We start from the raw sequence: 56,426 nt of genomic DNA on the forward strand, positions 1-56,426 counted from the left end.
CCGGTCGTACGTCTCCGGCCAGAAGTCCTCGCCGACGCCCTCGACCAGGTAGGGCCGGCCGGTGCCGCCGGAGTAGACCGAACCCTCCGGGTCGGCGCCGATCACCTTGACCCGCCCCTCCGAGGCCTCCTTGAGGTAGCGGCCGATGCCGGAGATGGTGCCGCCGGTGCCGACGCCCGCCACGAAGTGGGTGAGCCCGCCCCCGGTCTGCTCCCACAGCTCCGGGCCGGTGGTCTCGTAGTGCGAACGCGGGTTGGCCGGGTTGCTGTACTGGTTGGGCTTCCAGGCGCCGGGGATCTCCCGGGCCAGCCGGTCGGAGACGTTGTAGTAGGAGCGCGGGTCCTCCGGCGCCACGGCGGTCGGGCAGACCACCACCTCCGCGCCGTACGCCCGCAGCACGTCCTGCTTGTCCTGGCTGACCTTGTCGGGGCAGACGAAGACGCACCGGTAGCCCTTGAGCTGGGCCACCAGCGCCAGGCCGACGCCGGTGTTGCCGCTGGTCGGCTCGACGATCGTGCCGCCGGGCTGGAGGATGCCGGCCTTCTCCGCGTCCTCCACCATCCGCAACGCGATCCGGTCCTTCACCGAACCGCCCGGGTTGAGGTACTCCACCTTCGCCAGCACGGTGGCCTGGATGCCGGCCGTGACGTTGCGCAGCCGCACCAGCGGGGTGTTGCCGATCAGCTCGACGACGTTGTCGTAGTACCGCACCTCGTTGTGCCCTTCTCCTCCGGCGCCGCCGGCGGCGGCCGGGCAGACGTCTTCTCGACGCCCCAGCGTACGTGGGTTCAGGAGACCACGTGCCCGGGGATCGTGGAGCCGCGACGAGCCTCCCACTCCAGGAACCGCTCGGTCTCGGCGAGCACGCTGCCGGCCAGCCAGGTCACCATGACCGCGTCGTCGGCGAGCCCGAAGACCGCCAGCGGGATCTCCGGCAGCAGGTCGACCGGCGAGACGATGTACGCCGTCGCGGCCGTCATCAGGGCCAGCCGCAGGCCGCCGTCGTACTCCCCCCGGGCGGTCGCCCGGATCATCCGGGGCAGCGCCGCCAGCCGCGCCCCGAGCGACGGGCCGCCCCGCGACCCGGCCGCGAGCGCCCTGGCCAGCGCGCTGAACGCGGCGCTCCGCTTCAATGTCTTCCCCATGTTCGGCCCCTCTCCGCATGCCAGCGTGGCGTGCCGGCGCAACTGCCGCCCGGACACCGGAACAGGTACCCAGGAGCGTCGCCTTCCAGCCACCCGCCGGCCGACACGACGACGGCGGCGTGTCGTGCCGGCGCGATAATGTCGCTGTATGGGGGTCGCTGGTTCCGTCGTCCCGGTTGGTTCGCGCTGGCAGCGCGCTCGGCAGGTCGCCCGCTTCGCGGCGATCGGCACGGGCGCGGCCGCGGCGGCCGCCGTCGCGACCGGTGGCGTGCTCCTCGGTCAGGCCCGGCAGGCCCGGCGCACCATCCCGATGGCGGAGGCGCCGCCGCCGCGCTGCGACGGGGTCTACGGCCCGAAGCTGCCCGGCCCGCCGGTCACCGTGGTCGTGCTCGGCGACTCGTCCGCCGCCGGCTACGGCGTGCACCGCCGCCGGGAGACGCCGGGTGCGCTGCTCGCCACCGGCCTGTCCCGCCGCCTGCAGCGGCCCGTCCGGCTGCACCGCTTCGCCGTGGTCGGCGCCATCTCCTCCGGGCTGCGGCACCAGGTGGAGGCGGCGCTGGAGTGCCGGCCCGACGTCGCGGTGATCCTGATCGGCGGCAACGACGTGACCAACCGCACGCCGCTCGGCCTGGCGGTGCGCTATCTGGTCGAGGCGGTCCGCACGCTGCGCGCCGCCGGCTGCGAGGTGGTCGTCGGCACGTGCCCCGACCTGGGCGCGATCCGGCCGATCCAGCCGCCGCTGCGCTGGCTGGCCCGGCGCTGGAGCCGGCAGCTCGCCGCCGCCCAGACGGTCGCCGTGGTCGAGGCCGGCGGCTGGACGGTCTCCCTCGGTGACCTGCTCGGCCCCCGGTTCGCCGCGGAGCCGACCCGGATGTTCGCCTGGGACCGGTTCCACCCCTCGGCGGAGGGCTACGCGGTGGCCGCCGCCGCGCTGTTGCCGACCGTGCTCTCCGCGCTCGGGGCCGGGCAGGAACGGCGTCCGGCCCGGGGCGAGGGCGTGACCTCGCTGCCCGCCGCCGCGCAGGAGGCGGCCCGGCAGCCGGGCACCGAGGTCAGTGGCACGCGGGTGCGGGGGCGCGAGCGCGGCCCCGCCGGCCGGTGGGCGCAACTGCGCCGACGGGCGTTCTTCGGCGTCGGCGCGGTGCCGCAGCCCGGTCCCGCCGCCGACTCACCCACACTGGAGGGACTGGCATGAGCGAGCGCTTCATCCCCTCGGGGCTCGCCGGCCGACTGGGTCGGGCCGCGACGTTCTCCCTGATCGCCGGCACGGTGGGCGGCGCCGCCGTCCTCGCCGGCCAGGCGTTCGCCGCGCGGCACCGCCAGTACGCCCAGCCGGAGCTGGGGCTGGCGCTGCGCGCCACGGTGGGCCGCGCCGGCGCCCCGCCGCTGCGGCTGGTGCTGCTCGGCGACTCGTCGGCGCTCGGCGTCGGGGTGGGGCGCCTCGACGACACCATCGGCGGTCAGCTCGCCAACCTGCTCGCGGAGGGCTCCAGCGGCCGGCGGGTGCACCTGTCCAGCGTCGGCGTCTCCGGCTCGCGCTCGACCGACCTGGCCACGCAGGTGGCCCGGGCGCTGCTCGGCGAGCGGCCCGACGTGGCGGTCATCCTGATCGGGGCCAACGACGCCACCACCCTGCGCCGGCCGGCCGAGGCCGCCGCCTACCTCGGGGCGGCCGTGCACCGGCTCCGCGAGGCCGGGGTGGAGGTGGTCGTCGGCACCTGCCCCGACCTCGGCGCCGTACGCGCGATCGCGCCACCGCTGCGGCACCTGGTCGGCTGGTCGGGGCGGCGGGTGGCCCGCGCCCAGACGGCGGCGGTGCTCGACGCGGGCGGCACCGTGGTCGACCTGGCCACCGAGACGGGACCGGTGTTCCGGGCCGACGCCGGCACGCTGTGCCACGACGGCTACCACCCCTCCGCCGACGGCTACCGGGTCTGGGCGCACGCCCTGCTGCCGGCCGTCGCGGCGGCCGCCGCGGTCGCCTCCCGTCACTGAGACCGCTGACGTCGGGCGTCACCTCCTGCGGCCCGCGTCGCCCGGCACCCGGGGTGGGCGCCGGCTCCGCGCGTCGTCCGGACCGCCGCCGCGCCCGTGCCGGACGTGACATTTCCCGGCCGGCGCGCAGCTTCCGTGTGAAGTTACCGGCGGGTTAACGTTGGCTCATGCCGACTGAGTCGTCCCGCGACGCCGTCATCGTCGCCACCGCCCGCTCCCCCATCGGCCGGGCACACAAGGGGTCCCTGCGCGACGTCCGCCCGGACGACCTCGCCGCGACCATCGTGCGGGCCGCCCTGGACAAGATCCCCCAGCTCGACCCGACCGAGATCGACGACCTCTACCTGGGCTGCGGCCTGCCCGGCGGCGAGCAGGGCTTCAACATGGCCCGGGTGGTCGCCACCCTGATGGGGCTGGACACCCTGCCCGGCGCGACCCTCACCCGCTACTGCGCGTCCTCGCTGCAGACCACCCGGATGGCGATGCACGCGATCCGGGCCGGCGAGGGTGACGTCTTCATCTCCGCCGGCGTGGAGACCGTCTCCCGGTACGCCCGCGGCAACTCCGACGGCCTCCCGCCCGAGGCGCAGGCGCTGGTCGGCGGCGGCTGGGAGAACCCGCGCTTCGCGGCGGCCGCCGAGCGCTCGAAGGCCCGCGCCCAGGGCGGCGCGCCGGTCTGGACCGACCCGCGCGAGGCCGGCGAGCTGCCGGACATCTACCTGACCATGGGGCAGACCGCCGAGAACCTGGCCCAGGTGTACGACGTGACCCGCGCCGACATGGACGAGTTCGGCGTACGCAGCCAGAACCTGGCCGAGAAGGCGATCGCCGACGGCTTCTGGGCCCGGGAGATCACCCCGGTCACCACGCCTGACGGCACGGTGGTCGGCACCGACGACGGCCCCCGTGCCGGGGTCACCCTGGAGGCGGTCTCCGGCCTCAAGCCGGTGTTCCGTCCGGACGGCCGGATCACCGCCGGCAACTGCTGCCCGCTCAACGACGGCGCGGCCGCCGTGGTGATCATGAGCGCCCAGCGGGCGAGGGACCTCGGGATCACCCCGCTGGCCCGGATCGTCTCCACCGGCGTGACCGCCCTGTCGCCGGAGATCATGGGCCTCGGTCCGGTCGAGGCGACCCGGCAGGCGCTCAAGCGGGCCGGCATGACCATCGACGACGTCGACCTCGTGGAGATCAACGAGGCGTTCGCCGCCCAGGTGATCCCGTCGTACCGGCAGCTCGACATCCCGCTGGAGAAGCTGAACGTGATGGGCGGGGCGATCGCCGTCGGGCACCCGTTCGGCATGACCGGCGCCCGGATCACCGGCACTCTGCTCAACGCCCTGGAGTGGCACGACAAGACCATCGGCCTGGAGACCATGTGCGTCGGCGGCGGCCAGGGCATGGCCATGGTGATCGAGCGTCTGAGCTGACGACGGAGGCCCGGCCCGCCACCGGCGGGCCGGGCCCGCCCAGGCGCGCCTAGAGCGCGTCGCGGGTCGCCGTCACCTCGACGGCGGCCCGTGCCAGCACCTCGGGCGGCGGGGCCGCCGCGACCAGGTCGGCGGCCACCACCCGGAGCTGATCGGGCAGCGCGAGGTCGTTGTCGAGCCGGGGCACCTCCCGCCGGGGCCCGCCCTCGGCGTCGGCGGCGAGGTTGGCGACCTCCTGCACGAGCCGGTGCACCAGGTCGGCCCGCGACACGTTGCCGCCGGCGGCCGTGGCCGCCCAGCGCGGCTGCTGCCAGTGCCCGACCTGACGGACCAGCAGCTCCACCGCCCGGTCCAGCTCCGCTTCGCTCATCGCCGTCGAGTCTACGAACCCGGCCAGGCCCACCGGCGCCACGGGTGCGGCCGCGTCAGCGAGGCAGTTGGGTGAGCGGCGGCGGCAGGTGGGCGCGCCCCCGGGGCGGGTGGGTGAGCGGCGGCGCGCAAGCGGGCGGGCGGCGCGCAGGTGGGTGAGCCCCGGGGCGGGTGGGGTGAGCGGCGGCGCGGTTGGGCGAGCCCCGGCGCGGGTGGGTGAGCGGCGGCGTACCCCACGCGGGTCGCCGTGCCTCGGGCGGCGCGCGGCGGCGGGAGATCCCGGGGCCGGCGCGGGCCGGAAGACGACGGCGCCCGCCCCCGTCGGGGGCGGGCGCCGGTCGGTCTTGGGCGCGGACGGTCAGTCGTCGCCCTGGAAGTAGCTCAGCAGGCGCAGGATCTCGATGTAGAGCCAGACCAGGCTGACCAGGATGCCGAAGGCGGCGACCCAGGAGTAGCGCTGCGGCAGGCCCATCCGGACGCCGTCCTCGATCTCCTTGAAGCTGAGCACGAAGCTCAGCGAGGCCACCACGATGCAGACCAGGCTGAAGCCGATCGCCAGCGGGCTGCCGTCGCGCAGGCCGGTGTTGATGTCGAAGAGCGCGAGCACGAGGTTGATCAGCATGACGGCGAAGAGGCCCGCCATCACGGCGATCATGCCCTTGACGAACTTCGGGGTCGCCCGGATGACCTTCGCCTTGTAGAGCATGGCCATCACGAAGAAGACACCGAACGTGGCGGTGACCGCCTGGAGCACGATGCCGTCGTAGAGCGAGTCGAAGAACTTGCTCACCATGCCGACGAAGACGCCCTCGACGACGGCGTACGCGACCACCAGCGCCGGGTTGGCCATCCGGGAGAACGAGATGACCAGACCCAGCACCAGGCCGACCACGGCAGCGCCGATCCAGGCGGCACCGAGCAGCGCGTCGGGCACCAGGACCCAGGCGGCCGCGGCGGAGACGCCGAGGATGCCGAGGAGCGTGACGGTCTTGACCACCACGTCGTCGACCGACATGGTGTTGACGGCCGGCGGCGCCGCCGGGTAGCCGGCCTCCGTCGGGTACTGCTGGGGGTAGCCGGGCTGTCCGTACGGCCCGGTCGGGGCGTACCCGGCGGAGCGCTCCCGCTCGGCCGCCTGGCCGAGCCGGGCGAGCACCGGGTTCGAAGTCTTCACTGTCAGGCCTCCCTCAGGGGGTCGTTGCACGTGAACGTGCGCTCTCAAGAGTAAACGCCCAGGGCAGCCGCGTGCAGATCACCGAGCTGAGCGGATGCTGAGAGTGCGGCGGTGCCCGGGGCGGGGGTCGAACCCGCACGCCTTGCGGCAGCCGCTTTTAAGGCGGCCGTGTCTGCCGTTCCACCACCCGGGCGGGTGGCACCGGGCGCGTCGACACGCCAGGTGCAGTGTCACGGTAGCGGGTCAGCGGCCTCCCGGCGTACCCCGACGGCCCCGTCGCACTAGGGTCGACACCGTGAGCAGCGCAGCCCCCACGGCCCCCGACGCCGCCCCTGATCAAGACGTCCTCGCCGCCGAGCGGATGCCGCGCCGACTCTCGACGGCCCGGCTGCGCGGCGCGGTCTCCCGGCACCGGGCGGACGTCGCGGTGGGGCTCCTCTTCGTCGCGCTGGCCGGCTGGCTCACCCACGGGCTCTGGCCGGACCCGGCGGGTCGCGTGCTCGCGTTGAACGCGGCGGACCAGGCGCTCTACGAGTGGTTCCTCGCCGTCGACGCGCGGGCGCTGCTCGGCGACTTCGACCTGCTCACCCGCCGGCTGAACGCCCCGGACGGGGTGAACCTGATGACCAACACCACGGTCATCGCGCTCGGCGTCCTGCTCGCCCCGGTCACCCTGCTGCTCGGCGCCCCGGTCACCTTCGCCCTGCTGGCGGCGGCGAACCTGGCCGGCACCGCCGTCGCCTGGTACCTGCTCTACACCCGGGCGCTGAGGGCCCACCGGATCGCCGCCGCGCTGGGCGCCGGCCTCTGCGGCTTCGGCCCGGGGATGGTCTCGCAGACCAACAGCCACCTGCACATGACCGCGCAGTGGCTGGTCCCGGTGATCGTCTGGCTGGTCGTCCGGCTGCTGCGCGCCGCCGACCCCGCCGCCCGCGTGGGCGGCGGCGACCGACGGCGTCCCGCCGACGGGCCGGACCGGCGGCGCCTGGTCAGCTCGGCCGTCGGCCTGGCGGCGGCGGTCACGGCGCAGGTCTTCATCGGCGAGGAGGTCCTCTTCCTCTGCGCGCTGACGCTGCTGGTGCTGGCCGTCACGTACGCGGTGACCGACCGCGCCCTGCTCCGTCGCGCCCTGCCCGGCTTCGCCGGCGGGATGATGCTCGCCACCGGGCTGGCCCTGCTCGTGCTGGCCTGGCCGCTGTGGTTCCAGTTCGCCGGCCCGCAGGGCGTCGCGGACGGCATGTTCAGCCCGCACTACTTCTCGGCGGACCTGCGCAGCTGGTGGACGGTGTCGCCGCTGTCCGTGCTCGGCACCGACGGGGCCGCCCGGCTCACCACCGGCCCGGCCGAGTACAACACCTTCCTCGGGTGGCCCCTGCTGCTGGTCGCCGCCGCCTGCGCGCTCTGGCTGGGCCGGCGGCCGCTGGCCGTGGCGTGCACCGTCGCGACGCTGGTGACGGGGGCGCTGTCGCTCGGCCCCCGGATCGTGGTCGACGGCGACCCCACGGCGCTGCCGGGGCCGTACACCCTGCTCTCGGGGTTGCCGGTGGTGGACGGCGCGCTGCCGATGCGGTTCGCCCTCGCGACGCTGCCGCTGATCGCCACGCTGCTGGTGCTCGCGGCCGACCGCGCGCTGCGCGGCACGGGGCGGGCACGCCGGCTGGTCCCGGCGGCGGTCGCGGCCGCGCTGCTGCCGCTGCTGCCGGCCCCGCTGCCCACCGCCGAGCGCCCGCCGGTGCCGGAGTTCGTCACCGGCGGGCACTGGCGCCAGTGCGTCGAGCCGGGCGGGGTGCTGGTGCCGGTGCCGCTGGCCACCCCGCAGGACCCGTGGCCGATGCGCTGGGCGACCGCCGCCGACGCCGCGTTCGGCATGCCGGAGGGCTTCTTCATCGGCCCGTACGGCCGGGACGGCACGGCGGCGATGGGCACCTGGAAGCTGCCCACGTCGGCGCTGCTGGCGGGGGTCGCCAAGAGCGGCGGGCAGCCGGTGATCCGGGACGAGCAGCGCCGGCAGGCCGCGAAGGACGCCGACTTCTGGGGCGCCTCCTGCGTCGCGCTGGCCGTGGACACCCCGCACGCCGACAGCCTGCACGGCACGCTGGAGCAGCTCTACGGCCCCTCGACCCGGATCGCCGACGCCTGGATCTGGCGCGTCTGACCGGCCGGGCCCGGCCCGGAATACGACGAAGGCCCCTCCGCTCGCGCGGAGGGGCCTTCGCGGTGCCTCGGTCAGGCCGCCCGGCCGGCGCCGACGGGCTGGGACGCCTCGGCGAACTCCTCGCGCGGGTCGTGCAGCTGCCCCAGGGCGACCACCTCGCGCTTGAGGAAGAACGCCAGCGTCCAGTCGACCACGACCCGGACCTTCCGGTTGAACGACGGGATCCGGCTCATGTGGTACGTCCGGTGCATGAACCAGGCCGGCCAGCCGGTCATCTTGATGCCGTACACCTGGGCGACGCCCTTGTGCAGGCCGAGGCTGGCGACGCTGCCGGCGTGCTTGTGCTTGTACTCCACCGGCTCCCGGCCGCGGACGACGTTGGCGATGTTGTCGGCCATCCGGGCGGCCTGGCGCACCGCGTGCTGCGCGCTCGGCGAGCAGTAGTTGCCGGGCTCCTTGGTCAGGTCCGGCACCGCCGCGCAGTCGCCGGCGCTCCAGGCGCCCTCGACGACCCGGTCGCCGTCGACGACCTGGAGGGTCGGCAGGCAGGTGATCCGGCGCCGCTCGTCGCGGGGGAAGTCGGTCGCGTCCAGCATCGGCGACGGCTTGACGCCGGCCGTCCAGACGATGGTGTCGGAGCGGAAGCTGTCGCCGTCGGAGAGCTTCACCACCCCGTCGACGCAGGACTCGAGCCGGGTGTCCAGCCGGATGTCCATGTTCCGCTTGAGCAGCTGCTGGACCGTGTAGGCGCCCATGTCCCGGTCGACCTCGGGCAGCACCCGCTGGGTGGCCTCGACCAGCACCCAGCGCATGTCCTCCGGCTTCAGCTCCGGGTAGTACTTCAGGGCGTCCCGGGCCATGTCCTCCATCTCGGCGAGCGCCTCGATGCCGGCGTACCCGCCGCCGACGAAGGTGAAGGTCAGGGCGCTGCGGCGCACCTCCGGGTCCGGCGTGGCCGCCGCCACGTCGAGCCGGTCCAGCACGTGGTTGCGCAGGTAGATGGCCTCACCGATGGTCTTGAAGCCGATGCCGTGCTCGTGCAGGCCGGGGATCGGCAGCGTCCGGGACACCGAGCCGGGGGCGACGACGACGTGGTCGTACGGGATCTCCCGGGTCGGGCCGCTGATCGGCTGCACGACGGCGGTCTTGCGGTCGTGGTCGATCCGCTGCACCGCGCCGGCCACCACCTTGCACCGCCGCAACTCGCGTCGCAGCGGCACCACGGAGTGCCGGGGCGAGATGTTGCCGGCCGCGGCCTCGGGCAGGAACGGCTGGTAGGTCATGTGGGGCTGAGGGTCCACCACGATGACCTCAGCCTCACGGGAGCTGAGCTTCTTCGACAGGCGCAGGGCCGCGTAGAGACCGACGTGCCCGGCACCCACCACAAGGATCCGCTTCGGATTCACGTCATCTATCTTTCCCCGCGCAGCCAGGCTAATCCCGATCGCGCCCCTCTTCTGTGACGGAGCACAACCCCTGTGACCTGCGCAACTGCTGTTACCGGCCGGTTAACGACGGCGCAGCAGCCACCCCAGCAACGCCGTCACCGCGACCGCCACCAGCAGCCCGGCCACCGTCGCGACCTGGGAACCGGCGTCTCCGCCGGACCCGCCGGCCTCCAGCAGGAGCACGCCCAGCACGAAGGTGCCGAGCAGCACCGCGCCCGCCCGCGCCAGCCAGCGCGCGATCACGTCCGGGTCGACCACCGCGTCGTACGGCAGCACGGCGGCCAGGGCGCAGAGGGTGTGCGTGAGATAGAGCATGGCCGCCACGGCGAGCAACCGCCACAGCGCGATCGGCCGGCCGTACCCGTCGGTGGCGACCAGCCAACCGCCGACGGTGACCAGCGCGGCGAAGGTCGGCCAGACCCGGCGCGGCCCGACCGCCGGCAGCAGCGCCACCACGACCAGCGCGAGCAGCAGCCGACCGAAGAGCGCCTCCGACGGGTACGCCAGCGCCAGCCCCACCAGCGTGGTCAGGAAGATGCCGGCGCGGACCAGCAGCGGCGTCAGGCTGACCCGGGCCATGGCGTACCGCGCCGCCCGGACCCGCTCGATGACCGGGTTCATCGGTCGCGCCTCCCGTCCGCGAAGCCGCGCCGCGCGGCGTGCCGGGCGCTCACCGCACACCCACCCTCGGGGCGGTGGCCAGGCGCGCCACGTCGCGCAGCACCTGGTCGAGGCTGCCCGCCCCGGCCCAGCCCACCACCGGCACGCCGTGCTCCCGCAACTGCCCGATCATCGTGGCCCGGTCCAGCCGCCACAGCCGGTACGCCACCTCGGACCAGCCCCCGTCCCTGGGCGGCGCGAGATCCGCCGGCAGGGTGTCCACCGCGACCACGAACCGCCCGGAGCGGGCCAGCCGGGCCAGCATCTGCGCCGACCGCTCGTCCAGCAGCGGGGTGAGGACCACCACCAGCGCGTCCGCGGAGAGCAACTGCGGACCGAAGACCTGGTCGTACGGCTCGTGCGGGGAGGACTCGACGCGCACGTCGAGCAGCCACTCCAGCACGGTCAGGTACTGCCGGCGGCCGGTGGCCGGGCGCAGTCGGCGGGCCGTCGGGCCGTACTCCAGCATCGACACCCGGTCGCCCCGGTGCAGGTAGTGCTCGGCGATCGCGGCGGCGGCCCGGACCGTGGTGTCCAGCACGGAGGCGGCGCCCGAGACGCCGCCCGAGCGACCCGCCTCGGCGAGCACGTCGAGCAGCACCACGACCTCGGCGTCGCGGTCGGAGAGAGTGGCCGCGACGTGCAACTGCCGGGCGCGCAGCGAGACCCGCCAGTCGATCCGGCGCAGCCGGTCGCCCGGGGCGAAGACCCGCACGCCGGCCAGTTCCCCGCCCTCGCCGGGCCGGCGCGAGTGGTGCGCGCCGACGAGGCCGGCGGCGCGCGGCATCGCCTCGACGGCGTCGAACGGTTCGGTCTTCGGGTAGACTCGGACGCGGGACGGTTCGGTGATCACGGCGCGGGAGACCAGCAGGCCGTGCGCGGCGGCGACCCGGGCGCCGGCCGGGCCGATCGGGTGCCGGCCCCAGCGCAACGCTGTGCCGGTCAGCTCCAGGTCGACGGCGGCGTCGGTCGGGACGGCGGTCACGAACGGCCGGTCGGCGACGGACGGGACGACGGCCGAGGGGGTGCCGGCCGCCGCGGCACCGGCGATCGTCGCCCGCTCCACCCGGAGCCAGGGCGAGACCCGGCTGCGGACCACCGTCACGTCGTAGTCGAGCAGGTCGGGGTTGCCGACGCTGACCGTGCCGGTCAGCTCGCCGCCCTCGACCAGGTGGCCCTCGTCCGTCGCGATCCAGACCTGTGGCAGGGCGGTCGGCCGGCGGCGCAGCGCGTACGCGGTGCCGAGCGCGAACGGGGCGGCCAGCACGATCAGGTCGACCCGGCCGAGCAGCACCCCCGCGATCAGCAGCACGCCGGTGAGCAGCACCGCCCGGCCGAGCGCCCAGGTGGGCGCCCAGCCGGTCGCGGGCAGGGGCCGCGACCCGTCCCGGGGCGGCACGGCGGGCGCGACCATCAGTGCCCGGGCCGGCCGGCGGCGTAGCTGGGCAGCGCCCCGCTGGCCGGCGCCGGCGTCCCCTCCAGCACCTCGCCGACCACGAAGGACGGGTCGACCCGGCGCAGCCACATCTCCGGACGCAGCGTGATGCGGTGCGCCAGCGCGGGCACCGCGACCTCCTTGACGTCCTCCGGCACCACGTAGTCGCGGCCGGCCATGACGGCCCGCACCCGGGCCAGCAGCAGCAGCGCCAGCGAGCCGCGCGGCGAGGCGCCGACCAGCACCGAGGGGTGCTCGCGGGTGGCGGCGGTCAGCGCGACGATGTAGCGGCCGATGGAGTCCTCGACCACCACGTCCTCCAGCGCGGCCTGCATGGCGCGCAGGGTGGCCGCGTCCACCACGGGCTTGATGTCCGCCTCCTCGCGGCGGCGGGCCATCCGTCGGCGCAGCACCTCCCACTCCTCCTCGTGCTCCGGGTAGCCGAAGGAGACCCGGAGCAGGAACCGGTCGAGCTGCGCCTCGGGCAGCGGGTAGGTGCCCTCGTACTCGATGGGGTTGGCGGTGGCCAGCACGTGGAACGGCTCGTCCAGCTTGTACGTCACGCCCTCCACCGAGACCTGCTTCTCCTGCATCGCCTCCAGCAGGGCCGACTGGGTCTTCGGCGGGGTCCGGTTGATCTCGTCGGCGAGGAGCAGGTTGGTGAAGACCGGCCCGGCCCGGAACGCGAACTCGCCGCTGCGCTGGTCGTACAGGAACGAGCCGGTCACGTCGGCGGGCAGCAGGTCGGGGGTGAACTGGAGCCGGCGGAAGTCCAGCCCGAGCGCCTGCGCGAAGGAGCGCGCGGTCAGCGTCTTGCCCAGGCCCGGCAGGTCCTCCAGCAGCACGTGCCCGCCGGCCAGGATCCCGGCGAGGACCAGTTCCAGCGCGTCCCGCTTGCCGACCACGACCTGACCGACCGCCTCCAGCACCGACCGGGCGAGGTGGCCGACCTCTGCGGCGGGCATGCTGCGGTCCACGTCGTTCATCACAGTTTCTCCAGTTCGGCGACGATCGCCGCGAGGTCGCGCGGCGACGGGGTGCGGCGAGGCGGGGTCTCCAGGAATGTCCACAGCCGGTCACCCAGCAGGGCCCGGGCCCGCGCCGGATCCGACTCGCGGGTCACGCCGTGCCGCTGGCGCAGCCGCTCGTCGGCCAACTCGCCGAGCCGGGGCAGGATCACCCTGGTGAAGCGTTCGGGCCGGGTGGTCGACCAGTCCAGCGGTGTCTCCCAGCCGTTGATCGCGGTGCGCAGCGCGTCCCGGGCGCCCCAGTTCCAGGTGCCGTCGTCGTCGCGCGGGACGGTGGGCCGGGACCTTGCCGGGGGCGGCGAGGAGGTCAGCGCGGCGACGATCCGGCGCACCGCGAACAGCGCGACCACCCCGGCGACCAGGATCAGCAGCGGGACCCGCAGGCCGACCGCCCGCAGCCCGGCGACCAGCACCACCACCACCGCCGCCATGCCGGCCAGGGCACGCAGCACCTGCCCGAGCCGGCCGCGCCGCTGCGGCTCCTCGCGCCGGGGCCGCTCCTCCTCGAAGCTGAGCAGGTCGTCGATGCTGGTGCTGCTCACCGCGTCACCCCGCCACGCCGCGGTGCGGCCTCGGCGACAGGGGGGCGGGTGCCGGCCGCGCTTCCGCTCACGCCGACACCTCCGGCCCGTCGGCGACCACGGCGGAGAGCTCGCCGCGCAGCCGGCGCAGCGCCGCGCGGGCCTGGTCACGGGTGTGCTCGTCGACGGGCCGGGTGGCGTACCGGGCCTCGCGGTAGACGTGCGCGAACTCGGCCAGCACGTCGGCGCTGGCGATCGCCGGGATCCCCGCCGACGGGTCGCCCCGCAGCAGGCGGGTGACCAGGTCGGTGGGGGTGTCGCCGGCCAGCCGTGGCACGCCGGCCCCGGCGGCGGCCTCCTCCAGGCGCACCCAGCAGGCGATCACGGCGGTACGCGGGTCGGTGTCCCGGTCGTCCAACTCCTCCAGGCCGGCGTCGAGGGCGGCGGCCACCTCGCGGGCCGTGCCCTCGGGCGTGGCACGGGGCCGCCGGTGCGGCAGCGCCCGGGTGGCGCGGCGCAGCGCGCCCCGGAGCAGCGTCCACGCGAGGTAGCCGAACACGGCGAGCAGAGCCAGCCCCAGCAGCACGATCGCGACGGTGCCGAGCCACTCCGGGATGCTCGCCCGGGTGGCTTCGCCGGCCTCGCGCGGCTCCACGGGAATCCGGGAGGTCGGCTCGGCGGTGGGATAATCCGTGACGAAGGGGATGTCCTCGGCGGCGGGCGGGATCCGGCTGGCGCCGATCGACGAGTGTGCGGAGGCCAGCGCGGCGACGGCGAGCAGGACGCCCACCGCGGCGACGGGCCACCACCTGCGCAGCACGTTCAGGTCCATCCGGGGTTACCTCCGGGCCGCCAGGGGGTGCGCCGCGGGCCGAAGCGTTCCGTCCGTCATCGCCACCGCCCCCGCGCGCCTCAGTCCACCCCGGCCAGCTGCTTCGCCCGGGCGAACACGTCGTCCAGCATCCCTGGTGTGAGCCGCCCCGTGAAGGTGTTCTGCTGGCTGACGTGGTAGCAGCCCACCAACTCCGGCGCGGCCGTGCCGGACCAGTGTGCCCCATGACCGAACGCCGGTCGCGGGCTGGGCGGGCGCTGGCCGTACACCGCACGCAGCACCGGCCACCACGCCGCCCAGGCGAACGCGCCCAGCGCGACCACGACGCGCAGGGTGGGCCGGATCAGCGCGACCTCGCGGTGCAGCCACGGCGCGCACGTGTCCCGCTCGTCGGGGGTGGGCTTGTTGTCCGGCGGCGCGCAGCGCACCGCGGAGAAGACGCGCAGGTCCCGCAGGGACAGTCCGTCGTCGGCGGCGACGCTGGTCGGCTGGTTGGCCAGCCCGGCGCGGTGCAGCGCGGCGAAGAGCACGTCCCCGGAGCGGTCGCCGGTGAAGATCCGCCCGGTGCGGTTCCCGCCGTGCGCGGCGGGCGCCAGGCCGAGGATGGCGATGCGCGCGTCGGGGGCGCCGAAGCCGGGCACCGGCCGGCCCCAGTACTCCTGGTCGCGGAAGGCCGCCCGGCGCGTGCGGGCCACCTCCTCGCGCCACCGCACCAGGCGCGGGCAGGCGAAACAGTCGGAGACGGCCGCGTCGAGGCCGGCCAGGTCCGTCGCCCGCGCGGCGCGGGCGACCACCTCGTCGGGCGTACGCGGCTCAGCCAAGCTTGGCCCGGAAGAGTTCCAGGGTGCGCGCCCAGGCGGTGGCGGCGGCGCGCTGGTCGAAGTTCTCCGGCCGGTCCTCGTTGAAGAAGGCGTGCGCGGTGCCGGCGTAGTCGTAGGTCTGGCAGCTGCCGCCGGCGGTCTCGATGGCGCTGCGGACGGTCTGCACACCGTCGGCGGCGGAGGTGCCGTCCGCTTCCGAGCAGTGGATGAGGGCGGCCTTGCCCGCGTAGTCGGACCACTCGGGGCGCATCCCGTCCCAGGGCAGCCGGGGGTAGAAGGCGGCGGTGGCGACGATCCGCTCCGAGCGGCCGGCCGCCCAGAGGGCCAGGCTCGCGCCCGCGCAGAAGCCCGCGCAGCCCACCTTGCCGGTGACCTCGGGCCGCCCGGCGAGGAACTCCGCCGCGGCGGCGATGTCGGCGGCGGCCTCGTCCATCTGCGGGCCGTTCAGCATCTGGCGGGGCTCGTCGGGCCTGCTGGCCGGGCCGCCGTGCCGGAAGTCCGGGGCGAGGGCGACGAACCCGGCCTCGGCGAACCGGTCGACGACCGAGGTGATGTGGGGTACGAGGCCCCACCAGTCCTGGATGACGATGACCGCAGGGCTGGCCGCACCGCCGGACGGTATCGCGAGATACCCCTCGCGCGCACCACCGCTGCTGGTGAAGCTCACCATTTCGCCCATCGGCCCGTCCTCCTAGCGGTCAGTCATCGTTGGCTGGTCGCCCAGTGGTCCTACGTGCCGGTAGCCTGCCACGCCGCGACCCCGCCGGGAAGACGCCGGAACAGTGGCATTCACCTCCTGTTCCCCGGCCGGTACCCGGACACGACGACGGCGGCGCGGAGGTCGTCCGCGCCGCCGTCGTCGAGGCGGTGGAGGGTCAGGCCTTCTTCGTCAGGCAGAGCAGGTAGCCCTTCTTGCCCGGCTCGATGCTGTAGAAGACGTAACCGTCCTGGTCCTCCTTGATGTACTGCTCACACGCCTCACCGGAGCGGGCCTGCGCCTCGGTCTGGCCGTCGACCCGGCCGACCACGTTGTACACGGCGTCGGTGGAGGTGCACTTGACGACCTTGGCGCCGTCGACCTTCTCCTGCTCGGTGCCGGTCACCTCGGGCAGCTCGGCGATGCAGTCGCCGACCTTGGCGTCGGCGGTCTCGTCCTTGTTGAGGAAGTTGCCGATCGCCGAGCCGACGCCGAACTTGAGCCCCGCGATGACCAGGAACGCGACGACCGCGCCCACGATGCCGAGCGCCTTCTTGGAGCCGGACTTCTTCGTCGGCTCCGCCGGGGGCGGCGCGGGGACGGCCGACGGGGGCTGCGCGGCGGCGTCCGGCGCGGGGGGCGGTGCGACCTGCTCTGACACGGGTTTTCCTTCCGAGGGGTGAATGAGCAGACGACACCGTAGCGATCAGGGACGACAGTCGTTGTCCCGTCGACCTCATCCGTTCAGCTATTTCCCAGCTTCCGGGTCACGTCCGGCTCGGCGCGGGGAAGACGGTCGCCGCCGGAGCGGTCGCCACCGTCGGGTCGGTCGCCGCCGGGTCGGCCGTGGGGGCCGGGGCGGACGGGCCGCCCGTCGCGGCGGGACCCGGCAGCGGCGCCAGGCCGGGCGCCGGGGTCGTGGCCGTCGGGCGCGGGCCGAACGGCGCCTGCTCCGGGCAGTACGGGTACGGGCGCAGCACCGGGTTGCCGAGCCCTCTCGGGTCCTGCAGGTCGGGGCAGTCCGGGTGGCCGAGGCGGATCGGGTCGCCGTTCTGGTCGAAGAGCCGGGCGTCGCGCACCAGCCGGCCCTCGCTGTCGTAGACGTAGACGTCCCGGACGTGGGAGTAGCGCTCATCCACCGAGATCTGCTGGTAGTCGAGGTCGCCCGAGCCGACGCGGCTGTTGAGGTCGGCCAGACCGACCAGCCCGAAGACCACCAGCACGGCGGTGCCGGCGTGCAGCAGCCGCCGCTTGGGCCGGGTCAGCCGGGGCGCGTGGTGGCCGAGCCAGATCGACGCGAGCACGCTGCCGGCGAGCAGCACCAGGCCGGCCAGCCCGCTGCCGTTGAGACTCGGTGCCAGGCCGAACCCGCCGCCGGTGGTGAGCGCCGTGACGAGCATGGCGGCCAGGTAGCCCCGCAGCACCCACCAGGCCGGCCGGAGCAGCCGGAGGAACTCGCTGGCCGAGGCGTACCCGAGGGGTGGTCCGAGTTGGACGTCCCAGCGCCGCGCCCGCGCCCGCAGCCGGTCCACGGCGACGCCCAGGCGACGGTCGACGCGCCGACCGCGGGCCGTGGCGCCGACCCCGGCGGCGGCGCGCAGCTCGGCCGCGTACGCCTCGGGCTCGCCGAGCCGTTCGACGAGGGTGCCGCCGGTGTCGGCGGCGACCTCGGCGAGGTGCTCCGGCAGGTCCTCGGTCAACTCGTCGCGGTGCGCCGGCGGCAGGTCGGCCAGTGCGGCCCGCACCCGTGCGACGTACTCCGTGATCTCCTGCCCCGTGACGGTCATGCCGCCATCCCCCGATCGTCGAGCAGCGCGTCCATGGTCGTGGCGAACGAGCGCCAGAGCTTGCCGCTGCGGGTGAGCTGGTCCCGGCCGGCGGCGTTGAGCGAGTAGTACTTGCGGTGCGGGCCGGATTCGCTCGGCACCACGTAGGTGGTCAGCAGGCCACCGGCGTAGAGCCGGCGCAGCGTGCCGTAGACGGAGGCGTCGCCGACCTCCTCCAGCCCGGCCTCGCGCAGCCGGCGCAGGATGTCGTAGCCGTAGCCGTCCTCCTCGCGCAGGACGGCGAGCACCGCCAGATCCAGCACGCCCTTCAACAGCTGTGTGGTATCCACGCACCGCACACTACTATTCAATGCGTAATACCGCCAACGAACCGCGCCGCGCGTCGGCCCGGTCCGCGCCCGATGACCGTCGAGCAGGCGCGGCCGCCTGGCAGACGCCGCCGCTTGGAACGCGTGCCGCGTCAGGCCGCGCGGCGAGCCGCGTCGTCCGCCGTCCGCAGCAGATCCCGGAGCACGTACGCCAGCGCGCGGGCCTGCGCGAGGTCGATCGGCCAACGCTCCGGCTCGTCGTCGGCGGACAACTCCAGCAGCACTCCGGACGGGCGCAGCCGCCCCACGTCCATCTGCCAGAGCCCGGCGCGCACCTGGATCACCTCGTCCCCGCGGGGCGCCACGGGCCGCAGGCGGGACAGGTGCAGCGCGCTGGCTCCACAGCCGCTCTCGGGTACGCACCACGCCGGGTGGAGGCCTCGGATCGCCACGTCGTCGCTCCTCGTTCGCGTTGTGAGGGCACTGTGGGCCCACGCCGCTTCTCATCTTCGTCACCGCACGACTACGGTCGGAAGTCACGCGCGGGACACCGCTTGACGGTGGTCGGCGCGGCCCGTCACGTGAGGCCAGGTGAGCGAGGTGTGATGACCGGATCGCAACTGTCGGCGTTGGAGCTGCTGGCCGGAGAGCTGCGGCGGCTGCGCGCCGAGCGCGGGCTCAGCCAGGAGGAGTTGGCCCAGCGGATCAACTACTCCGGCTCGCTGGTCGGCATGGTCGAGATCGGCCGGCGTACGCCCTCGCTCGACTTCGTCCGCCGGGCGGACGAGGCACTCGACAGCGGCGGCCTGCTCGGGCGGATCCTGCCGCTGGTCAGCCTGGAGACCGCGCCGGCCTGGTGCCGGCCGTGGGTGGCCGTCGAGCAGGAGGCGGCCACGCTGTGGTGGTTCGAGATCTCGGTCCTGCCCGGCCTCCTCCAGACCGAGGCGTACGCCCGCGCGGTCCTCGGCGGCGGTGGGCTTCACCCTTCGGAGCAGATTGAGCAGCGGGTGTCCGCCCGACTCCAGCGGCAACAGATCCTCGATCGCGCCCAGCCACCGCAACTGGTCGTGGTTCTCGACGAGGGCATCCTGCGTCGACCGGTGGCCGACCAGTTCGGGGTGATGCGCGAGCAGCTCGACCATCTGATCTCACTGGCGACACGTCCGCACGTGCACCTGCATGTCGTTCCGGCAGAGGTCGGCGTCTACCCAGGCCTTGCCGGGCCGTTCATCCTGGCCGGCTACGCCGACGGGGGTTGGGTGGCGCATCTCGACAGCCCGCTGCGCGCCCAGGTGCTGGACCGCGCCGAGGAGATTGCCAGCCTGCACCGCAGGTGGGAAAGTGTCCGCTCGGAGGCGCTGTCCCGACGGCAGTCGCTGGTGCTGATGCAGGAAGTGGCGAAGACATGGAGCTGACCGGCGCCCGGTGGCGCAAGTCCACGCGCAGCGACAACGGCGGCGCCTCGTGCGTGGAGGTCGCCGACAACCTGCCCGGCGTGGTGCTGGTCCGCGACAGCAAGGACCGCTCGGGCCCGACGCTCTCCTTCGACCCGGTTGCCTGGTCCCGCTTCGTCACCGGCCTCGCGGAGCGTCACCCGCGCTAGTCGGTGAGCAGGTTGACCACGATGCCCGCCGGGATGGACACGGCGACACCGGCGAAGAAGAACCAGAGTTGGGCGCGCTGTCCGCGTTCGTTGGTCGTCCGCACCAGGGTCTCCAGGTTCGCCAAGTCCCGGTGCACGTCGACCGGCTCGCCGGGCGGGCTGGGAGGCGCCTCCGCTTGGGCCCGGAACTGACGCCGCACCCTGCTGGTGGACGAGACGGCATCGGCGACGGTGGAACTGGGCCAACGGCGCCGTCGCCTGGACAGCGGCATCACCGGAGCGCCGGATGACGTCGGTGGGGTGGCATGCTGCGGCGCACCGTGCGCGCCCGGCTCCCCGGGTTGGGGGTATCCGCCGCCCCGGCCGTCGCCGCCCGGGCCGTCGACGGTCCACCGTGGGAACTCGGGCAGCTCGGCCACGACCTCCCGCCGAGCCGACAACGGTTCCGGACCACGCCCGGCGCGGAGCCACAACGCGCCGGCCAGCCCGACCAGGAGCAGGTCCGCCACCGCCGCCACGAACGACCACGGCTGCGGAAGCCCGTACGCCGCGACGCCCGTCACGCCCGCCGCCGTGACCAACACCTTGGGCGCTCTGCTCATACCCGCCATCTAAGTCCCTCTCCGCCGAGCTGTCCTGCCCCTGGGCGCGCCGACCGGGACATGCCCTGGCCGGACGGGAGCGCCGCACGCCGTCAGGCGAGTGCGGGACAGGGCGAGACGTGGTCGGTCCGCCGGTAGCGGGCGATCGAGATGCGGGCGATCGCGCCTTGGCGGATGTCGAACCGGATGACCGCCAGCGGGTGGCCTCCCGGCGCCATGAGGGCTGCGGGGCCGCCGTCGACGACCATCGGGACGCTCGCGTGGACCCGGTCGGCGAAGTGCCGGGTCTCCTCCGCCACAGTCCGGTTGCCGTAGGCCGCGGCCGCGGCGCCGTCGGGCAGCACGTCCAGGTCGACGGTCCGCACGACGTCGGGCGCCATCAGCGCGACGAGGCGGTCGATGTCGCCGCCGCGAGCGGCGGCGAGGAAGGCGTCGACGACCCGCGCGTGGTCGACGAGCGACGGCTCCGGACCGGGGTTCCTCTCCCGCAGGCGGATCCGCGCCCGGCTGGCCAGCTTCTTCGCGGCGGCCGGCGAGGCGCCCAGCACGGCGGCGATCCGGTCGAACGGCACGGCGAACAGGTCGTGCAGCACGTAGGCCACCCGTTGGGTGGGCGTGAGCTGGCCCAGCAGCACCAGGAGGGCACGCGAGACGTCCTCGCGGCGGAGGAACTCCTCGTCGGCGGCGATCTGCTCATCGGGGACGGCCTCGGCGAGCAGTGGGAGTTCGCCACGACGGTCCCGCGCCCGCAGCTGGTCGAGACACAGCCGTGCGGTCACGGTGGTGAACCAGCCGTCCGGGTTGTCCAGCTTGCCCGGGTGGGCGGTCTGGGTGCGGAGCCAGGCGGTCTGGACGGCGTCCTCGGCGTCGTGGACGGAGCCCACGATGCGATGAGCGAGCGAGAGCAGTCGGGGCCGGGCCGCTTCGAACTCGTCGAGCAGGTCCACGTCGTCGGTCACCTTTCGTGCGGGTGGAGCGTCAGGACGGCCGAGCAACCGGAATCCGACGAACCCGTGCCCACAGGAGGCACCCATGAGCCTACAGATCGCCCTGTCCCGCACCGACCCGCAACTGACCGCCCTGACCATCGTCACCGCGTTGTGCATCGCGGCCAACGCGTTCATCGTCGTCGCCGACCTGGCGAAGGCACGGTTCGTCCTGGCGAACTCGGCCGAGGTGGGGCTGCGGCCGGCCGCGATTCCCTACCTCGCCGCGCTCAAGGGCGCCGGCGCGGTCGGTCTCGCGATCGGGCTCGCCGGGATCCCCGCGCTGGGGTTGGCCGCCGGCGTCGGCCTGGTCGCCTTCTTCGTCGGCGCGGTGGTGGCGCACCTCCGGGCGCGGGTCCTCCACAACATCGGGTTCCCGCTGTGCTTCCTCGCCCTGGCCGTCGGCGCACTCACCCACTTCGCGTCGGTCACCTTCTGACCGCCAGCGCCACCAGGTTGGCGCGGCCGACGCGGGCCGCCGTCGATCACGGCGGCCCGTTGACGTCACTGCCCGGCGGGCTACGCGAGGCTCCAGGCGATGCCGTCCGGCATCTGCGACAGAATTCCTGTCGATGGCTCAGACATAGAGCTTGCGGAGCTCACGAGCGATGTCAGAGACCTCGGTGAGCGTGCCACCGGCCACCGACATCACGAGGGCCTCGGCCTGATCGACGTCGACATCCTGGATCGGCACCTCGTTGAGGGCCAGAAACACACGCGCCGCCGCCCAGGCGAGACGCTTGTTCCCATCGATCAGCGCGTGGTTCATGCGGACCGAGTGCAGCAGCGCGGCGGCCTTGGTCCAGAGATCGGGGTAGGCCTCCTGGCCGAACGCCACGGTGGCCGGGCGGACCACCGCCGACGAGAGCAGACCGAAGTCACGGACCTGCGGCGTCTCACCCAACACGATCGAGGCGATCTCCATGAGATCGTCGACCTCGAGATAGTTGGTCACTCTGCCAACCGTCGCAGCAGTTCGGCGTCACGCTCGGCGACCTCCCGCGCAAGATCCCGCACGCGGGCACGATGATTGCGCGCCGAGACGTACTCCTCGACGGCCACGACGATGGTGGCGTTCATCGACCGGTGCTCCTGCTCGGCGAGCTGCTTGAGCCGTTCGTGCAGTCCGTCAGGGAGATTGACGGTGGTAACCATATGGAAATCATACCGGCGACACGCAGGGGAAACCACCTATCCCGAGGTCGCCGCCAGCGACCAGGCGATGCCGTCGAGGATGTCGTGCTCGCTGGCGACGACCGACGCCATGCCGGCCCGCTCCATGATCACCCGGAGCACCAGGGCGCCCGCGCCGATGACGTCGGCACGGCCGGGGTGCATCACCGGGATCGCGAGCCGCCGCTCCCGGCTCCTGCCCAGCAGGTCGGCCGTCACGTCGGCCACCGCCTCGTACGACACCCGGGCGTGGTGGATGCGGTCCGGGTCGTACTCCTGAAGGCCCTGGGCGATGGCGACCACGGTGGTGACCGACCCGGCGAGCCCGACCAGCGTGGCGGCCTGCCGTCCCGGCACCGCCTCCAGCGCCCGGTCGACCGCGACGGCGATGTCGGCCTGCGCGGCGGCGACCTCGTCCAGGCCCGGCGGGTCGCCGTGCAGGTGCCGCTCCGTCATCCGGACGCAGCCGATGTCCATCGAGACGGCCGCCTCGACGCCGCCGGCGCGGGTGCCCACGACGAACTCGGTCGAGCCGCCACCGATGTCGACGACCAGGTAGGGCTCGCGCGCGTCGGCGGGCAGCCCGCGCACCGCCCCGGTGAAGGAGAGCCGGGCCTCCTCGTCGCCGGTCACCACCTCGGGCGTCACGCCGAGGGTCCGCTCGACCATCTTGCGGAAGTCGGCGGCGTTGGAGGCGTCCCGGGACGCCGACGTGGCGCACATCCGGACCCGCTCCGCGCCGAGCTTCTCGATCTCGGCGGCGTAGGAGGCCAGCGCGACGCGGGTGCGCTCGATCGCCTCCGGGGCCAGCCGGCCCGTCCTGTCGACGCCCTGGCCGAGGCGGACGATCTCCATCCGCCGGCTCAGGTCGACCAGTGGCGCCTCCGGCCCGGCCGAGGGGTCGGGCAGGTCGGCGACCAGCAGTCGGATCGAGTTGGTCCCGCAGTCGATGGCGGCCACACGCGTCGTCACGGCAGCAACCCTACGTCAGCGCCGCCCGTGCCCGGCGGTCGTCCTGGGGCCGACGGCTCGGCGGCGAGCAGCGCCGACCGCCCGCGCCGGCAGCCCCGGGGCGGCGCTCGACGAGGGCCGCGCGTGCGTTGCGGGGGGTGCGGACCGGCCGACGCAGCCGGCCGGTCCGCACCCCCGCCGGAGGCGCTAACGGAGCAGGTAGGCCCGGATGACGGTCTGCTCGACCCGGCCGCCCCGGCTGTCCGTGGCGGTGGCCCGCAGCGACACGTGTCCGGCGTCGGCCGGATGCGTCACCGCCGCCGTCCAGCTCCCGCCGGAGCCGACGACCGGCGCGGCCCGCCAGGTCGCCCCGTCGTCGTACGACACCTGCACGGTCAGGCCGGTGACCGTGCCGGCGGCCGAGCCGGGCTGGTGCTCGACCCGGATCGGGATCAGGAACGGCTTCCCGGCCGGGGCGGTGCGGCCCGCCGCCAGGACAGGGGCGTACCGGACCGACAGCAGCGGCAGGAACACCGGCAGGGTGCTCGCCTGGTGCCGGGAGCGGAAGGTCCACACCGACGAGACCTTCGTCGAGACGTCCGCGGAGCTGGACCGGTCCACCGCCGCCTCCAGCCGGTACGTCGCCTCCTCCGGCGGCACGTCGGCGCGCAGCAAGCCGTACCGACCGTGCTCGGCGACCAGCTCGCCGTCGCGGTAGAGCGCGGTGCGGCCGCTGTCCTGCCGCATCTTCGCCCCCGACAGGCTCATCCGCCCGGTTGACGGGTCGACGAGCAGGCCGTCGTCGACGATCACCTGGCCCGTGGAGGTGCGCCGTGCCCCCTGCAGGATCTCCGCCGGCCGGTCGCCGAAGGCCGGGGCCAGCACCGCCCCGTTCCAGCTGTCCCGATAGGTCCTGCCCCGCCGGTAGCCGTCCGCGAAGTCCGCGAGCGTGAGTTCCGTGAACCGCTGGTCGTCGAACTGGACGAGGAACCGGGACCAGGTCGTGTCGCCGTTGTCGTGGTAGTGGTCGACGCGACTGCCCGGCAGCCGCAGGTCCTGGGTGACGATGAACCCGGTGGCATCCCTCGCCCCCGAGCCGGTCGCGCCGAAGTGACCCGCCGGCCCGTGGTAGGTGTTCACGACCGTCGCCACGTCCGTCTGGCGGATGCGGCGGGTCAGGCCGGTCGGCAACGCGCCCGGGGTGATCCAGCCCAGGTGGTACGCGTACGGGCTGTCCGTGAAGCCGCCGTCGGCGTCGGCCCTGGCCCAGCCGGCGGAGATGTCGGACTGGAAGGTGTCACCGGTCGTCGCCGGCCCGACCTGTGCGGTGAACAGGTTGTCGAAGCCCCGGCGCAAGCTCGTCCAGCCGACCGTGGTCTCCTCGACGGGGTAGGGCGCGTTGACCCGGTAGCCGATGTCCGCGTGGGTGAAGCTGGCGGTCGGTTCCGGGACGGTGGCCGTGACCGGCCGGCCCGCACGGGCGTCGAGCACGAGGCGGGTGTCCCTGTCCAGGCGCAGCTTCGGCTGGGCGAGCAGGGTGATGGTCTCCGTCTCCTGGTACGGGTCGGTGAAGACCAGCGCGCCGACGGTGTAGTCGCCGGCCGGCAGCCGGGTGGTGTGCTCGCCCGGGCTCCACTCCACCACGCTGGAGTGGTCGGCCCACGAGGTGATCACGGTGGTGTGGTCGGTGGCGTCCGCGCCGTGACGGTCCAGCGCCCGCGTCGTCAGCGCGTACCGTTCGACGTCGCGCAGCACCGACAGCAGCGTGGCGACGGCCGGCCCGGTGTCCGGCGTGGCGGTGACCCGCCCGGCGTACCGGCCGTCCGGCGCGCTGACCGAGGTGTCCACCGTGACGGTCACCGCCGCCGTCCCGCCGGCCGGCACGGTGATCCGCTGCGGGCTGACGGCGACCATCCGCTCCGGCGCGGGCGACCCGTCCGGCCCGGCCAGCGTGGCCGCCAGGTCCAGCGTCACCGGCGCGGCCCCGTCGTTGCGGTAGGTAACCGTCCGGGTCATCGGGGCGTCGTCCTCGTGCGGCCACTCCTGCGCCCCGAAGTTGAGGCTGCCGGAGTCCGGCACGACGCCCGCCGCGAGCGCCGTACGGAGGTCGACCCGGCCCGCCCCCTGCGCGGTGGCGTCCACGCCGGACAGTCCCGTCGCGGTGGCGACGAGCGCCGCCTTGAGCTGCGGACCGGTCCAGTCCGGGTGCCGCTGCGCCAGCAGCGCCGCCGCCCCGGCGACGTGCGGCGCGGCCATCGACGTGCCGCTCGCCCGCGCGTACCGGTCGCCGACGGGATCGGACGCCTCCGGCGGCGCCTGGCCGGAACGGGCGGCCACGATGTCGACACCGGGTGCGGCGATCTCCGGCTTGGTCCCGCCGTCGCCGAGCCGGGGGCCGCGGCTGGAGAAGTCGGCCACCGCGTCGTCCCGGGTGCTGGCGGCCACCGACAGGGCCGCCTCGGCGGTGGAGGGCGTACCGACCGTACTGGCGCCGAGGCCGCCCTCGTTGCCGGCCGCCGCCACGAAGAGCGTGCCGTGCTGCGCGGTGAGCCGGTCGACCGCCTCCTCGAGCAGGTCCACCTCGGCGGTGTCCGTGCCGCTGATGCTCATGTTGACCACGTCGGCGCCCCGCTCGGCCGCCCACTGCATGCCGGCCAGCATTGCCGACTCGGGGCACGACCGGTCGGCGCAGACCTTCCCGACGAGCAGCTCGGCGTCCGGGGCGACGCCCCGGTACCTGCCGTCCGAGGCCGCACCGCTGCCGGCGATCGTGGACGCGACGTGGGTGCCGTGCCCGATCACGTCGCCGTCCTCGGCGGCATCGGTGAAGTTGCGGCTCTCCCGGATCCTGCCGGCGAGGTCGGGGTGCCCGGCGTCGGCGCCGGTGTCCAGGACGGCGACCGTCACCCCGCGCCCGGTGAGCCCGGCCTGCCAGGCCGCCGGCGCGCCGATCTGGGCCGTGCTCCCGTCCAGACTGAGGGTGAGCCGGCCGTCCAGCCGGATCGACTCGACGCCGCCGGCCAGGGCCACCGGCCCGCCCCCGTCCGCCTTGCGGGCGGAGCCGACCAGGGCCGACCACCAGGCGCCGGCGTCCCGCTTGGCGGTCCGGGCGGCCAGGGCGTTGACCGCCGTCGCCTCGCCGGTCAGCCGCGCCCGGTGCCGCCGCACCCAGTCGCGGGTGCCGGCGCGGGCCGCCTTGTCGCGGTAGCGCACGAGCAGCGGGATGTCGTCGTGCCGCGCGTCGTCGTAGCCGGCGGCGAGCAGCGTGGTCACGTCGAACAGCCGCCGGTCCAGTCGGCCGGCGGCGAGCAGGCCGACGGCGTCGCCGGGGACGACCAGGTCGTGCCCGTCGACGCGCTGACGGAGGAAGCCGACCCGTTCCCGCCCGGCACCGGGCCGGACCGAGACGACCCCTTCGCCGCGGATCTCGACGAGGTCTCCGGTGATGAGCGTGACCGAGCGTGGGGTGGCCTCCGCCGCGGGCGGAGGGGCGGTCCGGGCCGCGACGGTCGTCCCTCCGGTCGCGGCGGCCGGGGTGGACGGGTTGACGGTTGACACGACGGCGAGGCAGGCGGCGATCGCCAGCCACCGTGGACGTTTCACGGAATCTCCTCTGCGGAGCGGCCGCCGGCCGTTTCGGACGCCGGCGGGGACGGCGACGGCCGGCCGCCCCCGAGCGCGGCCGGCCGTCGGTGTGCGACAGGTGTCGCTACTGCTGCGGCAGGGTCGGCACCCGCGGCGCGGCGTCGGACCACTCCGCGGTCAGCACCAGGGTGCTGCTCTCCTTGCCGCCGAACGCCGGCGCGTCCTTCGGGTTGGACACGATCTTGCGCGCGAGCAGCCGGTGGGTCGCCGTGTCGACGATCAGCCACTCGGTCTCGGAGCCGCTGCGGAACTCCACGCCCTGGCCGGAGCGGCCGCGCTCGTCCTGGACGGTGCCGAGGCTGCGCACGCCGGGGATGTCGGCGAGGACCCGGAACGCCGCGGCGCGCACCTTCGGCGGGGCCGGCGTGTCGAGCAGCAGCCGGCTCAGGAAGCCGAAGAGCATGCGGTCGCCCAGGGCGCTGCCGGGGGCGTACCCCATGTCCTCGCCCGTCCGGATCCGCTCGGCCACCCAGCCGCGCAGCGCGCCCGGCTCGGTCGGCAGTTGCCGGACCTGCTCCAGGGTGAGCTGCCCGAGGTCCTCCAGGTAGCGGGGCGGCTCGGGATCCCGGGAGAGGTCGCCCTTGCCCGGCCGGGTCGACAGGACCAGCTTCGACGGGCCGTCGACGTCGAGGCGCCAGCTGGTCGGGGAGCCGGCCGCGCGCCAGGCCCGCTCGTCCTCGGCGCCACGCGGCCGTGCCCCGAGATCCCGGAACCCGGTCCAGCTCGCGTCGCGCGGGTCGCCGGCGTCCCAGCTCTCGTTCACGCTGCTGCGCAGCAGCGAGTACGCGTCGTCGCCGGTGCCGATCCGGGTCGGGCCGTACACGTCGACCGTCTTGACGTGCCAGTACCTGCCGGTCTCGGCGGGCGCCTGCTCCGCCCGGCCGGCCGCGGCGAGCAGGATGTCGCGCGCCGTCAGCGTCGTGCCCGCGCCGGCGCTGTGCGTCGCTCCCGGCTGCCCGCCGGCCACCGGCGGGACGGTCGTCCCCGCGTCCTGCGGCGCCGCGACGATCGACACCGCCAGCACCCCGGCCGCGGCGGCCCCGGCGAGCCCGGTGGCGAGGAAGGACCAGCGCAGCGCCGGCCGGGACGCCCTGGCCCGGTCGACTCCGGCGGGGTCGCCGGCCGAGGCGGCCGTGACGACGCCGTCCAGTGCCCGCCGTCCCGCCTCGCTGCGCGCCCACCCGGTCGAGTCCGGCCGCCCGCGACGCACCAAGTCGTCGACGTTCATAACGATCTCCTTCACGCTGTCACTGGCTTGTGGATGGCCGACGAGGCCTCGTACTCGTTCTTGACGACCCGCTCGTAGGCGGCACGGAACCGGCTGCGGGCCCGGTGCAGTCGAACCGCGTAGGTGGGCCGGGAGATGCCGAGCACCCGCGCCGCCTCCGCCGCCGTCAGGTCGAACCACGCGGCCGTGACCAGCACCTCGCGGTCCCGCGCGCCGAGCGCGTCCAGCGCCTGCCGCACCTGGTCGCGGAGCGCGACGTCGTCGGCGAGCCGGTCCGGCCCCGCCTCCGCGACGCTCGCGGCGGCCATCCGCTCGTCCAGCGCGGTGGCGGCGGCATCCTGCCGGCGGCGGGCCAGCACCAACCGGCGCGCCACCCCGAACAACCAGGCCCGCTCCTCGCCCGCCCGGACCTTGTCCAGTGACCGCCAGGCCACCAGGAACACCTCGCCCACCACGTCCGCGGCATCCTGCCTGCCGACCCGCCAGGTCGCGTACGCATGGATGTCGTCGGCATGTCGGCGGAACAGCTCGCTCACCCGCTCTTCACGGCCTTGCATCACACCTCCGCAGATCGCCCTGTCGCGGGTACTTGTCGGCGTCGGCGCCACGGATTACAGGCACGGCGCGGAAAGTTCCGGAGTTCCGTGCGCGACACCGGCACCAGAGCGACGCGGGCGTCGACGCCCCCCGGCCGCACGGGCGGCGGGCCGCAGGGCGGCGAGGTCAGCCGTGGCCGGCCGGCGGGTCGTCGTTCCGGTCGAGCAGCCCGGAGCCGAGCGGCGTCAACCGGTGCAGCACCGCCCCGCCGTCCCGGATGCTGCTGACCAGGCCGGCCGCCCGCAACGCCCCCGCGTGCTCGGACGCGGAGGAGAGGCTTATCCCGAGGTCCCGGCCGAGGCTGGTGGTGGTGTGCCGACCGGGCCCGGCGAGCCGGCGCAGCACCGCCGCCCGGGTCGTTCCGAGCAGCCGGCCGAGCGGGTCGGCGGCGCTCGTGGTCACCCGGCGGGGCATCGGCGCGGGATACACCACCAGCACGGGGCGGTCCGGTTCCACCAGCACCCGGGGGTGCGGGCCGGCCAGCGGCGAGGGCAGCAGGATGAGGCCGTGGCCGGTGCCGGAGACCGTCGCGCTCCACCAGGTGCGCACCGTCAGCGTCGGCGTCTCCCACCGGATCGCCGGGTGCAGCGCGTTCAGCAGGCCGTCCAGCCCGTGCGTGGCGAGGCGCCCGGCCGCCTCCGCCACCTGGTGCCGGTGCGCGTCCGCCAGCTCGGCCCAGTGCGGCCCGAGCACGCCGTCGTGCCACGTGCCCAGCGCCCGCCCGAACAGCGCCATGGCCTCGGCGTCGGCCTCGGCGAACCGCCGGCGCAACGGTGACACCGCCAGGTCGGCGTACGCGGCGGCGACCTCGGCCCGGATGCGCCCCGCCGGGGTCGCCCGGATCGCGTCGAGACCGGCGGCCACCGACTCCAGCCCGTCGAAGGGGGTGAGGAAGTCCGGGAGCCGCCCGCGTGCGGGCAACAGGTGCCGCAGCACGGCGGCGGCGGCCCGGACGCGGCCCACCGCCGCCGCCGCGCCCGCCGCCGGCCCCGGCATCGCCGGCGCGGTGTTCGGGTCGTGCAGCGCCTGACAGGCCAGCAGGGCCGTCCCGACGGGGTGCAGACGGTCGGCGAAGCGGACCCGGCACAGGTCCGCCGGTCCCAGGCGGAGGCGGAGCATGCCAGCAGACTGCCTGCCTTCGCCCAGGACCGAAAGGGTTGACCCGCCCCCGGCCCCGATTCCAGTGTGGACGCCGGGTCACGGAGGGGGCGGGGCGTGCGACGGACGGTGGCAGTGCTGACGGGGCTGATGGTCGCCGCCGTCGCGGCGGCGTGCGGCGACGGGCACCGGGAGCGACCCGGCGCGGCGCCCGTCCCGTCACCTTCGGGGGCCGTCGAGCGCCCCGCCGCCGGCGACCACCGGCTGAGCCTGCCGCACGACGGGGCCGACCGGAGCTATCTGCTGCACGCCCCGCCCGGCTACGACCCGGCCCGGCCCACCGCGCTGGTGATCGCCCTGCACTTCTATCCCGGCAGCGGCGAGGGCCTGCGCGAGACGACCGGGCTGGACGCGGTCGCCGACCGGGAGAATTTCCTCGTCGCCTACCCCGACGGGCGCGACGGCGGCTTCAACGCGCTGATCTGCTGCGGGTCCGCCGACGACGTCGGGTTCCTCCGGGCCCTCACGGAGCACCTGGTGCGCACGTGGCGGGCCGACCCGGACCGGATCTACCTGACGGGGATCTCCAACGGCGGCGACATGAGCTTCCGGGCCGCCGTCGAGCTCCACGGGACCTTCGCGGCCATCGGCGTGGTCAGCGGCGGCTACAGCGGCCCCCGTACGGTCCCGGACGACTACGTGCCCGAGCAGCCGGTATCGGTGATCACGTTCATCGGCGGCCAGGACCGCTACGCCGAGGTCTTCACCTCGGGCGTCCGGACCTGGCAGCGGCGGCTCGGTTGCCGGCCGACGCCCGGCACCCCACCGGCGGGCGCGGCGGGCGTCACCCGCACCGACGCGCGCTGCGCCGACGGCAGCGACGTCACCGTCTACACCCTGCCGGACATGGGTCACTCCTGGCCCGGGGCCCGGGCCGGCCAACTCGCCGCACCCGACGCGGGTCTCGTCGCGACCGAGCTGGTCTGGGACTTCTTCGCCGCCCACCCGCGCCGCGCCTGACGGCGGCAGCCGCGCCGGACCCGACCGCCGGCACCGTGCGGCGGACCCGACCGGCGGCAGCGCGCCGGGAGGGGGCGCGGCGGTCAGAGGCGCAGCAGCATCCGGGTATTGCCGAGGGTGTTCGGCTTGACGCGTTCCAGGTCCAGGAACTCGGCGACACCCTCGTCGTAGGAGCGCAGCAGTTGCTCGTAGACCGGCTGCGGCACGGGCGCGCCGTCGATCTCGGTGAACCCGAACGAGCCGAAGAACCGTGTCTCGAAGGTGAGCACGAAGATCCGGGACACCCCCAGCTCGCGGGCGGCGTCGATCAGCTCCGCGACGATCCGGTGACCGAGCTTGCGGCCCCGGCAGGACGGGTCCACCGCCACCGTCCGGATCTCGGCCAGGTCCTCCCACATCACGTGCAGCGCGCCGCAGCCGACCACCGCGCCGTCGTCCGCCCGGACCGCGACCCGGAACTCCTGCACGTCCTCATAGAGGGTGACGGTGGCCTTGCTCAGCAGCCGCCGGTCGTCGGTGTAGGTGTCGACCAGCCGGCGGATGCCACGCACGTCCGAGGTGCGGGCCCGCCGCACCACGACGTCGTCCGCGCCCGGCACCGCCTCGCCCGCGCCCGGCACGGCCTCGTCCGCCCGCGCCATCGTCAGTCGGCCGCCGGCACGTCCACGCAGGGCCCGGCCGCCCACCACTTCTCCACGAGCGCCAGCGTCTCGTCGCCGAACGGGTTGACCCCCGGCCCGGCCCCGAGCGCGTGCCCGAGGTGCACGTGCAGGCACTTCACCCGGCCGGGCATGCCGCCGGCGGAGATGCCGGCGATCTCCGGGACCTCGCCGATCGCCTCCCGGCGGGCCAGGTAGTCCTCGTGCGCGGCGCGGTAGCGGGCGGCCAGCTCCGGATCGGCGGCCAGCCGGTCGGCCATCTCCCTCATCAGCCCGGCCGACTCCAGCCGGCTGCACGCCGCCGTGGCGCGGGGGCAGGTCAGGTAGAACAACGTCGGGAAGGGCGTGCCGTCGGCCAGGCGCGGCGTCGTCTCCACCACGTCGGGCAGGCCGCAGGGGCAGCGGTGGGCGACCGCCCGGGTGCCCCGGGGCGGGCGGCCGAGCTGCGCGGCCACCGCGGCCAGGTCGGCCTCCGTGGCCGGCTCGCGCTTCGGCGGGGGTACGGAGTCCGCCGCCGGCTCCTGCGGTGGTACGACAGTCACGGTGCCCATCTCTCGTTCGGTGCTCGGGTGGTGCTCACTTGTCGGGCTGCTCGCCGTTGGCGGCCCGCACGCTGGACCAGAGGGTGTCGTACCAGGGGTCGGGCGTGGCGGGCTTCCCCGGGTTCGCCGGCCGGCCGGCGTCGCGGGCGGCGCCCTCCGGGTCGGAGAGCACGACCAGCAGCGTCTCGTCGGGGCGGACCATGAAGAACCGCTCCCGGGCCTTCGTCTCGATGTACGCCCGGTCCTGCCACTTGGCCGCCTCGGCGGAGAGCTCCTCGATCGTCCTGCGTTGGGCCGCCTGGGCCGCCTCCATCCGCTCGATGTCGGCCTGCTGGTCGAGGTAGACCCGCACCGGGTAGGTGTAGGCCAGGGCGAGCGCGATCAGCACCGCGAAGAGCACGGTGGCCCGCCCGGTGAAGCCTCGGGAGTGGGGCGCGGTGAGCCGCTTGACCGTGCCGCCGGCCGCCGTACGACGGGCGGCGGCGGGCCGGTTCGCGGAGCGTACGCCCTCGGCTCCCCGGGCCGACCCCGGCGCGCGGCCGGCGGTGGCGCGCGGCTCGGCGCGGACGCCGCCGTCGCGGACCGACGCCCGGGCGCCCCGGGCCCCGCCCGGCCGGCCGGAGTGACCCGGCCGGCGGGCGGGACGCTGACCACCCGGTGTGCGGCGCTGCTGCATCGTCACACCCCTCTCCCGAGGATCGGCGGGTCTCAGGCCGAACGGTAGCGCGGGAAGGCGCCCGCCCCGGCGTACCGCGCCGCGTCGGCCAGCTCCTCCTCGATGCGCAGGAGCTGGTTGTACTTCGCGACCCGGTCCGAGCGGGCCGGGGCACCGGTCTTGATCTGGCCGCAGCCGGTCGCCACCGCCAGGTCGGCGATGGTGGTGTCCTCGGTCTCGCCGGAGCGGTGGCTCATCATGCACTTGAAGCCGGCCCGGTGGGCCAGGTCCACCGCGTCCAGGGTCTCGGTCAGCGACCCGATCTGGTTGACCTTGACCAGCACCGCGTTGGCGGCCTTCTCGGCGATGCCGCGGGCGATCCGCTGCGGGTTGGTGACGAACAGGTCGTCGCCGACGATCTGGATGCGGTCCCCGACGGAGGCGGTGAGCGTCTGCCAGCCGGTCCAGTCGTCCTCCGACAGCGGGTCCTCGATCGACACGATCGGGTAGTCGCCGATGAGCTTGGTGTAGTAGTTGCTCATCTCCTCGGCGGTCTTCGCGACGCCCTCGAAGGTGTAGGTGCCGTTGTCGAAGAACTCCGTGGCGGCCACGTCGAGCGCGAAGACGATGTCGGTGCCCAGCCGGTAGCCGGCCTTCTCGACCGCCTCGGCGATCAGGTCCAGGGCGGCGGAGTTGGTGGGCAGGTTGGGCGCGAAGCCGCCCTCGTCGCCCAGCCCGGTGGAGAGGTCCTTCTTCTTCAGCACCGACTTGAGCGCGTGGTAGACCTCCGCGCCGGAGCGCAGCGCCTCGCGGAAGCTGGGCGCGCCGATCGGCGCGATCATGAACTCCTGGATGTCGACGTTGGAGTCCGCGTGCGCGCCGCCGTTGAGAATGTTCATCATCGGCACCGGCAGCAGGTGCGCGTTCGGGCCGCCCAGGTAGCGGAAGAGGCTCAGCTCGGCGCTGCCCGCCGCGGCCTTCGCCACCGCCAGGGAGACGCCGAGGATGGCGTTCGCGCCCAGCTCCGACTTGCTGTCGGTGCCGTCGACGTCGAGCATCTTCTGGTCGATCAGCCGCTGCTCGCTGGCCTCGTAGCCGATCAGCTCGTCGACGATCTTGTCCTCGATGTTCGAGACCGCCTTCTCGACGCCCTTGCCCTGGTAGCGGTCGGCGTCACCGTCACGCAGCTCGATCGCCTCGAAGGCGCCCGTGGAGGCGCCGGAGGGCACCGCCGCGCGGGCGATCGTGCCGTCGTCGAGCCCGACCTCGACCTCGACGGTCGGGTTGCCCCGCGAGTCCAGGATCTCCCGCGCGACGATTCCCTCGATGGTTGCCACTGAGTCGCTCCTCGTTTGTGTGTTCCGGTCCGGTATGGGCCGCGACGGTGCGGCTGAGGCACGTGTTGAACGCAGCGTATCGGGCCGCCGTCGGGCGCGGGCGGTGCGGTCGCATGCGGGACCGGCCCGGAGCCCGCCCTCCGAGGGCGTCACACACGGACATTCCCGGATTCTCGGGCCTCAACCGGCAACTGGTTTGCGCGCGGTTGACCCGATCGGCCACGCTGTTCCCCATGCCCGCCGCCTCGACCACCCTCCGCGTGCTCGCCGTGTCGGTCATCGCGTCGCTCACCGTCACCGGCTGTCAGACCCTGGACGACGCCGGCCGGGCGCTCGGGCGGTCCGATCTCGTCAACGACATGGCCTCCCGGCTGGACCAGGCGCTCGAGCTGACCTACTCCGCCGACTACCTGCTCGCCGGCGGGCAGACCGCCACGATGGCCCAGGCGCAGGACCCGGCCCGCTCCGCCTACACCTGGCCCGGCGGCCGGCTCACCGTGACCCCGGAGGCCACCGCCCGCTGCGAGACCACCGCCGGTAAGGCCACCTGCACGCTGGAGGCCCCGCCCGCGCCGAACGCGAAGCCCTCGGTGGCCCTGTTCACCGAGGCGAAGCGGCAAGGGCTGGTCACGCCGCCGGTCGTCGTGGGGCTGCTGACCGCCGCCGCGCTGGACCCGGACGCCGTGATCGCCCAGAGCAGCACCACCCTCGCCGGCCACCACGCGAGCTGCGTCGACGTCGAGCAGGCCGCCGGCGAATTCACCGCCTGCGTGACCACCGACGGGGTGCTGGGCAGCTTCACCGGCCAGGTCGACGGCAGGCCGGTCGAGCTGGCGCTGACCCGCTACCGCGAGGCGGTCGACGGGGCCGCGTTCGAGCTGCCGACCGGCGCCGGCGTGGTGGACCGCCGACCCGCCACCTCGTGACCGACCGGCCGACCGGCCTCGCCCCGGGAGCCGGCGACGACACCCCGCCGGCCCACCGCCTCACCCCCGGCGACGACACCCCGCCCGTCGCGACCTCCGACGGCTTCGTCCCCGGGGCCGGCCGCGACACCCCGCCGGCCCCCACCGACCTGGCCCTGCCGGTCGCCGGGCGCAAGCTGCTGACCCGCGCCGACGGCGCCGTCCTGCGCGTGGCCGACCTGCCCGCCGGGACCGGCTGGGTGCCGCTGGGCACGCTGGGCGGCGTACCGGCGTGGGCGGCCGAGCCGGCCGCGCCGCAGGAACTGCCGGGACGCTGGCGCGGCTGGGCCGCGCTCGCCGCCGAGGCGTCCGAGCCGCTCGCCGCGCTGGCCGGCCGGGCGCTGACCGTGGTCACCTGGCGGCGTACCCACCGGTGGTGCGGGGCCTGCCGGGCCGAACTGGCCGACGTGCCCGGTGAGTCGGCCCGGCGCTGCCCCGAGTGCGAGCTGTACGTGCCGATGCGCCTCTCGGCCGCCGTGCTGGTGGCGATCACCCGGCCCGGCCCGGCCGGTCGCCCCGACGAGCTGCTGCTGGTGCGGCACTCGTACGGGCCGACGGCGCTGTGGGCGCTGGTCGCCGGGTTCGTCGAGTCCGGCGAGACGCTGGAGGCGGCGGCCCACCGCGAGGTCGGCGAGGAGGTCGGGCTGACGCTGACCGGCCTGTCCTACTTCGGCAGCCAGCCGTGGGCGTTGTCCGGCCCGAACGTGCTGCTCACCGGCTTCACCGCCACCGCCGACGCGGGTGCCGAGCCGGCGGTGGACGGGCGGGAGCTGACCGAGGCGCGCTGGTTCCCGCTCGACGGGCTGCCGGCGGAACTGCCGCCCGGGTACTCGATCTCGCGGTGGCTGATCGACGCGACGGCGGCCGGCGGGCGGCGCCGCCCGAGGCCCTAGCGAGCCCTCTCCCCCGGCCGGGCGTCGGTGGGTTGCCCTGCCCTACAAGCCGAGCAGGGTGCGCAGGTGGCGCGGGGGCGGGCAGTCGTGGGCGAGCATCGCGTCGTGCCATTCGCGCACCGACACGTCGGCCGGGCGGGCGGCGGCGATCTCGGCGACCTCGCTGTAGCCGACGAAGTACGTCGACAGCTGGGTCGAGGTGAGCAGGGCGCGCCGCCACTTGCCGGCCGCCTCCCCCTCCTCCTGGAAACCCCGCCCGGTCATCAGCGCCATCGCCTCGGCCTCGGGCAACTCCTCGCAGTGGACGAGCTGGTCCAGCAGCGCGTTGATGGTCATCCGGAGCTGCATCTTGAGCTGCTGCAACCGCACCGGCAGGCCGCCGAAGCCGAGGCCGGCCATCAGCTCCTCCGCGTAGACCGCCCAGCCCTCGATGAACGGGCCGGACTCGGTCAGCGCCCGGACCCGGGTCGGGCCGATGTGCCGGCGGGCGTGGGCGAGCTGGAGGAAGTGCCCCGGCATCGCCTCGTGCACCGTCAGGTTGCGGATCATGTGGTCGTTGTATTCCCGGTAGAACGACTCCACGCGGTGGGCCGGCCAGTCCGCCGGAGTCGGCGCGATGCAGTAGAACGTCGGCACGTCCGCCGTCTCCAGCGGGCCGGGCGAGTCGCAGTAGGCGACCGCCACGCCCCGGGCGAACTCGGGCATCTCCTGGATCACGCAGGGGTCGTCGACAAGGGTGACCAGGTCGTGGGCGCGGACGAAGTCGGCGGCCTCGTCCAGGGTGACCGAGGCGAGGTCCACGATCGTGGCGTCGTCGGGGTGCTCGGCGGCGAGCAGGTCCAGCGCGCGGCGTACGGTCTCGTCGTCGGCCGGGCCGCCGACCAGCTCGACGGCCGCCGCGCGGATCTCCTCGGTGACCCGCTCCAGGTTGGCCCAGGCCCGGCGCTGGATCTCGGCGGCGCCCAGCTCCGTGTCGAGGGTGTGCCAGAGCCGCGCCTCCCAGCGGCGGCGGCCCAGGCGCGGGTCCCGCCCGGGGCCGTCGTCGGCGGCCAGGCCCTGCCGCAGCCACGCGACGAACTCCTCCAGCGCCGCGATCGCCGCCGTGGCGGCCGGCTCGACCCGGTCGTGGAGGGCGGGGGCCTGCGCGAGCAGCGCCGGCACCTCGTCGCGGATCAGCGCCGCCGTGCCGGTGAACTGCCCGACGGCCGTCTCGGCGTGGACGCGCGGCATGTCGCGCAGCGTCGCGCGGGCGGTCGCCAGCGCGTCCGGCACGGCGGCGAGCCGACCGGCCAGGCTGGTCAGCCGCTCCTCGACCGGCGCGAACGGGCGGGCGGCCAGCGCGTGCAGCAGCGGTCCGGGGTTGTGCCGCAGCGGGTCCCACTCGTGCGCGCGGATCTCGCTCCACTCGAACAGCGCCCGGTCCACGAACGAGGTGAGCAGGGCGTGGTCGACCCGCTCCTCGACGCCCAGCGAATCCGGGTCGAGCTCGGCCAGCGCGTCCGCGGCCTCCCTCAGCATCGCCTGGTCGGCCGCGACGGCGGTGGCGGACAGATCGGGCAGGCGGTCGTCGTGACGGTGGTCGCCGGTGGAGGTCGCGAGCCCCGGCCGGCTCTCCAGCAACGCGTCGACGATCCGCTCGGCGAGCGGCACAAACGATTCCACCCGCCGACCCTACCGGGCCGACTCAGGCCTTTTCGGCGGCGCGGACCGCGTCCGCGTAGGCCAGGGCGGCGCGGCGCAGGGCCGCCTCCGGGTCCAGGCCCGCCTCGCGGGCCGCCGCGACCGTGCCGAGCAGGCTCGCGCCGAGCCGCGCCTCCGGGTCCGTCTGGGAGTCGCCGAGGGGCGGCGGTACGGCGAGACCGACCCGCCCGGCGCGATCCAGGATCTTGGCGGCCAGCGCGAGGGCGGGCTGGCTCAGCGCGACGCCGTCCAGCACCGACTCGCGGGTCTTCTCCGACCGCTTGATCCGCTCCCAGTTCGCCTCGATCTCCTCGATCGAGCCGGCCTCGGCCCCGGAGAAGACGTGCGGGTTGCGGCGGACCATCTTGTCGACCAGGCCCCCGGCCACGTCGTCGACGGTCCACCGCTGCCCCTCGGGCAGCTCCTCGGCCAGCCGGGCGTGCAGCACCACCTGGAGCAGCACGTCACCCAGCTCCTCGCGCAGCGCGTCGGTGTCCCCCGCGCTGATCGCGTCGTACGCCTCGTAGCACTCCTCCAGCAGGAAGCCGGCGAGGCTCTGGTGCGTCTGCGCCCGCTTCCACGGGTCGCCGCCGGGAGAGGCCAGCCGGTCCATCACCGCCACCGCGTCGAGCAGCCGGGCGCCCGGCGGGTCCCAGGAGCCGTACATCAGCTCCAGCTCCGCGAGGCCCGGCTCGCGGGCCAGCCGCAGGCCCAGCTCCCGGGCCAGCGACTCGTCGCCGGCCGGGCCCGCCAGCCAGACCACGGCGCCGTGCGCCGCCACCGCGTCGAGCAGCGCCTGCGTCGCCGGGCCGTCGACCAGCCGCACCTCGGCGCCCGCCGCGCGCAGCGCCGTGGTCAGCTCGCTCTCCGCCCCCGCCAGCACCGGATGCCGGCGTACGACGTCCCACGCGGCAGCGGTCAACAGCCCGGCGGGCAGCCGGGGCGAGGTGACGAGCAGGACGATCCGCGCCGACATGCTCAGCTGTCGGCCGGCCCGGCCAGCGGGTCCGGGGTGGAGACGTCGGTGACGGCGCCCGTGCCGGCCTCGCCGAGCGGCACGCTCACCGCCGGGGCGTTGCCGGCGAAGCTCAGCACCGGGAACTCCAGCGGGCGGTAGCGGGGGTTGACCGTCACGTCGTGCGCGGCGACCACCTCGGCCAGCGCCCTGCGGGTGGCCAGGGCGGTGCGGAACTGCTCGCCGTCGAGCTGCCGGGCGGCGGCCTCGTCGGTCACGTCGGCCGGGATGGCGCCCGCCTCGCGGCCCGCCGCCACCACGTCCGCCAGGTCCTGATCGGTCGGCGTGACCGGCGCGCCGGTCGGCACCCCCGAGAGGCAGGTGTAGAGGTCGGCCACCCGCCGCACGTAGTCGGTGTCGGGCGTGAGGCCGAACTGCTGGGCGAGCTGGACCGCCTGCACCTGCGACCGTGGCTGGTGGTTCTGCTCGGCCGACACCTGCTCGCAGACCTCGGCCAGCACCAGCACGCTGACGACCTCGCCGCGCCCGGGCAGTTGGGGCGCGGGCGCCGGCGGGCGCGCTTCGGGGGCGGCGGACTCCTCGCCCGGGGTCGGGTTCTTCGCCCGCAGGTCGGCCACGACCGCGGTGACGGCATCCTCGGTGATCCGCTGGTCGCCGACGTAGGCGGCGACGCCGGGCTCGGCACGGCAACCGGAGAGGGCGACGAGGCCGAACGCCATGCTGGCGACGGCGACAAGACGGCGAGCACGCATGACGGTCACTCTCTCATGCCGCCCGAGGCGCGTGTGACGCCGCCCACCCGTGTGCCCTGCCGCGGGCCGGGCCGGTCCCGACCCTGCCCGCTTCCACCCGGCTCACCGGGCCGGGGCCCCGGCCGGTTGCGGCTCGCCCAGCACGTCGGAGAGGAGCTGTGCGCACCACTCCAGCAGAGCCTGGTCGCGCAGCGGCTCGCCGCCGATCCGGCGGGTGCTCGGCCGGGGCACGCTGACCTGGTCGAGCGCGGCCTTGTAGACCGAGTCCGGGTGGTAGCGCTTGAGCCGCAGCTGCTTCGAGTCGGGCAGCGGCAGCGGGCCGAACCGGATGTGCCTGCCCTGCATGGAGACGTCGGTCAGGCCGTAGCGGCGGGCCAGCAGGCGGAACCGGGCCACCGCGACCAGGTTCTGCACCGGGGCGGGCGGCTCGCCGTAGCGGTCCGTCATCTCCGCCACCACCTCGCGCAGGCGCTCCTCGTCACGCGCCTCGGCGAGCTTGCGGTACATCTCCAGGCGCAGCCGCTCCACCCCGACGTAGTCGTGCGGCAGGTGCGCGTCGACCGGCAGGTCGACCTTGACCTCGGTCTCCTCCTCCGGGCGCTCGCCCTTGAACGCGGAGACCGCCTCGCCGACCATCCGCACGTAGAGGTCGAAGCCGACGCCCTCGATGTGGCCGGACTGCTCGCCGCCGAGCAGGTTGCCGGCGCCCCGGATCTCCAGGTCCTTCATCGCCACGTACATGCCGGCGCCCAGCTCGGTGTGCTGGGCGATGGTCGCCAGCCGCTCGTGGGCGTGCTCGGTGAGCGGCTTCTCCGGCGGGTAGAGGAAGTAGGCGTACGCCCGCTCCCGGCCCCGGCCGACCCGGCCGCGGATCTGGTGCAGCTGGGCCAGACCGAGCAGGTCGGCCCGCTCCACGATCAGGGTGTTGGCGTTGGGGATGTCGATGCCGGACTCCACGATCGTGGTGCAGACCAGCACGTCGAACTCCTTCTCCCAGAAGCCGACCATGACCTTCTCCAGGGCCTCCTCGCCCATCTGGCCGTGCGCCACCGCCACCCGCGCCTCGGGCACCAGCTCGCGCAGCCTCCGGGCCGCCTTCTCGATCGACTCGACCCGGTTGTGCAGGTAGAAGACCTGCCCGTCGCGGAGCAGCTCGCGGTGGATGGAGGCGGCCACCTGCCGCTCGTCGTACGCCCCGACGAACGTCAGCACCGGGTGCCGCTCCTCCGGCGGGGTGGCGATGGTGGACATCTCCCGGATGCCGGTGATCGCCATCTCCAGGGTGCGCGGGATCGGGGTGGCCGACATGCTCAGCACGTCGACCGAGGCGCGCATCGTCTTCAGGTGCTCCTTGTGCTCGACGCCGAAGCGCTGCTCCTCGTCGACGATGACCAGGCCCAGCGACTTGAACCGGGTGGCCGCCTGGAGCAGCCGGTGGGTGCCGATGACGATGTCGGCGGTGCCCTCGGCGGCCATCGCGAGGGTCTGCTCGGCCTCCTTCGGCGTCTGGAAGCGGGAGAGCTGCCGGATCGTCACCGGGAACTGGCTCATCCGCTCGGCGAACGTGTTGTAGTGCTGCTGCACCAGCAGGGTGGTGGGCACCAGCACCGCCACCTGCTTGCCGTCCTGCACCGCCTTGAACGCCGCCCGGACGGCGATCTCCGTCTTGCCGTAGCCGACGTCGCCGCAGATCAGCCGGTCCATCGGGACGGTCTGCTCCATGTCCCGCTTGACCTCTTCGATCGCGGCGAGCTGGTCGGGCGTCTCCTGCCAGGGGAAGGCGTCCTCCAGCTCCCGCTGCCACGGCGTGTCCGGGCCGAAGTTGTGCCCCTTGGACGCCTTGCGGGCGGCGTAGAGCTGGATGAGCTGGGCGGCGATCTCCCTGACCGCCTTGCGGGCCCGGGCCTTGGACTTCTGCCAGTCCGAGCCGCCCATCTTGTGCAGGGTGGGCTGCTCGCCGCCGACGTATCGGGAGAGCTGGTCGAGCTGGTCGGTGGGGACGAAGAGCCGGTCGCCGGGCTGGCCGCGCTTGCTCGGGGCGTACTCGATGACGAGGTATTCCCGGGAGGCGCCGTTGACGGTGCGCTGCACCAGCTCGACGTAGCGGCCGATGCCGTGCTGCTCGTGCACGACGTGGTCGCCGGCCTTCAGCTCCAGCGGGTCGATGGTGTTGCGCCGCCGGCTGGGCATCTTGCGCATGTCGCGGGTGGAGGTGCCCCGGCCGCCGGTGACGTCGGTGCCGGTGAGCAGCACGAACCGGGACGCCTCGTCGACGAAGCCGCTGGCCAGGTTGCCGCAGGTGACCAGCAGCTCGCCGGGGGCGGGCGCGGTCGGCACCTCCTCGGTCAGCCGCGCGCCGAGACCGGCGTCGCGGAGCACCTCGACCGCCCGCTGGGCGGGGCCGTGCCCCTCGAAGACCAGCGCGATCGCCCAGCCCTCGCCCGCCCAGCGCTTCAGGTCGTCGACCACCCGGGCGGTCTCGCCGTGATAGAGCGGAGCCGGCTGCGCGGCCAGCGTCACCGCGATCGCGTCGTCGGGGGTGACGTCCACCTCGCCCGGCTCGTCCTCCCAGGGCTCCCACTCGGGGGCGGCGGACTCCGCCTCGGCCAGGCCGAACGGCGACAGCGTCCACCAGGGCCGGCCCAGTCTCGCGGCGGCGGCGCGTACCTCCGCCAGGGTCTTGAAGGCGGCGGCGCCGAGGTCGACCGGGGCCTGGCCGCCGACGGCGGCCGCGGCCCAGCTCGCCTGGAGGAACTCCTCGGAGGTACGCACCAGGTCGTGCGCGCGGGTGCGGATCCGCTCCGGGTCGCAGAGCAGCACGTGGGTGCCGGCCGGCATGCAGTCCAGCAGCAGCTCCATCGAGTCGGCGCCGATCAGCGCCGGGGCGAGCGACTCCATGCCCTCCACGGGGATGCCCTCGGCCAGCTTGTCGAGGATCTCGGCCAGCTCCGGGTGCTCCTCGGCGAGGGCGGCGGCCCGCTTGCGCACCGAGGGGGTGAGCAGCAGCTCCCGGCACGGCGGCGCCCACAGCTGCGGCACCTGCTCGATGGTCCGCTGGTCGGCCACGGCGAAGGTGCGGATCTCCTCCACCTCGTCGCCCCAGAACTCGACCCGGGACGGGTGCTCGTCGGTGGGCGGGAAGATGTCGAGGATGCCGCCGCGCACGGCGAACTCGCCCCGCTTGGTGACCAGGTCGACCCGGGCGTACGCCATGTCCGTGAGCCGGCGGGCGACGTCGGCCAGGTCGGCCTCTCCCCCGGCGGCGAGCTGCACGGGCTCCAGGTCGCCGAGCCCCTTGAGCTGCGGCTGGAGCAGTGACCGGACGGGCGCCACGACCACCCGCAGCGGGCCGGTGCGCCCGTGCGCGTCCGCCGACTGCGGATGGGCCAGCCGGCGCAGCACGGCCAGTCGCCGGCCCACCGTGTCGGAGCGGGGCGAGAGCCGCTCGTGCGGCAGCGTCTCCCAGGACGGGAAGACCGCCACCTGCTCCGGCGGGAGCAGGCTGCCCAGCGCGCCGGCCAGGTCGTCGGCCTCCCGGGTGGTGGCGGTCACGGCGAGCACGGGCCGGCCGGCGCCCCCGGCCGCCTCGTCGCCGGTGACGGCGGCCACCGCGAACGGGCGCAGCGCCGGCGGCGCGGTCAGGTCGAGGCCGTCGACCTGGGCCGCGCCCGAGCGCGCCAGGTCACGGGCGCGGCTCAGGCCGGGGTCGGCGAGGGCGGCGGCGAACAGGCCGGCGAGCTTGCTCATGATCACTTCCAGACAGGCCGATTACCCCACGTCCAGCCGGACGGGGGGTTGTCCCCGCCAGCCTATCTCCACCCACCGATGACCTGCGGCGCTCACCGACACCCGTCAGCTGACGGTCCGGGAGAACCGGCGCACCGCCCACCCGGCGCCGAGCGTGCCCACCGCGCCCACGATCAGCAGCGCCTGGATCACACCGGAGTCGGCCAGCCGGCCGGCGAACAGGGCCCGGGCCGCCTCCACCGCGTAGTAGCGGCTCGTCAGCCGGGGCCTGGTCGAGGTCGTCTGACCCGCTCCGCCGGGCGTCCCACCCGGATGGATCTTGACGGGTGGGACGGCTCGTGATCGGGTTGGGCCATGGCTGAGCAGTGGCGCGCACAGTTCGACGCGGAGGTGAGCTTCGCCAACGGCGGCGGGCTGCGTACGGAGGAGTTCCGGCTGGACATCCCGGGCCGGGAGATCGGCGACGACGAGCTGGCCGCGCTCTTCGTGCGGCACCTCGGGCTGCTGATGGTCGCCGAGGTCCGGATCACGAACAGGACGGTCCTCGCGGAGCCGCACAAGGGCGGCCGGGGCGTGACGGGGACCGACGGCACGACCGACGTCGCCGCTCGGCGACTGGTCGAGCTGAGCCACGTGATCACCGACGGGATGACCACCCTGCCCGGCTGGCCGGCCCCCCGGGTCACCGAGTGGCTGACCCGCGACGCCTCCCGGGCCAACTACGCCCCGGGCACCGAGTTCCAGGTGGCGCGGATCGACATGATCGCCAACACCGGCACGTACCTGGACACCCCCTCGCACCGCTACGCCGACGGCGCCGACCTCGCCGGCACGCCGCTGGACCGCCTCGCCGACCTGCCCGGCATCGTGGTCCGGGTGCCGGCCGACACCCGCGCGATCGACCGGCTGATGCTGGCGCCGTACGACGTGGCCGGGCGGGCGGTGCTGCTGCACACCGGCTGGTCGGCGCACTTCGGCACGGACCGGTACGGCGCCCCGGAGGCGCCGTACCTCACCGAGGACGGTGCCCGGGCCCTCGTCGAGGCGGGCGCCGCCCTGGTCGGCATCGACTCGATCAACATCGACGACATGAGCCCGGCGTCCGCCGGCGCGCGCCCGGCCCACAGCACCCTGCTGGCCGCCGGAGTGCCGATCGTGGAGCACCTCACCGGCCTCGACGCGCTGCCCCCGGAGGGCTTCCGGTTCACCGCCGCCCCGCCTCGGGTGGCCGGCATGGGCACCTTCCCGGTCCGCGCCTTCGCCGTCGTCGGCTGACCGCCGCGTCCCACCCGACGCCGCCGGGCCGCGGCGTCCCACCCGACGCCGCCGGGCCGCCGCGTCCCACCCGACGCCGCCGGGCCGCCGCAGGCGGTCCGACCGCCGCACGCCGCCGGTCCGGCCGCTCAGTAGCGCACCGAGATCCGCCGCTCGACCGCGTCCACCCGGACCTCGCCGCCGTACGGGACGATCAGCTGCGGGTCGGTGTGGCCGAGGTCGACGTCGAAGACCACCACCGCGTCGGGCGCGTACGCGGCGAGCGCCCGGGTGACCGCCTCCCGCTGGGCCTCGGCCCACTCCCGCCGCTCCTCGACGGAGTGCGGCTTCTCGAAGTCCCACGCCTTCGCCCGGCCGACGAGCACCGCCGGCGACGCGGTGAGCAGCCCCCGCTCCCCCATGTTGCGCAGCATCCGGAACACCTCGGTGGCCGGGGGCATCTCCTCCGACGTCTCGACGACCAGCACCGACCCGGCCAGCGCCTCGACCGGCGGAACCCGGTCGGCGGCCATCAGCCAGTGCAGGATCTCCAGGTTGCCGCCCCAGGCGCGCCCCTCGACCACCCGCCGCGGCCCCTGCCAGCGCCAGCCCTCCCCCGGCAGCATCTCCGGCTCGTGGGCCAGCGACGCCGGGTCCCGCCAGTCGCCCGGCCGGTCGCCCCACTCCGGCGCGGGCGTGAGGTCGTACCAGCCGGAGGTGAAGAGGGCGGCGCGCAGCGAGTCGAAGGTCAGCGGGTGCGGCCGGCCGGGGCGGCCGAGGTGCACCAGCACCGACCCGCCGTGGTAGCCCACGATGCCCAGCCGGTGGAGGTGGTTGAGCAGGTTGGTGTTGTCGGAGTAGCCGAAGAACGGCTTCGGGTTGGCCCGCAGCACGGCGTCGTCCAGGTGCGGGGTGACCGTGATCTGGTCGTCGCCGCCGATCGTGGCGAGCACGGCGGTGATCGTCGGGTCGGCGAAGGCGGCGGTCAGGTCCCGCGCCCGCTCGCGCGGGTCGGCGCCCATCACCCGCGTCGTCGGATACTCCACCGGCTCCAGGCCGAACTCCTCGCGCAGCCGGCGCAGCCCCAGCTCGTACACGTGGGGAAAGATCGCGGGCAGGCCGGCGGAGGGTGAGACGACCGCGACCCGGTCGCCCGGCCGGGGCTTGGGAGGGTAGTTCGGCGGAGTCATGATCGAACGCTAGCGGGTCGGTCGAACGGTTTCCGCCTGGATAACAGCGGTGAAAGCCGCGCAAATCGCCCTAGGCTGACGGCGTGGACGAGGAATCGCGCAGCCGGCTGCGCACCGCGGGGCTGCTGCTCGGCACCCTGCTGCTCGCCACCGCGTTCATCGCCGCCTACGTCGGCGCGCTGCACCAGCCGACCCCGCGCGACGTGCCCGTCGGGGTGGTGCGGGGCGACCAGAAGGCCGAGGCCGTGCTCGACGCCGTGCGCAACCAGACCGACCGGATCAAGGCCGTCGGGTACGCCGACCCGGGCGCCGCCGCCGACGGCCTCGCCACCCGCGAGGTGTACGCGGTGCTCACCAGCACGGCCGAGGGCGGGCTGGCCCTGGCCACGGCCAGCGCCGCCGCGCCCGCCGCGACCGACGTCGTCGTGCAGGTGCTCGGCACCGCCGCACGGCAGGCGGAACTGCCGCTGCGGGTGACCGACGACGTCCCGGTGGCCGAGGCCGACCCGCGCGGGCTGGTCCCGTTCTACCTGGCCGTCGGGTACGTCCTCGGCGGCTATCTCGCCTCCACCGTCCTCGGGCTCGCGGGCGGCACCACGCCCCGAGGCCCGCGCCGCGCCGCACTACGGCTCGCCGCGCTCGCGGCGTACAGCGTGGTGCTCGGGATCGTCGGCGCGGTGGTGGTCGGGCCGGTCATCGGCGTCTGGGACCACGACCTGGCGGGCGTCGCCGCCGCCGGGGCGCTGGCGGTGTTCGCGGCGGCGGCGGCCGCCGCCGCGGTGCAGGGCTGGCTCGGCCTGCTCGGCACCGGCCTGGTGATCCTGCTGCTGGTGGTGCTCGGCAACCCCGGCTCCGGCGGCATCTACGCTCCCGAGTTCCTGCCCGCCTGGCTGCGCGGCATGCACCGGTGGAACGTGCCGGGGCTCGCCACCGACCTGCTCAAGTCCGTCGTCTACTTCGACCGCCGGTCGACCGGCTGGTCGGTGACCGGGCTCGCCCTGTGGTGCGTCCTCGGCGCGGCCGGGCTGCTCACCGCCGGCGTGTTCCGGGGCCGTCGTGCCGCGGCCCGCCGGTCGGGCCGGCCCGCGTCCGCACCGGACTGAAGAATGAGACGAAACCGGGACCCCCTCCTGGCGACGGCGGGGACGTGGATACGATCCAGGGGATCGGACAGCGCTGTCCTTCGTACTCACGTAAGGAGCGCACCGTGACCGACCAGCACGACCACGACGGCCCCGACGCCGCGCTGCGCGCCGACATCCGCCGCCTCGGCACCCTGCTCGGGCAGACCCTCGCCCGCCAGGAGGGCCGCCCGCTGCTCGATCTGGTCGAGGAGATCCGCGCGCTGGTGCGCTCCGACGCGCCCTCCGCGGCCCAGCGCCTCGCCGGCCTCGACGTCACCACCGGCACCAAGCTGGCCCGCGCCTTCTCCACCTACTTCCACCTGGCCAACATCACCGAGCAGGTGCACCGGGGTCGGGACCTGCGCCGCCGCCGGGCGATCCAGGGCGGCTGGCTGGACCAGGCGGCAAAGATGATCGCCGAGCGCGGGGTGCCGGCCGAGGAGATCGCCGCCGCGGCCCGCCGGCTGGCGGTACGGCCCGTCTTCACCGCGCACCCCACCGAGGCGGCCCGCCGGTCGATCCTGTCGAAGCTGCGCGCGATCGCCGACGAACTGGACACCGAGACCGCCAACGCGATCCTCTACGGCGCCAGCGACGAGGGCCCGGCCAACCGCCGCCTCGCCGAGCTGCTCGACCTGATGTGGCAGACCGACGAGCTGCGGCTCGACCGGCCGGATCCGACCGACGAGGCCCGCAACGCCATCTACTACCTGCGCGACCTGTACGCCGAGGCCGCCCCGCAGGTGCTCGACGACCTCGCCGACACGCTGCGCACCCTCGGCGTGGAGACCTCCCCCACCGCCCGGCCGCTGAGCTTCGGCACCTGGATCGGCGGCGACCGCGACGGCAACCCGTTCGTCACCCCGACCGTGACCCGCGAGGTGCTGACCATCCAGCACGAGCACGGCATCGCGGCCACCGAGAAGGCGATGGACCACCTGATCAACGAGGTGTCCGTCTCCCGGCGACTGCGCGGGGTGTCGCTCGACCTCTCCGCCAGCCTCGCCGCCGACCTGGACGCGCTGCCCGAGGTGGCACCCCGGTTCCGCCGGGTCAACGCCGAGGAGCCCTACCGGCTCAAGGCACGCTGCGTGAAGGCGAAGCTGGCCAACACCCGGCAGCGGCTGCGGCAGGGCACCGCACACGTGCCCGGCCGGGACTACCGGGGCTCGGCCGAGCTGATCGCCGACCTGGAGCTGCTGCGCGCCTCGCTGGCCCGCAACGCCGGCCAGCTCACCGCCGTGGGCCGGCTCGCCTCCACCATCCGTACGGTCTCCGCGTTCGGGCTGCACCTGGCGACCATGGACGTGCGGGAGCACGCCGAGGCGCACCACGCGGTGCTGGCCCAGCTCTACGCGGCCGTCGGCGAGGTCTCCGACTACCCGTCGCTGACCCGGCTGGAACGCACGAAGCTGCTGGCCGACGAGCTGGCCGGCCGTCGGCCGCTCTCCACGCTCGACACCCCGCTGACCGAGGCGGCCCGCAAGACGTTCGACGTGTTCGGCACCATCCGCGAGGCGCAGGACAGGTTCGGCAACGAGGTCATCGAGTCGTACATCATCTCGATGACCCTCGGGGTGGACGACGTGCTCGCCGCGGTGGTGCTGGCCCGCGAGGCCGGCCTGGTCGACGTGCACAGCGGCCGGGCCCGGATCGGCTTCGTGCCGCTGCTGGAGACCCCGGCCGAGCTGAACGCCGGCGGCGAACTCCTCGACGAGCTGCTGTCCCTGCCCGCGTACCGGGCGCTGGTGGCGGCCCGGGGCGACGTGCAGGAGGTGATGCTGGGCTACTCCGACTCCAACAAGGAGGCCGGCATCACCACCAGCCAGTGGTCCATCCACCGGGCCCAGCGCGCACTGCGCGACGTGGCCGCCCGGCACGGCGTACACCTGCGGCTCTTCCACGGCCGCGGCGGCACGGTCGGGCGCGGCGGCGGGCCGACGCACGAGGCGATCCTGGCCCAGCCGTACGGCACCCTGGACGGCGCCATCAAGGTCACCGAGCAGGGCGAGGTCATCTCCGACAAGTACTCGCTGCCGTCGCTGGCCCGGGAGAACCTGGAGCTGACCCTGGCCGCGGTGCTCCAGGCCACGCTGCTGCACACCGCGCCCCGGCAGCCCGCCGAGATGCTGGAGCGCTGGGACGCGACGATGGAACTGGTCTCCGACTCGGCGTTCCGGTCGTACCGGTCGCTGGTGGAGGATCCGGACCTGCCCGCGTACTTCTGGGCGTCCACGCCCACGGAGCTGCTCGGCGCGCTGAACATCGGCTCGCGGCCGGCGAAGCGGCCGAACACCGGGGCCGGTCTCGCCGGGCTGCGCGCCATCCCGTGGGTGTTCGGTTGGACCCAGACCCGGCAGATCGTGCCCGGCTGGTTCGGGGTCGGCTCCGGTCTGGCCGCGGCCCGGGAGGCGGGGCTGCAGGACGTGCTGGCCGAGATGCACCGCAACTGGCACTTCTTCCGCACGTTCCTGTCCAACGTGGAGATGATGCTCACCAAGACCGACCTGAGCATCGCCCGCCGGTACGTCGAGACGCTGGTGCCGAAGAAGCTGCACCCGATCTTCCACAAGATCGAGCAGGAGTACGAGCTGACCAAGCGGGAGGTGCTGGCGGTGACCTCCTCGCCGGCCCTGCTGGAGAACTCGCCGGTGCTCCAGCGCACCCTGGCCGTCCGCGACACCTACCTGGAGCCGCTGCACCACCTCCAGGTCGCCCTGCTGCGCCAGTACCGGGAGTCCGGGGCGGCCGGTCGGGCACTGGTCACCGCGCCGGGCGGCCGGCGGGCACCGAGCGACGGCACGGCGCTGGAGCGCGCCCTGCTGACCACGGTGAACGGCATCGCCGCCGGCATGCGCAACACCGGCTGAGGGGTGCGGCGGGGCGCCCGCGCCACGGACATCGTCCGGCGAGGGGCCCCGCTGACCGCACCGACGGGCGGCTCACCCGGTCGGCGCGGTCAGAAGTCGCCGCCCCCGAAGTCACCGCCGCCGAAGTCACCGGCCTGGTCGCCGCCGACGTCGCCGCCCTGGTCGCCGTGGTCGGCGCCGTCGCCGAAGCCCTCCTCGTAGCCGGCCGCGTAGCCGTAGCCCGGGTCGGCGAAGGCCGGCGAGAAGAGCGCGTCGGCGATCAGCAGGCCGCCGACCACCCCCGCGCCGGCGCCGAGCGCGGTCTTCCACCAGGGGGTGGAATACCAGCCCGCCGGCACCGGCCGGCCCTGGAACCGCCCACCGGGGTAGTAGTAGGGCGTGTCCCGGCCGGGCTGCGGGCCGGCCTTGAAGGTCTGCCCCTGCACGTCGACCTGGCGTTCCCGGGTCAGCTCGCCGGCGCCCTGCGCGGCGGCCAGCGGCGGCAGCTCGGGGCCGGGGTCGATGCCGAGCGCCACCCGGGCCGCCCGGGCGTACGTCAGCCCCTCCAGCGCGGTCTCCCGGGCCAGGCGGTACTGCTGGACGGTCCGGGCCTGCTCGAGCTGGCTGCCGGCCGCGTTGTAGCGCTCGCCCGCGTCGACGAGCGCCTGGCGTACCGCCGGGTGGTCGCCGTGCAGGTTCATCACCTGTCCGCCCAGGCGCTCGTACCAGCGCTGGGCGTCGGCCCGCACGTCGGCGAGGCTGCGGGCCTCGCGGGCGGCGCTCTCCCGCCGCCACCACACGAACGCGCCCACCAGCAGCACCACGAGGATCGCCACGAGCAGAATTTCCATGGCCCGAAGGTACCCGCGCCGGTCAGGTCGTACGCCTCCGGCGCGGCCCCTCCCCGGCGCCGCCCACCGGCCCGGCCGGGCGCGCCGGCCGCGTCCCCGCCGGCAGCCGTCGCACTCGTCTGGCAAGCTCCGGTGGTGGACTTCTCGACGCTGGCCGTGGTGGTCGTCTGCCTCGCCGCCGGAGGGGCGGCGGGCTGGTACGCCGCCCGGGCCCGCTCGGCCACCGACATCGCCCGGCTCGACGCGACGCTGCGGGCCACCCGGGAGGGCGAGGGCCGGCTGGAGCAGTCCATGCGCGCGCTCAGCTACGAGGCGACCGCCCAGTCCCAGGAGGCCGTCGCCCGGGCGGTGGCGCCGCTGCACGACACGCTGCGCCGCTACGAGCAGCGCGTCGCCGAGCTGGAACGGGACCGCATCGACGCCTACGCCGAGCTGCGCGAGCAGGTCCGCACGATGAGCAGCGTCTCCGGCGAGCTGCGCACCGAGACCAAGCAGCTGGTGGCGGCCCTGCGGGCGCCCCAGGTGCGGGGCCGCTGGGGCGAGCACCAGTTGCGCCGGATCGTCGAGGCGGCCGGCATGCTCGAGCACTGCGACTTCTCCGAGCAGGTCACCGCCGCCACCGACCACCAGGGTGTCCGCCCCGACCTGGTGGTGCGCCTGCACGGGGGCCGGTCGGTGGTGGTGGACGCCAAGGCGCCGTTCGACGCCTACCTGACCGCCATGGAGGCGCGCGACGAGCGGGGCCGCGACACCCACCTCGACGCGCACGCGCGACACCTGCGGGCGCACGTCGACGCGTTGGCCGCCAAGTCCTACTGGGCGGCGTTCGACAGCACGCCGGAGTTCGTGGTGCTCTTCGTGCCGGCCGACCCGTTCCTCGACGTCGCGTTGCAGCGCGACCCGACGCTGCTGGAGCACGCGTTCGCCCGCAACGTGGTGCTGGCGACCCCGGCCACCCTGGTCGCGCTGCTGCGCACCGTGGCCTACTCGTGGCGGCAGGAGGCGCTGGCCCGCAACGCGGTGGCGGTGCACTCGCTGGCCCGCGAGCTGTACGGGCGGCTGTCCACCCTGGGCGACCACGTCGGCAAGCTGGGCTCCTCGCTCGGCGGCGCGGTGACCGCGTACAACCGGGCGGTGGGGTCGCTGGAGTCCCGCGTCCTGGTCAGCGCCCGCAAGCTGGCCGAGCTGGGGGTCTCCGACCAGGAGTTGGCCGCGCCGGCGCAGATCGAGCTGGCCCCCCGCCAACCGCAGGCCCCGGAGCTGCTGGAAACCGTCGACGCGGACGCGCCGACCGGTCGGTCGACACTGGACTGACAGCCGATACCTACCACCTCCAATGTGACAATGCGCATCCCCGCATGTCACGAAGTGGTCACAACGAACTCGCCGGTAGTGACAGTGACCAACGCCAGCACGAAGGATGCGGTCACGCGCGCCCTGCATCTGAGGGCCCTGTTCTCTGGAGGAAAGAGAACGTGAGCAAACCCCGAAACCTGAGCCGGCGCACCTCCGCCGCGCTCTTCGCGTCGGTCGTGGCGGCCAGCGCCGTGACCGTCGCGGGCGGCGCCGCGAGCGCCGCGCCGACCGCCGCGCCCGACACCTCGCAGGCCACCCCCGTCGAGGCGCTGGGCTCGCACGACGCCAAGCTGCTCGCCGAGGCGGAGGCGAAGAAGGCCCCCACCGTCACGCTGATCGTCGCCACCGACAAGGGCGAGGCGAAGGACGTCGCCGAGGACCTCAAGGCGCTCGGCGCCGCCGTCACCGAGCGGTACGACAGCATCGGCTACGTCCTGGCCAAGGTGCCCACCTCGAAGGTGGTCAAGGCGGCCACGCTGCCCGGCGTCTCCGCAGTGGACCTCGACGAGACCATTCAGCTCCCCGACCCGACGCCCGAGGTGGCCGCCGGCGGCAAGAAGGCGGCGAAGCAGGCCGCGACCCTGCCCGGCCCCGGCGCCGACACCCCGGCCGCCAACCCGTACATGCCGACCAACGAGATCGGCGCCGTCGACTTCGTGCGGGAGCACCCGGAGTGGGACGGCCGCGGCGTCACGATCGGCATCATGGACTCCGGGGTGGACCTCGGTCACCCGGCGCTCCAGCAGACCACCACCGGCGAGCGGAAGATCGTCGACTGGGTCACCGCGACGGACCCGTTCGAGGACGCCACCTGGCGCGCCATGATCACCGAGGTGAGCGGCCCGACGTTCACCGCCGCCGGCGCGACCTGGAAGGCCCCGGCGGGCACCTACCGGTTCAACCGGTTCGCCGAGTCGGTGACCGCGAACAGCGACCCCGCCGGTGACGTCAACCGCGACGGGGACCGGACCGACGCCTTCGGCATCCTCTACGACCCGGCCACCCACAACATCTGGGTCGACGTCAACCAGAACAACGACTTCACCGACGACGCCCTGATGCGGCCGTACAAGGAGAAGTTCGACGTCGGCCACTTCGGCACCGACAACCCGGCGACCCCCGTCGCCGAGCGGATGCCGTTCGTCGTGGAGTACCGCGAGGACGTCGACACCGCCCCCCTCGGCGGCCCCGGCCTGGTCGACTACGTCAACATCGGCATCGTCGAGAGCACCCACGGCACCCACGTCGCCGGCATCACCGCCGCCAACGACATGCTCGGCAACGGCGCCTTCGACGGTGCCGCACCCGGCGCCAAGCTGGTCTCCGCCCGCGCCTGCTCGTGGGGCGGCGGCTGCACCTACGCCGCCCTCACCACCGGCATGGCCGACCTGGTGATCAACCGCAAGGTCGACGTCATCAACATGTCGATCGGCGGCCTGCCGGCGCTGAACGACGGCAACAACGCCCGCGCCGAGCTCTACAACAACCTGATCACCACCTACGGCGTGCAGATGTTCATCTCGGCCGGCAACTCCGGCCCGGGCCTGAACACCATCGGCGACCCCTCGGTGTCGTCCAACGTGGTCAGCGTCGCGGCGAGCATCAGCAGGGACACCTGGCTGGCCAACTACGGCTCCGTGGTGAAGCGGAAGAACGCGCTGTTCAACTTCTCCTCGCGCGGCCCGCGTGAGGACGGCGGCGTCAAGCCGAACATCGCCGCCCCCGGCTCCGCCATCTCCACCGCGCCGACCTGGCAGCTCGGCAACCCGGTTCCCGAGGCCGGCTACCCGCTGCCCCCGGGCTACGCGATGCTGAACGGCACCTCGATGGCCTCCCCGCAGGCCGCCGGCGCCGCCGCGCTGCTGCTGTCGGCCGCCAAGGCGACCGACAAGGGCGTCACCCCGGCCGCGCTGCGCCGGGCGATCTACTCCTCGGCCAAGCCGATCAAGGACGTCCCGACGTACGCCCAGGGCTACGGCATGTTCAACGTGCCCGGCGCCTGGAAGCTGCTGCGCAAGGGCGTGGAGACCCGGTCGTACACCTCCGACGCCCCGGTCTGCACCGTGCTCTCCGGGCAGCTCGGCACCCCGAACCGAGGCACCGGCGTCTACAACCGATGCGCCTCCGCCGACGGCGGGCACCGGGTCGGCCAGTCGAAGGCCTACCAGGTCAAGCTGACCCGCACCAGCGGGCCGGCCGGCACCGTGCGGCACAACGTGGGTCTGCGCGGCAACGACGGCACCTTCTCGGCGCCGAAGACCGTCTCGCTCCCGCTGAACCAGACCGTCACCGTCACGGTCACCGCCAGGCCCGCCACCTCCGGCGCGCACGGCGCGATCATGACGATCGACGACCCGCGCACCTCGGTCGTCGACTTCGAGGTCTCCACCGTGGTCGTGGCCTCGAACGACGTGAAGAAGCCGGACTACTCCTTCTCGGCCGAGGGTTCGGTCGACCGGAACGGCTTCACCTCGTACTTCGTGACGGTGCCGCCGGGCACCGGCGCTCTCCAGGTGAACCTGTCCGGCATCGCCACCGGTTCGCAGACCCGGTTCATCGCCTTCAACCCGTACGGCGTCCCGGTGGAGAGCACCTCCAGCCTCGCCTGCTACACCAACTTCTCCGACGCCAACGCCTGCAAGCCGCAGGAGCGCGACTACCAGAACCCGATCGCCGGGGTCTGGGAGATCGAGGTGGAGTCCCGTCGGACCTCGCCGTCGCTGAACAACCCGTTCCAGCTCACGGCGCGGGTGCAGGGTGTCGCGGTCGAGCCGGCCGTGGTCGAGCTGCCGTCGGTCGCCGCCGGTGCGGCGACCCCGGTGACCTGGTCGCTGACCAACACCTTCGGCCCGGTCGCGGTGACCGGCCAGGGCGGCCCGCTCTCCAGCGTGCACGCCGAGCGGCCGACCATCGCCGAGGGCACGTCGCAGGAGTTCACGGTGGAGGTGCCGGCGGGCGCGACCCGCTTCACCGCCCGGATCGGCAACCCGGCCAGCGCCGCCGCCGACCTCGACCTCTACGTCTTCCGCGGCACCACGGAGGTCGGCCGGGCCGCCGACGGCGACTCGGAGGAGGCCGTGACCATCAACAACCCGGCGGCGGGCACCTACCGGGTGGTCGTCGAGGGCTACGCGGTGGACGGGGCCGGTGGCAGCACCGCCTACGACTACCGTGACTCGTTCTCGGCGGCGGCGCTGGGCACCCTCTCCGCGCCGGCCACGCCGCTCAACCTGGCCAACGGCGCCACCGCCACCCTCACGGGCACGGTGACCGCCCAGGCCACCCCGGGCGCCGGCCGCGCGCTCTTCGGTGAGCTGTCCGTGGTCACCACCGAGGGCGCGGTCGTCGGCCGCGGCGCCGTCTCCATCGGCGCCGTGAACTGACCCGTCCCGCACCGGAACACCGGAGCCCGTCCCCACCCGGGGGCGGGCTCCGCCCGTTCCGGGGCAGGGGGCGGGCAAAGGGCCGTCGCCGGTCCTCGCCCGCCGGGCCCGGACAGCGCGAGGCAGGAGGCACCACGGAGGCCGGCGTCGGTCGCGGCCCGAACAGCTCGCCCCCGCGGCGGACGCGGAAGCGGGCGGCAGTCTAGCCGCGGCGAGCGGTGTCGACCTGGAAGGGCGTGCCCTGCTGGCAGGTGGTGAGCAGGTCGGGCTGGACCCGACCGGTGACGGTCACCTTCGCGCCGGGCCGCAGCACGTCGCGCGGACCGCCGACCAGCAGGTAGTTGCCGAGCAGCAGGCAGTTGGGCTCGACCCCCGGGGTGATCGTCCCGGTCAGCGTGGTGCCACCCGCCGGCGGCGACGACGTCGGCCGGCCGGGCTTCGTGGGCGGCGGCAGGACGGGGCCGGTCGCGTCGTCGCTGGTCGGCGGCGCGCCGGGGGTGTTCGGATCCGGGCTGGGCACGGTGGTCACAGGGGCTCCCGTCGGGCTCGGGGTGGGGTTGTCGCCGCCACCGTCCTGGCCGCCGCAGGCGCTCAGCGCCACGCAGACGGCCAGCGCGGAGACGGCGAGCCGAAAGGTCCTCATACCCGTATCCGACGCAGCGAAGCCGGCCGCCGTTCCCTGCCGGGTCAGCCGCGGGCCGCGGCGGCGGCCTTCATGTCCCGCTTGAGTTCCTGGGGCAGCGAGAAGGTCAGCCGCTCGTTGGCGGTCACCACCTCGTCGACGTCGGTGAAGCCGCGCGCGGCGAGGTGGGCGAGCACCTCCTGCACCAGTTCGTCCGGGACGCTGGCGCCGGAGGTCAGCCCCACCGTCCGCGCCCCCTCCAGCCAGGCGTCGTCGATCTCGTGCGCGAAGTCCACGAGGTGACCGGCCCGCGCGCCGGCGTCCAGGGCGACCTCGACGAGGCGTACGGAGTTGGAGGAGTTGCGCGAGCCGACGACGATCACCACGTCGCACTCGGGCGCGATCTCCTTGACCACGTGCTGCCGGTTGGAGGTGGCGTAGCAGATGTCGTCGCTCGGCGGCGACTGGAGCATCGGCAGGCGCTTCTTGAGCCGGGCCACCGTCTCCAGCGTCTCGTCGACCGAGAGGGTGGTCTGGGAGAGCCAGACGACCTTGTTCGGGTCGCGGACGGTGATCCGGTCGGCGTCCTCCGGGCCGTCCACGAGCTGGATGTGCTCGGGGGCCTCGCCGGAGGTGCCGATGACCTCCTCGTGCCCCTCGTGGCCGATGAGCAGGATGTCGTAGTCCTCGGCGGCGAACCGCTTCGCCTCCTGGTGCACCTTGGTGACCAGCGGGCAGGTCGCGTCGATCGCCTTCAGCGAGCGCGCCTTCGCCTGCTCGTAGACCTCGGGGGCCACGCCGTGCGCGGAGAAGATGACGGTGGCGCCCTCCGGCACCTCCTCGTTCTCCTCCACGAAGATCGCGCCCTTGGCCTCCAGGGTCT

The 56,426-nt window shown here is 74.6% G+C and carries 52 protein-coding genes, 1 tRNA gene and 1 pseudogene (2 of these 54 cut by a window edge); 15 read left to right on the plus strand and 39 right to left on the minus strand.

Translation table 11 applies throughout. The annotated features are described in order from the left end of the window. Nucleotides 1-711 carry the 5' portion of a cystathionine beta-synthase gene (locus GA0070606_RS11400; protein WP_091097642.1) on the minus strand. 660 nt of this gene lie to the left of the window's left edge, so only the first 711 of its 1,371 coding nucleotides appear in the window; the start codon lies at nt 709-711; the stop codon falls past the left edge of the window. 77 nt (nt 712-788) lie between these two features. After that, nucleotides 789-1,145: a YkvA family protein gene (locus GA0070606_RS11405; RefSeq protein WP_091097646.1), complete on the minus strand. Its 357-nt coding sequence runs from the start codon at nt 1,143-1,145 to the stop codon at nt 789-791. A 148-nt stretch (nt 1,146-1,293) separates the two neighbouring features. Between GA0070606_RS11405 and GA0070606_RS11410 the strand changes: the two are divergent. From GA0070606_RS11410 to GA0070606_RS11415, 3 genes and pseudogenes are all read left to right on the plus strand, one after another. Then, nucleotides 1,294-2,348 (plus strand): annotated as a pseudogene (locus tag GA0070606_RS11410) (SGNH/GDSL hydrolase family protein); the annotation flags it as partial. Further along, nucleotides 2,337-3,140, plus strand: a complete 804-nt coding sequence (locus GA0070606_RS31905; RefSeq protein WP_141721646.1) for an SGNH/GDSL hydrolase family protein — start codon at nt 2,337-2,339, stop codon at nt 3,138-3,140. The pseudogene GA0070606_RS11410 and the gene GA0070606_RS31905, both read left to right, overlap by 12 nt. 167 nt (nt 3,141-3,307) lie before the next feature. Further along, a complete protein-coding gene (locus GA0070606_RS11415; RefSeq protein WP_091097649.1) occupies nt 3,308-4,570 on the plus strand; it encodes an acetyl-CoA C-acetyltransferase in 1,263 nt (420 codons plus the stop codon). Nucleotides 4,571-4,619: 49 nt separating this feature from the next. On the opposite strand, the gene GA0070606_RS11420 is transcribed toward GA0070606_RS11415, so the two are convergent. From GA0070606_RS11420 to GA0070606_RS11430, 3 genes are all read right to left on the minus strand, one after another. Then, complete coding sequence (locus tag GA0070606_RS11420; RefSeq protein ID WP_091107600.1) at nt 4,620-4,940, minus strand: hypothetical protein; 321 nt, start codon at nt 4,938-4,940, stop codon at nt 4,620-4,622. 357 nt (nt 4,941-5,297) lie between these two features. Further along, on the minus strand, nt 5,298-6,113 hold the full coding sequence (locus GA0070606_RS11425; protein ID WP_091097653.1) for a Bax inhibitor-1/YccA family protein: 816 nt from the start codon (nt 6,111-6,113) through the stop codon (nt 5,298-5,300). A gap of 112 nt (nt 6,114-6,225) precedes the next feature. Beyond that, nucleotides 6,226-6,306, minus strand: a tRNA-Leu gene (locus tag GA0070606_RS11430). Between the two features lie 102 nt (nt 6,307-6,408). Between GA0070606_RS11430 and GA0070606_RS11435 the strand changes: the two genes are divergently transcribed. Then, complete coding sequence (locus GA0070606_RS11435) at nt 6,409-8,268, plus strand: hypothetical protein (protein ID WP_091097656.1); 1,860 nt, start codon at nt 6,409-6,411, stop codon at nt 8,266-8,268. Nucleotides 8,269-8,339: 71 nt separating this feature from the next. Here GA0070606_RS11435 and GA0070606_RS11440 read toward each other — a convergent pair whose 3' ends face one another. The 12 genes from GA0070606_RS11440 to GA0070606_RS11495 form a co-directional block, all read right to left on the minus strand. Further along, nucleotides 8,340-9,674, minus strand: a complete 1,335-nt coding sequence (locus tag GA0070606_RS11440; protein ID WP_091097660.1) for an NAD(P)/FAD-dependent oxidoreductase — start codon at nt 9,672-9,674, stop codon at nt 8,340-8,342. Nucleotides 9,675-9,776: 102 nt separating this feature from the next. Next, nucleotides 9,777-10,337 carry a hypothetical protein gene (locus GA0070606_RS11445; protein ID WP_091097665.1) on the minus strand — a complete coding sequence of 187 codons (561 nt, stop codon included), beginning with the start codon at nt 10,335-10,337 and terminating at the stop codon, nt 9,777-9,779. A gap of 49 nt (nt 10,338-10,386) precedes the next feature. Then, on the minus strand, nt 10,387-11,790 hold the full coding sequence (locus GA0070606_RS11450; protein WP_091097668.1) for a DUF58 domain-containing protein: 1,404 nt from the start codon (nt 11,788-11,790) through the stop codon (nt 10,387-10,389). Then, entirely contained in the window at nt 11,790-12,797 is a 1,008-nt protein-coding gene (locus tag GA0070606_RS11455; protein WP_091097671.1) for an AAA family ATPase, read from the minus strand. Before GA0070606_RS11455 ends, GA0070606_RS11450 begins: the two co-directional genes overlap by 1 nt. Further along, the gene (locus tag GA0070606_RS11460) at nt 12,797-13,381 is read right to left on the minus strand and encodes a hypothetical protein (protein ID WP_091097674.1); all 585 of its coding nucleotides are present in this window, start codon (nt 13,379-13,381) and stop codon (nt 12,797-12,799) included. Before GA0070606_RS11460 ends, GA0070606_RS11455 begins: the two co-directional genes overlap by 1 nt. Nucleotides 13,382-13,448: 67 nt before the next feature. Next, complete coding sequence (locus tag GA0070606_RS11465; protein WP_091097678.1) at nt 13,449-14,192, minus strand: DUF4129 domain-containing protein; 744 nt, start codon at nt 14,190-14,192, stop codon at nt 13,449-13,451. A gap of 80 nt (nt 14,193-14,272) precedes the next feature. Further along, a complete protein-coding gene (locus tag GA0070606_RS11470) occupies nt 14,273-14,986 on the minus strand; it encodes a uracil-DNA glycosylase (RefSeq protein ID WP_091097682.1) in 714 nt (237 codons plus the stop codon). Between the two features lie 19 nt (nt 14,987-15,005). After that, complete coding sequence (locus tag GA0070606_RS11475) at nt 15,006-15,692, minus strand: dienelactone hydrolase family protein (protein WP_091097686.1); 687 nt, start codon at nt 15,690-15,692, stop codon at nt 15,006-15,008. Between the two features lie 196 nt (nt 15,693-15,888). Continuing rightward, nucleotides 15,889-16,371 carry an LppU/SCO3897 family protein gene (locus GA0070606_RS11480; protein WP_091097690.1) on the minus strand — a complete coding sequence of 161 codons (483 nt, stop codon included), beginning with the start codon at nt 16,369-16,371 and terminating at the stop codon, nt 15,889-15,891. A 106-nt stretch (nt 16,372-16,477) separates the two neighbouring features. Then, nucleotides 16,478-17,497: an HAAS signaling domain-containing protein gene (locus tag GA0070606_RS11485; protein ID WP_091097692.1), complete on the minus strand. Its 1,020-nt coding sequence runs from the start codon at nt 17,495-17,497 to the stop codon at nt 16,478-16,480. Continuing rightward, nucleotides 17,494-17,826: a PadR family transcriptional regulator gene (locus GA0070606_RS11490; protein ID WP_091097696.1), complete on the minus strand. Its 333-nt coding sequence runs from the start codon at nt 17,824-17,826 to the stop codon at nt 17,494-17,496. Before GA0070606_RS11490 ends, GA0070606_RS11485 begins: the two co-directional genes overlap by 4 nt. Nucleotides 17,827-17,957: 131 nt before the next feature. Further along, entirely contained in the window at nt 17,958-18,257 is a 300-nt protein-coding gene (locus tag GA0070606_RS11495; protein ID WP_091097699.1) for a hypothetical protein, read from the minus strand. A gap of 153 nt (nt 18,258-18,410) precedes the next feature. Here GA0070606_RS11495 and GA0070606_RS11500 point away from each other — a divergent pair, with 153 nt between their 5' ends. Further along, the gene (locus GA0070606_RS11500) at nt 18,411-19,220 is read left to right on the plus strand and encodes a helix-turn-helix domain-containing protein (protein WP_091097702.1); all 810 of its coding nucleotides are present in this window, start codon (nt 18,411-18,413) and stop codon (nt 19,218-19,220) included. Then, nucleotides 19,211-19,408, plus strand: a complete 198-nt coding sequence (locus tag GA0070606_RS11505; RefSeq protein WP_091097706.1) for a DUF397 domain-containing protein — start codon at nt 19,211-19,213, stop codon at nt 19,406-19,408. Before GA0070606_RS11500 ends, GA0070606_RS11505 begins: the two co-directional genes overlap by 10 nt. Here the strand turns inward: GA0070606_RS11505 and GA0070606_RS11510 are convergent. Next, entirely contained in the window at nt 19,405-20,010 is a 606-nt protein-coding gene (locus GA0070606_RS11510; protein ID WP_091097709.1) for a hypothetical protein, read from the minus strand. The two genes, GA0070606_RS11505 and GA0070606_RS11510, sit on opposite strands and share 4 nt — an antisense overlap. A gap of 92 nt (nt 20,011-20,102) precedes the next feature. Next, a complete protein-coding gene (locus GA0070606_RS11515; RefSeq protein WP_218106008.1) occupies nt 20,103-20,969 on the minus strand; it encodes a sigma-70 family RNA polymerase sigma factor in 867 nt (288 codons plus the stop codon). A gap of 73 nt (nt 20,970-21,042) precedes the next feature. Between GA0070606_RS11515 and GA0070606_RS11520 the strand changes: the two genes are divergently transcribed. Next, nucleotides 21,043-21,435 (plus strand): DoxX family protein, encoded by a 393-nt coding sequence (locus tag GA0070606_RS11520; protein WP_091097712.1) that lies wholly within the window; start codon nt 21,043-21,045, stop codon nt 21,433-21,435. Between the two features lie 138 nt (nt 21,436-21,573). Here the strand turns inward: GA0070606_RS11520 and GA0070606_RS11525 are convergent, their stop codons facing one another. From GA0070606_RS11525 to GA0070606_RS11555, 7 genes are all read right to left on the minus strand, one after another. Next, the gene (locus GA0070606_RS11525) at nt 21,574-21,951 is read right to left on the minus strand and encodes a type II toxin-antitoxin system death-on-curing family toxin (RefSeq protein WP_091097716.1); all 378 of its coding nucleotides are present in this window, start codon (nt 21,949-21,951) and stop codon (nt 21,574-21,576) included. After that, entirely contained in the window at nt 21,948-22,151 is a 204-nt protein-coding gene (locus GA0070606_RS11530; protein ID WP_013731632.1) for a ribbon-helix-helix domain-containing protein, read from the minus strand. Before GA0070606_RS11530 ends, GA0070606_RS11525 begins: the two co-directional genes overlap by 4 nt. A gap of 36 nt (nt 22,152-22,187) precedes the next feature. Beyond that, nucleotides 22,188-23,129: a Ppx/GppA phosphatase family protein gene (locus GA0070606_RS11535; protein ID WP_091097720.1), complete on the minus strand. Its 942-nt coding sequence runs from the start codon at nt 23,127-23,129 to the stop codon at nt 22,188-22,190. Between the two features lie 198 nt (nt 23,130-23,327). Further along, entirely contained in the window at nt 23,328-26,723 is a 3,396-nt protein-coding gene (locus tag GA0070606_RS11540) for a S8 family serine peptidase (RefSeq protein ID WP_091097724.1), read from the minus strand. A gap of 106 nt (nt 26,724-26,829) precedes the next feature. Further along, nucleotides 26,830-27,993, minus strand: a complete 1,164-nt coding sequence (locus tag GA0070606_RS11545; protein WP_091097728.1) for a CU044_5270 family protein — start codon at nt 27,991-27,993, stop codon at nt 26,830-26,832. 11 nt (nt 27,994-28,004) lie between these two features. Continuing rightward, nucleotides 28,005-28,550: an RNA polymerase sigma factor gene (locus GA0070606_RS11550; protein ID WP_141721648.1), complete on the minus strand. Its 546-nt coding sequence runs from the start codon at nt 28,548-28,550 to the stop codon at nt 28,005-28,007. 166 nt (nt 28,551-28,716) lie between these two features. After that, nucleotides 28,717-29,709, minus strand: a complete 993-nt coding sequence (locus GA0070606_RS11555; protein ID WP_091097735.1) for an ArsR/SmtB family transcription factor — start codon at nt 29,707-29,709, stop codon at nt 28,717-28,719. Nucleotides 29,710-29,805: 96 nt separating this feature from the next. Between GA0070606_RS11555 and GA0070606_RS11560 the strand changes: the two genes are divergently transcribed. After that, nucleotides 29,806-30,708 (plus strand): CE1 family esterase, encoded by a 903-nt coding sequence (locus tag GA0070606_RS11560; RefSeq protein WP_245724654.1) that lies wholly within the window; start codon nt 29,806-29,808, stop codon nt 30,706-30,708. An 83-nt stretch (nt 30,709-30,791) separates the two neighbouring features. On the opposite strand, the gene GA0070606_RS11565 is transcribed toward GA0070606_RS11560, so the two are convergent. Genes GA0070606_RS11565 through eno form a run of 4 tightly spaced genes read right to left on the minus strand, consistent with a single transcriptional unit; the run spans nt 30,792 to nt 33,901 of the window. Further along, entirely contained in the window at nt 30,792-31,349 is a 558-nt protein-coding gene (locus GA0070606_RS11565; RefSeq protein WP_091107606.1) for an amino-acid N-acetyltransferase, read from the minus strand. A 2-nt stretch (nt 31,350-31,351) separates the two neighbouring features. Next, a complete protein-coding gene (locus GA0070606_RS11570) occupies nt 31,352-31,909 on the minus strand; it encodes a DUF501 domain-containing protein (RefSeq protein ID WP_091107608.1) in 558 nt (185 codons plus the stop codon). Between the two features lie 34 nt (nt 31,910-31,943). Next, a complete protein-coding gene (locus GA0070606_RS11575; protein ID WP_091107611.1) occupies nt 31,944-32,585 on the minus strand; it encodes an FtsB family cell division protein in 642 nt (213 codons plus the stop codon). Nucleotides 32,586-32,617: 32 nt separating this feature from the next. After that, a complete protein-coding gene (gene eno / locus GA0070606_RS11580; RefSeq protein WP_091097739.1) occupies nt 32,618-33,901 on the minus strand; it encodes a phosphopyruvate hydratase in 1,284 nt (427 codons plus the stop codon). Nucleotides 33,902-34,134: 233 nt separating this feature from the next. Between eno and GA0070606_RS11585 the strand changes: the two genes are divergently transcribed. Beyond that, the gene (locus GA0070606_RS11585) at nt 34,135-34,827 is read left to right on the plus strand and encodes a hypothetical protein (RefSeq protein ID WP_091097743.1); all 693 of its coding nucleotides are present in this window, start codon (nt 34,135-34,137) and stop codon (nt 34,825-34,827) included. Beyond that, a complete protein-coding gene (locus GA0070606_RS11590; protein ID WP_091097746.1) occupies nt 34,824-35,759 on the plus strand; it encodes an NAD(+) diphosphatase in 936 nt (311 codons plus the stop codon). The genes GA0070606_RS11585 and GA0070606_RS11590 overlap by 4 nt, the downstream gene beginning before the upstream one ends. Before the next feature lie 42 nt (nt 35,760-35,801). Here GA0070606_RS11590 and GA0070606_RS11595 read toward each other — a convergent pair whose 3' ends face one another. The 5 genes from GA0070606_RS11595 to GA0070606_RS33690 form a co-directional block, all read right to left on the minus strand. After that, nucleotides 35,802-37,421 carry a DUF885 domain-containing protein gene (locus tag GA0070606_RS11595; protein ID WP_091097750.1) on the minus strand — a complete coding sequence of 540 codons (1,620 nt, stop codon included), beginning with the start codon at nt 37,419-37,421 and terminating at the stop codon, nt 35,802-35,804. Nucleotides 37,422-37,443: 22 nt separating this feature from the next. Then, nucleotides 37,444-38,415, minus strand: coding sequence for a nucleoside triphosphate pyrophosphohydrolase (locus GA0070606_RS11600; protein WP_091097753.1), 972 nt, complete (start codon nt 38,413-38,415; stop codon nt 37,444-37,446). Between the two features lie 2 nt (nt 38,416-38,417). Further along, the gene (locus GA0070606_RS11605) at nt 38,418-39,167 is read right to left on the minus strand and encodes a hypothetical protein (protein WP_091107613.1); all 750 of its coding nucleotides are present in this window, start codon (nt 39,165-39,167) and stop codon (nt 38,418-38,420) included. Between the two features lie 102 nt (nt 39,168-39,269). Next, the gene (gene mfd, locus GA0070606_RS11610; RefSeq protein ID WP_091107615.1) at nt 39,270-42,914 is read right to left on the minus strand and encodes a transcription-repair coupling factor; all 3,645 of its coding nucleotides are present in this window, start codon (nt 42,912-42,914) and stop codon (nt 39,270-39,272) included. A 105-nt stretch (nt 42,915-43,019) separates the two neighbouring features. Then, the gene (locus GA0070606_RS33690; RefSeq protein ID WP_281190643.1) at nt 43,020-43,154 is read right to left on the minus strand and encodes a hypothetical protein; all 135 of its coding nucleotides are present in this window, start codon (nt 43,152-43,154) and stop codon (nt 43,020-43,022) included. A 114-nt stretch (nt 43,155-43,268) separates the two neighbouring features. Here GA0070606_RS33690 and GA0070606_RS11615 point away from each other — a divergent pair, with 114 nt between their 5' ends. Next, nucleotides 43,269-44,189, plus strand: a complete 921-nt coding sequence (locus tag GA0070606_RS11615) for a cyclase family protein (protein ID WP_091097757.1) — start codon at nt 43,269-43,271, stop codon at nt 44,187-44,189. A gap of 128 nt (nt 44,190-44,317) precedes the next feature. Here GA0070606_RS11615 and GA0070606_RS11620 read toward each other — a convergent pair whose 3' ends face one another. Beyond that, the gene (locus GA0070606_RS11620; protein WP_091097760.1) at nt 44,318-45,358 is read right to left on the minus strand and encodes a S66 family peptidase; all 1,041 of its coding nucleotides are present in this window, start codon (nt 45,356-45,358) and stop codon (nt 44,318-44,320) included. 83 nt (nt 45,359-45,441) lie between these two features. Here GA0070606_RS11620 and GA0070606_RS11625 point away from each other — a divergent pair, with 83 nt between their 5' ends. Together GA0070606_RS11625 and ppc are read left to right on the plus strand one after the other, a co-directional pair. Further along, entirely contained in the window at nt 45,442-46,461 is a 1,020-nt protein-coding gene (locus GA0070606_RS11625; protein ID WP_091097765.1) for a hypothetical protein, read from the plus strand. Nucleotides 46,462-46,565: 104 nt separating this feature from the next. Beyond that, nucleotides 46,566-49,352, plus strand: coding sequence for a phosphoenolpyruvate carboxylase (ppc, locus tag GA0070606_RS11630; protein ID WP_091097769.1), 2,787 nt, complete (start codon nt 46,566-46,568; stop codon nt 49,350-49,352). Between the two features lie 89 nt (nt 49,353-49,441). Here ppc and GA0070606_RS11635 read toward each other — a convergent pair whose 3' ends face one another. Continuing rightward, nucleotides 49,442-50,182: a hypothetical protein gene (locus GA0070606_RS11635; RefSeq protein ID WP_091097772.1), complete on the minus strand. Its 741-nt coding sequence runs from the start codon at nt 50,180-50,182 to the stop codon at nt 49,442-49,444. A 135-nt stretch (nt 50,183-50,317) separates the two neighbouring features. Here GA0070606_RS11635 and GA0070606_RS11640 point away from each other — a divergent pair, with 135 nt between their 5' ends. Together GA0070606_RS11640 and GA0070606_RS11645 are read left to right on the plus strand one after the other, a co-directional pair. Beyond that, the gene (locus GA0070606_RS11640; protein ID WP_091107617.1) at nt 50,318-51,496 is read left to right on the plus strand and encodes a DNA recombination protein RmuC; all 1,179 of its coding nucleotides are present in this window, start codon (nt 50,318-50,320) and stop codon (nt 51,494-51,496) included. A 161-nt stretch (nt 51,497-51,657) separates the two neighbouring features. Next, a complete protein-coding gene (locus tag GA0070606_RS11645) occupies nt 51,658-54,921 on the plus strand; it encodes a S8 family serine peptidase (protein WP_091097776.1) in 3,264 nt (1,087 codons plus the stop codon). Between the two features lie 202 nt (nt 54,922-55,123). Here GA0070606_RS11645 and GA0070606_RS11650 read toward each other — a convergent pair whose 3' ends face one another. Both GA0070606_RS11650 and GA0070606_RS11655 read right to left on the minus strand, forming a co-directional pair. Then, nucleotides 55,124-55,564, minus strand: coding sequence for a hypothetical protein (locus GA0070606_RS11650; protein ID WP_091097778.1), 441 nt, complete (start codon nt 55,562-55,564; stop codon nt 55,124-55,126). A gap of 44 nt (nt 55,565-55,608) precedes the next feature. Further along, nucleotides 55,609-56,426 carry the 3' portion of a 4-hydroxy-3-methylbut-2-enyl diphosphate reductase gene (locus GA0070606_RS11655; protein ID WP_091107619.1) on the minus strand. Its footprint extends 172 nt past the window's final position, so the window shows 818 of its 990 coding nt (coding positions 173-990); its start codon lies off the right edge, out of view — the gene reads right to left on this strand; the stop codon is at nt 55,609-55,611.

Source organism: Micromonospora citrea (genome assembly GCF_900090315.1).
Lineage (GTDB): Bacteria > Actinomycetota > Actinomycetes > Mycobacteriales > Micromonosporaceae > Micromonospora > Micromonospora citrea.

Excerpts from the sequence above, each read along its gene's own strand:
- GA0070606_RS11405 (WP_091097646.1), bottom strand. The coding sequence starts at position 1,145 with ATGGGGAAGACATTGAAGCGGAGCGCCGCGTTCAGCGCGCTGGCCAGG.
- GA0070606_RS31905 (WP_141721646.1), top strand. The coding sequence starts at position 2,337 with ATGAGCGAGCGCTTCATCCCCTCGGGGCTCGCCGGCCGACTGGGTCGG.
- GA0070606_RS11415 (WP_091097649.1), top strand. The coding sequence starts at position 3,308 with ATGCCGACTGAGTCGTCCCGCGACGCCGTCATCGTCGCCACCGCCCGC.
- GA0070606_RS11420 (WP_091107600.1), bottom strand. The coding sequence starts at position 4,940 with ATGAGCGAAGCGGAGCTGGACCGGGCGGTGGAGCTGCTGGTCCGTCAG.
- GA0070606_RS11445 (WP_091097665.1), bottom strand. The coding sequence starts at position 10,337 with ATGAACCCGGTCATCGAGCGGGTCCGGGCGGCGCGGTACGCCATGGCC.
- GA0070606_RS11450 (WP_091097668.1), bottom strand. The coding sequence starts at position 11,790 with ATGGTCGCGCCCGCCGTGCCGCCCCGGGACGGGTCGCGGCCCCTGCCC.
- GA0070606_RS11455 (WP_091097671.1), bottom strand. The coding sequence starts at position 12,797 with ATGAACGACGTGGACCGCAGCATGCCCGCCGCAGAGGTCGGCCACCTC.
- GA0070606_RS11465 (WP_091097678.1), bottom strand. The coding sequence starts at position 14,192 with ATGGACCTGAACGTGCTGCGCAGGTGGTGGCCCGTCGCCGCGGTGGGC.
- GA0070606_RS11475 (WP_091097686.1), bottom strand. The coding sequence starts at position 15,692 with ATGGGCGAAATGGTGAGCTTCACCAGCAGCGGTGGTGCGCGCGAGGGG.
- GA0070606_RS11485 (WP_091097692.1), bottom strand. The coding sequence starts at position 17,497 with ATGACCGTCACGGGGCAGGAGATCACGGAGTACGTCGCACGGGTGCGG.
- GA0070606_RS11500 (WP_091097702.1), top strand. The coding sequence starts at position 18,411 with ATGACCGGATCGCAACTGTCGGCGTTGGAGCTGCTGGCCGGAGAGCTG.
- GA0070606_RS11505 (WP_091097706.1), top strand. The coding sequence starts at position 19,211 with ATGGAGCTGACCGGCGCCCGGTGGCGCAAGTCCACGCGCAGCGACAAC.
- GA0070606_RS11510 (WP_091097709.1), bottom strand. The coding sequence starts at position 20,010 with ATGAGCAGAGCGCCCAAGGTGTTGGTCACGGCGGCGGGCGTGACGGGC.
- GA0070606_RS11520 (WP_091097712.1), top strand. The coding sequence starts at position 21,043 with ATGAGCCTACAGATCGCCCTGTCCCGCACCGACCCGCAACTGACCGCC.
- GA0070606_RS11530 (WP_013731632.1), bottom strand. The coding sequence starts at position 22,151 with ATGGTTACCACCGTCAATCTCCCTGACGGACTGCACGAACGGCTCAAG.
- GA0070606_RS11545 (WP_091097728.1), bottom strand. The coding sequence starts at position 27,993 with ATGAACGTCGACGACTTGGTGCGTCGCGGGCGGCCGGACTCGACCGGG.
- GA0070606_RS11550 (WP_141721648.1), bottom strand. The coding sequence starts at position 28,550 with ATGCAAGGCCGTGAAGAGCGGGTGAGCGAGCTGTTCCGCCGACATGCC.
- GA0070606_RS11555 (WP_091097735.1), bottom strand. The coding sequence starts at position 29,709 with ATGCTCCGCCTCCGCCTGGGACCGGCGGACCTGTGCCGGGTCCGCTTC.
- GA0070606_RS11565 (WP_091107606.1), bottom strand. The coding sequence starts at position 31,349 with ATGGCGCGGGCGGACGAGGCCGTGCCGGGCGCGGGCGAGGCGGTGCCG.
- GA0070606_RS11575 (WP_091107611.1), bottom strand. The coding sequence starts at position 32,585 with ATGCAGCAGCGCCGCACACCGGGTGGTCAGCGTCCCGCCCGCCGGCCG.
- GA0070606_RS11585 (WP_091097743.1), top strand. The coding sequence starts at position 34,135 with ATGCCCGCCGCCTCGACCACCCTCCGCGTGCTCGCCGTGTCGGTCATC.
- GA0070606_RS11600 (WP_091097753.1), bottom strand. The coding sequence starts at position 38,415 with ATGTCGGCGCGGATCGTCCTGCTCGTCACCTCGCCCCGGCTGCCCGCC.
- GA0070606_RS11605 (WP_091107613.1), bottom strand. The coding sequence starts at position 39,167 with ATGCGTGCTCGCCGTCTTGTCGCCGTCGCCAGCATGGCGTTCGGCCTC.
- mfd (WP_091107615.1), bottom strand. The coding sequence starts at position 42,914 with ATGAGCAAGCTCGCCGGCCTGTTCGCCGCCGCCCTCGCCGACCCCGGC.
- GA0070606_RS11615 (WP_091097757.1), top strand. The coding sequence starts at position 43,269 with ATGGCTGAGCAGTGGCGCGCACAGTTCGACGCGGAGGTGAGCTTCGCC.
- GA0070606_RS11620 (WP_091097760.1), bottom strand. The coding sequence starts at position 45,358 with ATGACTCCGCCGAACTACCCTCCCAAGCCCCGGCCGGGCGACCGGGTC.
- GA0070606_RS11635 (WP_091097772.1), bottom strand. The coding sequence starts at position 50,182 with ATGGAAATTCTGCTCGTGGCGATCCTCGTGGTGCTGCTGGTGGGCGCG.
- GA0070606_RS11650 (WP_091097778.1), bottom strand. The coding sequence starts at position 55,564 with ATGAGGACCTTTCGGCTCGCCGTCTCCGCGCTGGCCGTCTGCGTGGCG.